The sequence below is a fragment of the Rhodococcus aetherivorans genome (genome assembly GCF_011058165.1).
Lineage (GTDB): Bacteria > Actinomycetota > Actinomycetes > Mycobacteriales > Mycobacteriaceae > Rhodococcus > Rhodococcus aetherivorans.
The window spans coordinates 1-51822 of record NZ_JAALEG010000039.1; the positions used below are offsets into that span (position 1 = coordinate 1).

The window sequence follows — 51822 nt, forward strand, 5'->3', positions numbered from 1 at the left end:
GGCGATCGACACCTTCGTCATGCGCATGGCGAAGAACCTAGCCTTCTTCGCCTCTCGTGCTGCTCGACCCACTGACATCTCCCCTGGTCAGGGAGCGTGTCGCATGGACCACCTGAGTCAGCCCAGATCGAAGCGGTGTGACATTCGGTCCTTCGGCACACGAATGCGAGCGGGGCCCGGGAATTGATCCCGGGCCCCGCTCGTCGTTCCGCTGGGTCAGCGTCCCTGCCAGACGGGTTCGCGCTTCTCCTTGAACGCCAGCGCGCCTTCCTTCGCGTCGGCGGAGGAACGCACCGGCTCGTAGATCTCGCGCATGCGCTCGAACTCCTCCTCGTTGGACCAGTCCCGGGCCTGCGCGATGATCTGCTTGGTGGCGCGCAGTGCGAGCGGGCCGTTCTTCGCGATGGTCTTCGCCAGGGCGATCGCCTCGGTCAGCGCCTGCCCCTCGGGCACGAGGCGGTTGAGCAGCTTCGCCTCGTACGCGGTCTGCGCCGAGAAGTACTCACCGGTGAGGCACCATTCGACGGCGAGCTGGTGCGGGACGCGGCGTGGCAGCCGCAGGAGTCCGCCGCCACCGGCCAGCAGGCCGCGCTTGACCTCGGGCAGGCCGAAGACGGCTGTCTCGGAGGCGACGATGAGGTCGCAGGCGAGCACGATCTCGAACCCGCCGGCCACGGCGTGTCCCTCGACCGCCGCGACGAGCGGCTTGGCCGGGGACTTCTCGGTGATGCCCGCGAAGCCGCGACCCTCGACGGAGGGGCGTTCGCCGGCGAGGAAGGCCTTCAGATCCATCCCGGTGCAGAAGGTCTTGCCGGCGCCGGTGATCACGCCGGCGACGAGATCGTCGCGGGCGTCGAGTTCGTCGAGGGCGGCGGCGACGGCGACGGCGGTCTCGGTGTTGATCGCGTTACGCACCTCGGGCCGGTTGATCGTGATGATCTGCACGCCGTCGGACTGTTCGACGTGTACGGGGGTGTCCATGGCTGTCTCCTAGCGGGGCTGCATGCGGATCGCGCCGTCGATACGGATCGTCTCGCCGTTGATCATCGCGTTGTCCACGATCGACAGGGCGAGCTTCGCGTACTCGTCGGGCTGCCCGAGGCGGGCGGGGTGCGGGGTCTGGGCGGCGAGTCCGTCGCGGATCTCCTGCGAGAACCGGGACAGGATCGGTGTGTCGAAGGTGCCCGGCGCGATGCTGTTGACGCGCACGAGCTTCCGGGCCAGATCACGGGCGGCGACGAGGGTCATGCCGACGACACCGGCCTTGGCGGAGGCGTAGGGGATCTGGCCGATCTGGCCCTCCCACGCCGCGACCGACGCGGTGAGGACGATGACGCCGCGTTCGCCGTCGACGGGCTCGTTGTTCACCATGCGCGCGGCCGACAGGCGCAGCACGTTGAACGATCCGATCAGGTTGATCCGGATCAGGTTCTCGTACATGTCCAGCGAACCGGGGGTGCCGTCCTTCTCGACGACGCGGACGGTGCCACCGCGGCCGGCGCAGTGCACGACGGCCCGGAGCGGAGCGCGTTCCTCGGCCGCGTCGAGCGCGCGGTTCACCGCGTCGGGATCGGTGACGTCGGCCGGGGCGAACACGGCGAGCTCGCCGAGTTCCTTGGCGACGACCTCCCCGTCGGAGGTGGGCAGGTCGAGGATCACCGTCGGCACGCCGAGGCCGACGAAGCGCTTGACGGTGGCCAGGCCGAGGCCGGAGGCCCCGCCGGTCACTACCGCCGATCCCTGGGTGATGTCCATGATTTCTCCTGAGTCGGAAGTGGGTTTCTACAGTCGTTCCACGACGGTCGCGTTGGCCATTCCGCCGGCTTCGCACATGGTCTGCAGGCCGTAGCGCCCGCCGGTGCGTTCGAGGTGGTGGAGCAGTGTGGTCATCAGCCGGGCACCGGACGCGCCCAGCGGGTGTCCGAGGGCGACGGCGCCGCCGAGCGGGTTCAGGACGTCGTCGGACGCGCCGATCTCGCGCTGCCAGGCGAGGGGGACGGCGGCGAATGCCTCGTTGACCTCGAAGGCGGCGATGTCCCGGACGGACAGGCCGGCCCGGGCGAGGACCTTTTCGGTGGCGGGGATGGGGCCGGTGAGCATGAGGGTGGGATCGTCGCCCACGACGGCCGAGGCCACGATCGCGGCGCGCGGGCGCAGGCCGAGCGCGGCCGCCTTCTCCTCGGACATGATCAGCAGGGCGGCCGCGCCGTCGGAGATCTGCGAGGAGTTGCCCGCGGTGACCTTCCAGTCCAGCTCGGGGAAACGCTCGCGCCACGTGTCGGTGTCGAAGGCCGCGGGCAGACCGGCGAGCCTGCCGGCGGTGGTGCCCTCGCGGATGGTCTCGTCGGCGGTCACCACGCCGTCGGGGGTGGTGACGGGAACGATCTCGCCGTCGAACCAGCCCGCGGCGCGCGCGTGTGCCGCGCGTTCGTGCGAGCGGGCCGAGTACTCGTCCAGCTCGGCCCGGCTCAGTGCCCACTTCTGCGCGACGAGCTCCGCGGCGATGCCCTGCGGGACGAGATCGGGGAAGCGCTCGCGCACGGCGGGCCCGTGCGGGTCCTTGCCCATGGCCGCCGATCCCATCGGGACCCGGCTCATCGACTCGACGCCGCCGGCGACGACGATGTCGTACGCGCCGGCGGTGATGCCCTGGACCGCGAAGTCGACGGCCTGCTGGCCGGAGCCGCACTTGCGTTCGATGGTCACGGAGGGCACGTGCGTGGGAAATCCGGCCGCGAGCAGGGCCTGCCGCCCGGGGGTGGCGGACTGTTCGCCGGACTGGTTGACGCAGCCGATGAGGACGTCGTCGATCAGGCCGGGATCGAGGTCGTTGCGGGCGACGAGCCCGGCCAGGACCTGGGCGAGCAGATCGCTGGGGTGCACCCCGGCCAGCGCTCCCTGCGCTCTGCCCCGTCCGGTGGGGGATCGGACGGCGTCGACGATGACAGCGCGGGTCATGGGCGTTCCTCCAGTCGGGAAATCAATTCATGATGATGGTTACTATAAACCATTCTCCGACCGATCGTATGGCCCGCGTCACACCGGTAGGGCCCTCATCGGTAGGTCGACCAGGTCGGCAGGGATTCGGGGAAGTCGGCGCGCCGGTGCGGCGTGCCCGGCCACTGGATGCGCTCCGTCGTGCACAGGCCCGCATTCATCCGCTCGAACGGCACGGCGTACATGAACCGCAGGTCCCGGCGCCGGAACAGCCAGCGGCCGTCCACGCGGGCGTACTCGTCGGAGTATCGGTACGCCGCCATCATCAACGTCCCGTCGAGCGCCAGTTCTGCTCGGCCCGTGAGCAATCCGCGTGCGCGGTCCCCGTCGACGGAGATCTGGTCGCTCTGCGGCGAGTGCAGGGTCAGGCTGTAGCGGTCCATGGCGGCGACGTAGAACTCGCGGATCTCCTCGCGCCCGCGGGCGATGGAGCCGGCGCGCTCGAACTCGCCGTCCTCGGTGAACAGCGAGAGCAGGGTCTCGAGGTCGTGGTCGTCGACAGCGATGGCGTAGGCCGCGACGAGGTCCTGGATGCGCGCACGGTCCTCGAGCCGGGTGAGGCGCCGGGCCAGCTCCTCCAGCGCCGTCGGGGACGAGTCGAGTGTCGTCATGTGACCTCCATAGAAACTGATAACGATTGTGATGTATTGCACAATAGGCGGTGGAGGCGCGGGAAGGACAGGGCGGCGCCGGCGAGGCCGCGAATTCCGCAGGTGACGACCCTTCCGGGCCTGGGTGGCGACCATCGATCAAAGAAGCGATTGCCTCTTAATCATTATCATGGTTAGTATGTGAGTCATCGAACTGAGTGACCTTGACCACATCCGGTGGGCACTTTAGGTTAATGATGAACACAGAAAGGTGGGGACATGGCGACATCGCACGTCGACGACGAGCTCCGGGACATCCGTGCGGCCGCGGCGACCGTAGCCCGGGAACGCTACGCACCGAAGGCTGCGCAGTGGGATCTCGAACGCACCGCGTTCCCGCACGACGAGCGTCGCTTCCTCGGCGAGCTGGGCTATCTCGGCATCTCGCTGCCGGAGGAGTACGGAGGGTCCGGCGCCCCGCTGTCCCACGCCCTGGCGGTGATCGAGGAGTTCGCGAAGGTGTGCCGGCCGGCGGCCTTCCAGATCTTCGAATCCAACACCGGCCCGGCCCAGGCCATCGCCCGCCTGGGCACGGAACACCAGAAGAAGACGTTCCTGCCGCAGATCGTCGCCGGCGAGAAGACCATGGCCGTCGCGATCTCCGAGCCCGACGCCGGCTCCGCCGCCACCGACATGACCACCAAGGCCGTGCGCACCGACAAGGGTGTCGTCGTCAACGGCATGAAGCGGTGGATTTCCAACGGCAGCGAGGCCGACGTCTACCTCACCTACTGCCGCATGGGCGATGCCCCCGGCGCCAAGGGCATCGGAGCCGTCCTCGTCGAGGCCGACCGGCCCGGCATCAGCTACGGCGCACGCGAGAAGCTCATGGGCTTCCGGGGCATTCCGTCGGCCGACATCTTCTACGACGACGTGGTCGTTCCGGAGGAGAACATCGTCGCCGAGGCCGGCGGCTTCAGGAAGCTGTTCGGCGCGTTCACCATCGAGCGCCTGGGCAACACGACCATGAGCCTGGCCATCGGGCAGGAGGCGCTCGACCGCACCGTCACCTACGTGCAGGAGCGCCACCAGTTCGGCAAGCCGCTCGTCGAGTTCCAGTCCGTCCAGATGACCCTGGCCGACATGGTCCTGCAGGTCGAGGCCGCTCGGCTGCTCCGCGATCGCGCCGTCGCGAACATCACCGACGGACTGCCCGATCCGCTCGAGGTCTCCCTCGCCAAGTGCACCGCCAACGAGATGGCCAAGCGCGTCACCGACATGGCGATCCAGCTGCACGGCGGCAACGGGTACACCGAGGAGTTCGGAATCGAACGGCTGCACCGCGATTCGCACGGATGGGCGCTGGCGGGCGGCACGCCGACCATGCAGCGCACCCGGATCGTCTCCGAGCTCCTGGGCCGCACGTTCGATCAGCGCGCCTGACATTGCACATCAACGAAGAACTTCTCGAGAACGAGGTGAACGAAATGCTGGGTCGTTACGAGGGACGTATTGCCGCGATCATCGGCGGTGGTTCGGGAATGGGCCGCGCGATCAGCCATCGCATCGCCCAGGAGGGCGGCCACGTGTACGTCGCCGACCTGTCCGAGGACGGTGCGGTCACCGTCGCCGAGGAGATCCGGGCCGAGGGCGGTCAGGCCACTCCGATGCGGGTGGACGCGACGAACAACGACGATCTTCGCTCGCTCTTCGGCAAGATCGACGCCGACCACGGCGTCCTCCATGCGCTGCACGCGCAGGTCGGCATGCCCGGCCCGGGCGGCCTCGAGGTCGGCGACGCCGACTGGGAGAAGAACATCGCGGTCAACGTCAAGAGCGCCTACTACTCCACCACCCTCGGCTTCGACCTGCTGAAGAAGGCGGAGGGCAAGGGCTCGGTCACCCTCACGTCGTCGACGTCCGCGCTGATCGGTTCGCCGTTCAGCCCGATCTACTCGATGACCAAGGGCTCGCTCGTCCCGTTCGCCCGCTCCCTCGCGCTCGTCGGCGCCAAGGACGGTATCCGGGTCAACGTCATCTGCCCCGGCCAGGTCGTCACGCCGATGCTCTCGCAGTTCTTCGGGCGCGAGCCCGGCGCCGACGTCTCGGCCCTGACCAAGGACTTCGTCGCCACCATCCCGCTCGGCCGGGGTGCTCAGCCCGAGGAGATCGCGTCGGTGATTGCCTTCCTCAACAGCGACGATGCCAGCTACATCACCGGCGTGACCATTCCGGTCGACGGCGGACTCACCGCTCAGTAACGACCACTTCGACCGGAGGGACAGGACCATGGTTCAGGTCGGATTGCTGCTCAGCGACGTTCCGAAGTCGGTGAGCCCCGCACAGCAGTTCAAGGACGTACTGCGCATCGTCGACGCGGCGCAGGAGAACGGCTTCACCTACATCGCGATCGGCCAGCACTTCCTCTACGGGGAACTGCGGTGGCTGCAGCCCGTGCCGCTGCTCGCGCGCCTCGCCGCGCACGTCGAGCCGCACATCAAGCTCGTCACCCAGATCATGATCGCGCCGCTGTATCACCCCGTGATGCTGGCCGAGGAGATCGCCACGCTCGACGTGGTCACCGAGGGGCGGCTGATCTTCGGTGCCGGCCTGGGCTATCGACCCGAGGAGTTCGACTACCTCGGTATTCCGTTCAAGCAGCGGGCCGGACGGTTCGACGAGTCGCTGCAGATCATGAAGAAGCTGTGGACGGAGGAAGAGGTCACCTTCCACGGCAAGTACTTCCAGCTCGAGGGCGTCAAGCCGCACCTGTTCCCGGTGCAGGATCCGCACCCGCCGATCTGGATCGGCGCGCACGCGATGGGCGGTGTCCGCCGCGCCGGCAAGTACGGTGACGCCTACGCGACGCCGCCGGAGACCCCGAAAGAGGAAGTGCTCGAACGCTTCCGGGTCGTGCGGGATCTCTTCGCCGAGCGGGGCAAGGAATTCGGCCCGCAGCCGCTGCGCCGCAACGTGCTGGTCGCCGACACCCGCGAGCAGGCGATGCAGGAGTACGCCCGCGTGGCGCAGGGCCGCTACCTCACCTACGCGAACAAGGGCCTGGACGTCATGAAGGGCACCGACCTCGAGAACGAGTTCGCCAAGGCGGTGTCGAGCCACGCCGTCGTCGGCGATCCCGAGCAGGTCGTCGCCCAGCTGACCGACCTGGTGACCACCATGCCGGTCGACCCGCTGCTGATGCGTCCGCAGTGGCCGACGATGGACGCGGACGAGACCATCGCCGCCATCTCCCGGCTCGGCAAGGAAATCGTTCCGTCGATCACCGCGATCCCCGCAAACCGGGAGTTGTCCTGATGCAGACCTACACCGATCTGAAACCGACCTTCACCGACCCGGAGGACTGGACGCTGGGCCACGTGCTGCGCACGTACGCTGCGTCCCAGCCGGATTCGGAATTCCTCGTCACGCCGGAGGAGGATCGGCGCTTCACCTACGCCGAGATGCTCTCCTCCGCCGAACGGATCGCGAGCTCCTGGTACCGGGCCGGCGCGCAGCAGGGTGACCGGGTGATCATCATGGCGCAGAACTCGTCCCAGCTCGTGCGCTCCTGGTTCGGCACCGCGGTCGGCGCACTCGTCGAGGTGCCGATCAACACCAACTACGAGGGCGAGTTCCTCCGCCACCAGGTGGTGACCGTCGAGCCGCGGTGGGCGGTGATCGACGACACCTACGCCGAGCGGTTCGTGGCGATCGCCGAGCATGCGCGTGGCATCGAGAAGTTCTGGGTGGTCGACTCGGGCGCCGGAAACCGCGACCTGGCACTCGAACTGCTGCGCGCCAACGGCTGGGACGCCGAGGCGTGGGAGGCGCTGGAGGCGGGCGAGGTGCAGGAGCTGCCGCAGGCACGGCCCCAGGACCTCGGCGCGATCTTCTTCACCTCCGGGACCACCGGCCCGTCCAAGGGCGTGGCGATGCCGAACTCGCAGCTGTACTTCTTCGCGCAGGAGGTGGTGTGCTTCACCCGGCTCACCCGCGAGGACACCTACCTCACCACCACGCCGCTGTTCCACGGCAACGCCCAGTTCATGGCGGTCTACCCCGCCCTGGTGGCCGGGGCGCGGGCCGTGGTGCGCTCGAAGTTCAGCGCGAGCCGCTGGATCGACCACGTGCGCGACGACGACGTCACCGTCACCAACTTCGTCGGGGTCATGATGGACTTCGCGTGGAAGCAGCCGCCGCGCGAGAACGACCTCGACAACCGCCTGCGCTGCGTGTACGCGGCGCCGACGGCCAGCTCCATCGTCGAGGACTTCAAGAAGCGCTACGGCATCGAGGCCTTCGTCGATGCGTTCGGGCTGACGGAGACCTGCGCGCCGATCGTCGCGCCCTACGGGGTGCCCCGGCCGGCCGGGGCCGCGGGGCTCGCGGCCTCCGAGTGGTTCGACATCCGCCTGGTCGACCCGGAGACGGACCGCGAGGTCGAGGTCGGCGAGGTCGGCGAGCTGGTCGTGCGTCCGGTGCAACCGTGGACGTGCAGCATGGGGTACTACAACATGCCGGAGAAGACGCTCGAGGCGTGGCGCAACCTGTGGTTCCACACCGGCGACGCCCTCAAGAAGGACGAGGACGGCTGGTTCTACTTCGTGGACCGGTACAAGGACGCGTTGCGCCGTCGCGGCGAGAACATCAGCTCCTACGAGATCGAGCAGGCGGTGCTCGGGCACCCGGCCGTCGTCGAGTGCGCGGTGATCGGTGTTCCCGCCGACGTGGAGGGCGGCGAGGACGAGGTGCTCGCGACCGTGGTCGGCACCGGCGACGTCGGTCCGGAGGAGATCCTGGCCTGGTGCGACGGCCGGATTCCGGCCTTCGCGATCCCGCGCTACCTTCGATTCGTCGGCGCGCTGCCCAAGACCCCGTCGGAGAAGGTCCGCAAGGCGGTCCTGCGCGAGGAGGGCATCACCCCCGACACCTACGACCGCACCGCGGTCTCCGACGCAGACCGCACCGCGGTCCCCGCGGTCTGACGGCCGGGAAAGGCAACCGAGATGGACTACAGCAAGAACGAGACCCACGAGGAAATCCGGCGGGGGATCCACGATCTGTGCAAGCGGTTCCCCGACGAGTACTGGGCCGAGCACGACGAGTCCCACGAGTTCCCGTGGGAGTTCTACAACGCCATGGCCGAGGGCGGCTGGATGGGTCTCACCGTCCCCGAGGAGTACGGCGGCGGCGGCCTCGGCGTCACCGAGGCCGCGATCGTCGAGCGGGAGATCGCCGCGTCCGGCGCCGGCATGGGCGGGTGCAGCGCGGTACACATCGGCATCTTCGGATTCGAGCCGATCATCCACCACGGTTCCGAGGAGATGAAGCGCAAGTACCTGCCGCGCGTCGTCACCGGCGAGCTGCACACCTCGTTCGCCGTCACCGAGCCGGACGCCGGTACGGACACCACCAACATCCGCACCTTCGCCAAGAAGGTCGACGGCGGCTGGCTGGTGTCCGGCAAGAAGGTGTGGATCACCAAGGCGCAGGAGGCCGAACGCATGCTCCTGCTGTGCCGCACCAGCCCCCGCGACGAGAACGCCAAGCGCACCGCCGGCATGACGCTGATGTTCGCGGAGATGGACCGCAGCAAGGTGCAGATCCGGCCGATCCCCAAGATGGGCCGCAACGCCGTCGACACCAACGAGCTGTTCATCGACGAGCTGTTCGTCGCGGACGAGGACGTCGTCGGTGAGGTCGGGCACGGCTTCCGCACCATCCTCGGCGGCCTCAACGCCGAACGCGTCATCTCGGCGAACGCCGCCCTCGGCATCGGTGAGGCGGCGTTGCGCCGCGGCGTCGACTACGCCAAGCAGCGCGAGGTCTTCGGCCGTCCCATCGGGAAGAACCAGGGCATCGCGTTCCAGCTCGCCGAGGCCCGCATCCGCCTCGACGCCGCCGAGGCGGTCCTGGACAAGGCGACGTGGATGGTCGACCAGGGCCTGCCGTGCGGACGGGAGGCGAACGCGGCGAAGTTCCTGTGCGCCGAGGCCGGCTTCTACGCCGCCGACGTCGCCCTGCAGACCCACGGCGGCTTCGGTTACGGCAAGGAGTTCCACGTCGAGCGGTACTTCCGGGAGGCGCGGCTCATGCGGATCGCGCCGATCAGCCAGGAGATGGTCCTCAACTACACGGCCGAGCACGTGCTGGGCCTGCCGCGAAGCTACTAGGAGGACGACGTGCAGCCGTATCGTTCGATCCTGTTCGTCCCGGGGCACCGCCTGAAGTGGGTGGACAAGGCCGTCGCGGCCGGCGCCGACTGCGTCGTGCTCGACCTCGAGGACTCCGTGCCGGCCGCGGAGAAGGCGGCCGCCCGCGCGACCGTCGCCGAGTCCATCGCGCGGGTGCGCGAGTCCAACCGGGACGTCGGGCTGTTCGTGCGCGTCAACCCCCTCGCCACCCGGCTGACCGGGGCCGATCTCGAGGCGGTCGTGGTGCCGGGCCTGACCGGCATCTTCGCCCCGAAGATCGAGCAGGCCACCGACGTCCTGCGCTACGACGCGCTGCTCGACCACTTCGAGCTGCGCAACGGGGTGGCGGGGCTCGAGTACATCGTGCCCGTCGAGACGGTGAAGGCCATCCACAACTGTCTCGAGGTGGCCACAGCGTCGCCGCGCGTCGGTGCCATGATCGGCCCGTCGGCCGAGCACGCCGACATCGCCCGCGAGGTCGGCTACGAGTGGACCCCCGAGGGACACGAAACCCTCTACCTGCGCAGCCGGGTGCTGCTGGCCTGCCGGGAGGCCGGCATCCACGCCCTGACCGGCCTGTGGGAGGATCTCGAGAACCTGGACGGGCTTCGCGACTTCGCGGTGCGAGGCCGGCAGCTCGGGTTCCGCGGGATGATTGCGATCCACCCCTCCCACGTGGCCACCGTCAACGACGTGTTCAGCCCGTCGGAGCAGGACCTGGAGTTCTACCGCGGACTCGCCGAGGCCTACGAGAAGGCGGAGGCGGAGGGCGTCGGCGCGCTGCGGTATCGCGGCCTGCACATCGACAAGGCCCACTACGACAAGGCAATTCAATGGCTCGAACGAGCCGAGGCGATCCTACGGAGAGGTGAACGGTGATGCGCGGTCTGTACTTCGAGGAGTTCGAGGTCGGGAAGCACTACAAGCACTCGATGACCCGCACCGTCACCGAGATGGACAACGTGCTGTTCACCTCGCTGACGATGAACATCCAGCCGCTGCATCTCGACGAGGAGTTCTGCAAGACGACGATCCACAAGCAGCGGGTGGTCAACAGCCTGTTCACCGTCGCGCTCATCGGTGCGTTCCACGTACCCGAGCTGACCATGGGGACCACGCTCGGCAACCTCGGCTACGACAAGGTCAAGTTCCCGAATCCGGTCTTCCACGGCGACACCCTGCGCGCGGAGACCACCATCCTGAAGAAGCGTGAATCCGAGAGCCGCACCGACAGCGGCATCGTGTGGTTCGAACACCGCGGCTTCAACCAGCGCGACGAACTCGTCTGCCTGCTCGAGCGCGTCGGCCTGATGGCCAAGCGCCCCACCACCGAGGAAGGTGCCTGAGATGACTGCAGCGCCCGAAACCGAATTCCCGTTGAAGGACTGGGTTCCCGAAACCCGGACCCTGCTGATCGGCGACCGGGAGGTCGAGCCCGCCGGTGAGACGTGGGACGTCTACAACCCGGCCACCGAGGAGGTCATCGCCACCGTCGGCGGCGCCTCCACCGACCAGGTCGACGCCGCCGTCGCCGCCGCCCGCGCCGCCTTCCCGGCGTGGTCCGCCCTGAGCGGCGAGGAGCGCTCCCGCCACATCCACCGCTTCGCCGACGTGCTCGAGAAGGCCGCCGACCGGCTGCTGCCCTCGATCGTCAACGAGGTCGGCACGCCGGTCTCGCTCGCCGAGTACCTGCAGGTCAAGATGGCCGTCGACGAGCACCTGCGGTGGGCCGCCGAGGCCGCGAAGACCGACCGCACCGTCCATCTCGGCGAGTACGACAAGCCGGTGCCGACGATGAGCGACGTCGTGTACGAGCCGGTGGGCGTCGTCGCGGCGATCACCGGGTACAACTACCCGCTGAACCTGGCGATCTTCAAGTTCGGCGCCGCGCTCGCGGCCGGCTGCACCGTGGTGCTGCTCCCGTCCCCGCGCACCCCGCTGACCACCCTGTTCCTGGGCGATCTCATCCGCGAGGCGGGTCTGCCGCCGGGCGTGATGAACGTCGTCATCGGCGGCGCGGACGTCGGGCAGCGGCTGTCCTCGCATCCCGGCGTGGACCGGGTGTCCTTCACCGGTTCCGACGGGGTGGGCGCGAAGATCATGGAGCAGGCCGCGGCGAACCTGGCCGGCGTGACCCTCGAGCTCGGCGGCAAGTCGCCGAACATCGTGCTGCCCGGCGTGGACGTGCAGAAGATCGCCGTCGAGATGCACCTGCGCTGGTCCCGCAACGGCGGTCAGGGCTGCGCCGCCCTCGCCCGGCTGCTGGTGCACGACTCGGTCTACGACGAGTTCCTCGAGGCCGGCGCGTCGGCGTTCGACCAGATGGTCGTCGGCGACCCGTGGGACCGTGCGACGAACATCGGCCCGATGATCCGGCCCGATCACCAGAACCGCGTGCAGGGCTTCATCGACGGCGCGGCGGCCGAGGGCGGCAAGAAGCTGCTCGAGGTGACCAAGCCGCTGCCCGAGAAGGGCTGGTTCGTCAATCCGGTTCTGCTCGGCAATCTTCCGCCCAACGCGCGCGCGGTGCAGGAAGAGATCTTCGGTCCCGTCGCGGTGATCCTGCCGTTCAAGGACACCGAGGAGGCCATCCGCCTCGCCAACGACACCCCCTTCGGTCTCGCCGCGAACGTGTGGTGCGACGACCCGGTCGAGGCGCGCCGCGTCGCGGAGAAGATCCGCGCCGGAACGGTATGGATCAACGGCGGCGGTGCCATGCGGCCGGACGCGCCGTTCGGCGGCTACGGGCGCTCGGGAGTCGGCCGCGAGCTCGGTGAGTGGGGGATGCGCGAGTACCTCGAGGTCAAGCACATCCAGTGGCGGATCTGATTCGCCGGCAAGGTATTCGGCAACATCGCATTCGGCAGGGCCGAACCGGACGACAAGGCTAGGAGAGACGACGATGAACGCATCCGCTGCGGGTCCGCTCGCGGGAGTCAAGGTGCTCGAGCTCGGCACCATGTATGCCGCCCCCACCGCGGGGCGCATGCTCCGCGACTTCGGCGCCGAGGTGGTCAAGGTCGAGGACCCGACGACCGGAGACTTCGCACGCCAGTGGGTTCCGCAGAAGGAGGGGTTGTCGCTGGGCTTCTCCCGTCTCAACGCCGGGAAGAAGTCCCTCGGCATCGACTTGCGTTCGCCGGAAGGCCGCGACCTGGTGCGCCGGCTCGCGGCCGAGGTCGACGTCGTCGTCGAGTCGTTCCGTCCCGGCCGGCTCGAGGAGTGGGGCCTGGGCTACGACGTGCTGAGCGCGGACAACCCGGGGCTCGTGCTGGCCCGGGTGTCCGGGTTCGGACAGACCGGACCCAATCGCAGCCTGCCGGGATTCGGCACAGTCGCCGAGACTGCCAGCGGTTTCGCGCACGTCAACGGCTGGCCGGACTCGCCGCCGACCTCCCCGCCGTTCGGGTTCGCCGATTCCATCGCCGGGCTGTCCGCCGCGATGGGCGTCGCGATGTCGTTGTACAAGCGGGAGCGGACGGGGCAGGGCGACGTCGTCGACGTCGCGCTGTACGAGCCGCTGATGTTCATCATCGGTGACATGTTCCTGCGCTACACCGCGCTCGGCGAGATCCAGCAGCGCATCGGCAACGCCACCGGCGCGGCGTCGCCGCGGGGCATCTACGAGGCCCAGGACGGGCGCTTCCTGTCCATCGCGGCGTCCAACCAGGGCATCGCCAAGCGGCTGTTCGCCGCGATGGGGCGGCCCGAGATCATCGAGGATCCCCGCTACGCCACCAACGCCGCACGCCTCGAGCACAACGACGAGGTGCAGGCGATGGTGAAGGAATGGGTCGGCTCGATGCCGCGGGCGAGCGTGCTCGAGACCCTGGAGAAGTTCGAGGTCGTCAGCGCACCGGTGAACGATGCCGCGGACGTCGTCGCCGACCCGCACTTCCAGGAGCGCACCCTCGTCGAGATCACGGGCAACGAGATCATGAAGGGTGTGCTGATGCCGGGGCCGGTGCTGCACCTCGGCAGCTACGACGGTCCCAGCTACGACGGTGTGCCCACCATCGGCGAGCACACCGCCGAGGTGCTCTCGGACCGGCTGGGGCTGAGCGCGGACCGGCTCGCGGCGCTCGCCGAGGCGGGCGTGATCGGCAAGTCCTGAGAGTCGCACGGACCGCAGTCCGAAAATCGATGCGGTGAACCGGAATCCACCCACGACACGGCGTGCGCGGATTCCGGTGTCACGCGCGAATTCAGCAGGTTCGCCGACGCACGCAACGAGACGAGGTACCAATGCAGCTGAGTATCGGCTCGGGCTCGGCCTACGCCAACGACCGGCTCGAGACAGCGGCCGCCATGGCCGACAGCGGCCGGGTCCGGTACATGGGCTTCGACTGCCTGGCCGAACGCACGATGGCGCTGGCCCAGATCCGCCGCCTGCGCGATCCGTCGGCCGGCCAGGACGAACGCATCTCCGCCCTGGTGCCGATCCTGCGCCGCTTCCTCGCGTCGGGAGGCCGCGTCGTCGGCAACTTCGGTGCCGCCAATCCCGACGCCGCGGCGGCCGAATTCGCCGTCAATCTGCGCGCTCTGGGGCTCGGGGGGACCCGGATCGGCATCATCCGCGGCGACGACGTGCGGGACGCCGTCACGGCCGCCGACGTCGCGCTCCCCGAACTCGGCACCACCACGCGCGCGCTCGCCGACCGGATCGTCTCCGCCAACGCCTACATCGGAGCCGATCCGATCGTCGACTGCCTGCGGCAGGACGCCCAGATCGTGCTCGGCGGCCGGATCGCCGACCCGTCCCTGTTCGTCGGGCCGATCTGCCACGAGCTGGGATGGTCGCTCGACGACTGGGACCGCGTCGGCACCGCGACCCTCGCCGGGCACCTGCTCGAGTGCGGCGTCCACAGCACCGGCGGCAACTTCGAGGACCCGCCGTACCGGGTCGTCCCCGACCCGCACAACCTGAGCTTCCCCCTGGCCGAGATCGACGACGACGAGCTGATCGTCACCAAGCTCGACGGCACCGGCGGGGCCGTCGACCTGCGCACCACCCGCACCCAGCTCTACTACGAGATCCACGATCCCGCGCGCTATCTCACCCCCGACGTGACCGCGGACTTCAGCGACGTGCGGATCGAACAGGCCGGGCCCGACCGGGTACGCCTGTCCGGCGCCCGCGGATCCGCCCGGCCCGACACCCTCAAGGTGCTCGTCGGCGTCGACCTCGGATACAAGGCCGTCGCCGAGATCTCCTACGGCGGACCGGGCTGCGTCGACCGCGCCCGTCGCGCCGAGGAGATCGTGCGCCGGCGCCTCGAACCGATCCGGGCGCAGATCGACGAACTGCGGATCGAACTGCACGGCGTCGACACCCTCTTCGGCGACCGGATCGCCGGCGGCGAGCCGGCGGAGGTGCGGCTGCGGCTCGCGGCCCGGGCCCTCGATCCCGACGTCGCCAAGGCCGCCGCCTACGAGGTCGAATACCTGTACTTCGGTCCCGCAGGTGGCGGTGGCGTGGTCACCTCGGTCGTCCCCGCCGTCGTCGTGACCCCCGCCCTGCTGCCCCGCAGCGAGGTACCCCTGTCCGTGGAGGTGACCACCGCATGAAACTTCGTGACGTCGCGTACAGCCGCTCCGGCGACAAGGGCGACACCAGCAACATCTGCGTGTTCCCGCACGACGACGCCGACTACGACTGGCTCCGGTCGGTGCTCACCGAGGACATCGTCGCCGAGGCGTTCGGGAACCTCGTCGAGGGCGAGGTGACCCGCTACGAGATCCCGGTGAACTGCTGCCTGAACTTCGTCCTCACCCGTGCCCTCGCGGGCGGGGTCTCCAAGTCCCTGCGGGTGGACCCGCACGGAAAGTCCTACCAGTCCCTGATTCTCGACATCGACGTTCCGGGACGCGAGGAGAGGCGATGATCCACGACCTGTTCGCCCGGGCGGCGCACGGCCCGTCCGTGCACGTCGGCGGCAGAGGGGAGACCGGGCGCGGCGAGACGTTCGACTCGATCGATCCCGCCACCGAGGAGGCGCTGGCACGGTGGACCGCCGCTGACCGGGAGCAGACCGAACGCGCGATCACGGCCGCCCGCCGCAGCTTCGACGCCGGGGAATGGCGCGCCGCCTCCCCGGACCAGCGCGCCAAGGTCCTGCGGCGGCTGGCGGACCTGATCGACGAGCACGCCGGGCAACTCACCGAACTGGTCGTGCGGGAGGTCGGATCACCCATCGGTCTGGCCCGCACCCTGCAGGTCGCGCAGCCGGCGATCAACTTCCGGTGGTTCGCCGACGCGGCGCTGCGTGGTCCCCGTGGGGGTTACCAGGAGCGGTTGCCCGGCATCCGCGGCGCGGTGTCGTCCGAGAGCCTCCTGCTGCGCGAGCCGATCGGCGTGGTCTCGGCGATCGTGCCGTACAACTACCCGCTGAACATGATCTCGTGGAAGGTGGCGCCCGCGCTCGCCGCCGGCTGCAGCGTGGTCCTGCTGCCCTCGCCGCGGGGCACGTTGTCCGCGCTGGCCTTCATGCACCTCGCAGACGAGGCCGGATTGCCGCCCGGCGTGCTGAATCTCGTGCCGGGTGGACCGGCCGTGGGCGAACTGCTCAGCTCCCACCCCGGGGTGGACATGGTGAGCTTCACCGGATCCTCCGCCGTCGGTGCGGCCGTGATGGCACAGGCCGCGGCCACCCACAAGAAGGTCGTGCTCGAACTCGGCGGGAAGTCCCCCAACATCCTTCTCCCGTCGGCGGACCTGTCCACCGCCGTGGGACCGTCGATCCTGCGGTTCTGCCGCAACGCCGGACAGGGCTGCGGCGCCACCACCCGGATCCTCGTTCCACACGATCGCATCGACGAATTCCTCGATCTGGCAGCGGGCTTCATCGAGGAGAACGTGCCGACCGGCGACCCGTTCGACGAGCGCACCGAAGTGGGGCCGCTGATCTCCGCCGAGCACCTCGCGCGCGTGCGCGGCTACCTCGACCGCGCCGTCGCCGCCGGCGGCCGCATCTCGGTCGCCGGCGAGCGGCCGGTGGGCAAGGGCTGGTTCCTGCCGCCGACCCTGGTGACGGGTGTGGACAACTCCGCCGAGATCTGCCGGGAGGAACTGTTCGCTCCCGTCGCGGTGGTCCTTCCGTACCGGGACGTCGACGAGGCGGTCGCCGTCGCGAACGACTCCCCGTACGGACTCAACGCGAGCGTCTTCGGCGACCACGCCGAGGCGGTGGCCGTGGCTCGGCGCCTCGACACCGGCACCGTCGCGATCAACGGTGGCGGCCCCATGCGGGCGGACGTGCCATGGGGCGGATCGAAGCGCAGCGGCACCGGCGTCGAGATGGGCGAGGACGGGTTCGCCGAGTTCTTCCGGATCAGGCACCTGAACTGGCAGGTGCCGTCGTGACCACCGAAACCCGAATGCCCGCACACGCTCCCGCGTACCCGATCCTCGACGGACCGGCACCCGACCTCGCCGTCCGCGCGTCTACCGGAAGCCGTACCGTGCCGTGGCTGCTCGACCGGTGGCGCACCGACCGGCCGGAGACGACCTTCCTCATCTGGGAGCCGCACACCGGCGCCGAGGCGCAGCGCTGGAGCTATGCGGAATTCGCCGCCGCGGTGGATCGGCTCGCGGCCGGACTGCAGGCGCGCGGCATCGCACCCGGTGACCGTGTGGTGCTGCTGATGGACAACTGCCCCGACTTCCTCGTCGGATGGGCGGCGATCGTGTCGACCGGCGCGGTCGCGGTGTGCCTCAACACCCGCAGCAGCGCCGACGAACTCGCCTACTACGACCGGCACTGCGCCCCCCGGGCCGCGCTGATCGGAACCCGGTCGGCCGAGGCCGCGCGGGCCGCCATGCCCGGCCTGGAGTGGATCGCGACGACCGGCGGCACCGAGACCCTCGAGGCCGCGGCACCGGGGGGTACCGTGCCCGAAAGGGCGTCCGGCAGCCTCGGCGCGCTCGGACGGGCCGCCGGGGCACCCGCGCCGGTGTCCATCGATCCGCTCGCGCCCGCGAGCATCCAGTACACCTCCGGGACGACGGCGCGGCCCAAGGCCGTGGTCTGGACACACGCCAACTGCCTCTGGGCCGCCCGGGTCAACGCCGCCCACGCCGGGCTGCGGGGCACCGACGTCGGACTGATCACTCTGCCGCTGTTCCATACCAACGCCCTGGGCTACTCGTTTCTGGGACTGCTGTGGGTGGGGGCCACCGTGGTGCTTACCCCGAAGTTCTCCGCGTCCCGCTTCTGGGACGTCTCGCTCCGGCACCGGTGCACGTGGGCATCGGTGGTGTCGTTCATGCTCCGGGCCCTCGACGGTGCTCCCGTTCCGGCCGGCCACACCTACCGGCACTGGTCGGGCAGCGCGACGCAGCACTCGGTGGCCGACGGGATCCGCATGACCGGATGGTTCGGCATGACGGAGACCGTGTCGCACCCCGTCGTCAGCGAACTGGCCCATCCCGACCCCGACGGGACCATGGGACGTCCGGCCCCCGAGTACGCCGTCGCCGTCGTCGGCGACGACGGCCGTCCCGTCGAGCCCGGCACGGTGGGTGACCTGTGGGTGCGCGGAACACCGGGTGTGTCCCTGTTCGCCGGGTACCTGCACAACGACGACGCGACGCGGGAGGCCTTCACCGCCGACGGCTGGTTCCGCACCGGAGACCGGGTGCGCCAGGACCGCTCCGGGCAGTTGTGGTTCGTCGAGCGGTCCAAGGACATGCTCAAGGTCGGCGGTGAGAACGTCGCCGCCGCCGAGATCGAACGCGTGGTCGCGGCGGTGCCCGGCGTCCGGGAGGCCGCCGTCGTGGCGAAACCGGACCCGATGCTCGGCGACGTCCCGGTCGCCTTCGTGATCCCGGACGGCGCCGCGCCCGACGGCCTGCCGGCCGACATCGAACGGGCCTGCGCAGAACTGCTGTCCGACTTCAAACGACCGCGCGAGGTCCACCTGGTACCGGAGTTCCCGCGCGCCACCTTGAACAAGGTTGCCAAGGCGAAGCTGCGGCACTGGCTGCTCGAGCCGTCGACGGAAGCGAGGAAGACATGGACCTGGGTGTGATCCTCGGCGACGTGCACTCCACGCTGTCGCCGCGCGAGCACCTCGACGGACTGCTGCGCCAGGTCGAGGCCGCGCAGCGCAACGGCGTGCGCTACATCGTGATGGGCCACCACTACATCTACGGCAACCTGCGCTGGCTGCAGCCGATCCCGACCCTGGCGCGGATCGCGGCCGAATTGGACCCCGGCGTGAAGATCGGCACGATGGTGGTGCAGGTGCCGCTGTTCCATCCGGTCGCGCTCGCCGAGGAACTCGCCACCCTCGACATCCTGACCCGGGGCAACCTCATCGTCGGCGCCGGCGCGGGATACCGGCGCGAGGAGTTCGCCGCGTTCGGCGTCGACTTCGACCGGCGGTTCGCCATGATGGACGAGGCGCTGCAGATCATCCGGCTCATGTGGACGCAGGACGAGGTCGACTTCCACGGCAGGTTCTGGCGGCTCGACAGGGTCAAGACCCACATCCGTCCCTGGCAGGATCCCCACCCGCCGATCTGGATCGGCGCACTGAAGGATTCCGGCGTCCGGCGCTCCGCACGACTGGGCGACGCGTGGCCGGTGACGCCCGAAACCCGGACCGACGACATGCACCGCATGTTCGGCGTCTATGCCGCGGCGCGGCACAAGCACGGGCGGCCGCCGGTGGCGCGGCATCCGCTGCGCCGCGAGATCGTTCCCGGCGCCACCACCGAGGACGCGTTCCGGCGCTTCGAATCCATGGCGCGGGAACGCCTCCTGGCCTACGCGCAGCGGGAACTGGACACCCGCGATGCCACCGCCCTCACCGAACGATTCCGGCAGGTCGCCGCCGCGGAGGCGATCGTCGGAACCCCCGACGACTGTCTCGGCCAGTTGCGCGCTCTCGCGGCGCAGGTGCCGGTCGATCCGGTGATCGTGCGCGCGCAGTGGCCCGACATGACGGCCGACGACGTCGTCGCGTACCTCGACGACCTCGGCCGCGACATCGTTCCCGGAATGCGCGAGATCGTGTCGATCGACGCCCGCACCATGGTGGCCCCCTCGGCGATGGCGTCCACGAGCCCGACAGGAGAAGTCCGATGACGCTCGACGACCGGAGCACCGAACCGCGTTGTCCCGTGGTCGACTTCGACCACAACTCCGCCGCGCACGCCGAGGACCCGGTCGGCTCCTACCGTCGGATGCGGGCGGCAGGGCCGGTGGTCCGGTCGACCCGTCACGGCGGCTTCTGGGTGCTCACCGACTACGACGGCGTGTTCGAGGCCGCCCGCGACGACCAGACCTTCTCGTCCGCGCGGTGCCCCTACGGCGGCGACGGCCTGGCCACCGTCATCCCCAAGACGCCGGTGAACCACCACATCCCCGTCGAACTCGATCCTCCGGAACATCGCAAGTACCGCAAGCTGATCAACCCGCTGACCTCCCCGGCGGCCGTCGAGCACCTGCGGCCGGCGATCGAGAAGTACACGACGTGGTTCATCGACCAGGTCATCGAGGCCGGCACGTGCGACTTCGCGACGGTCATCGGCGTGCCGGCCGTGGTGACGATCGACTGGCTCGGCCTGCCGCCGGCGGACTGGGAGCGGTACGCGCACGCCCATCACGCCGCGCTCTCCGACCTGCCGGGCACGCCGGAGTTCGAGCACGCCATCTCCGTCGAGTTCCCGTGGATGGAGGAGCAATTGCGGGCCGCGATCGCCGAGCGGCGCGTACGGCCGCGGGACGACGTGCTGAGTCACCTCGTCGGCTCGGAGGTGGACGGCCGGCCGGTGACGGACGACGAGGTATTCGCCATGGCGGAGCTGCTGATCTCCGGCGGCGTGGGCACCACCGCCTCCCTCGTCAGCCAGACGCTGATGTACCTCGACCGCAACCACGAGCTGCGTCGCACCCTCGCCGAGCACCCGGAGAAGCTGCCGCGGGCGATCGAGGAGTTCCTGCGCGTCTTCTCGCCCACGCAGGCCCTGGCCCGCACGGTGACTCGTGATGTCGAGTTCCTCGGGCACGACTTCCGCACGGGCGATCGCGTGCTCCTCGGCTGGGCGTCGGCGAACCGCGACCCGAAGGCGTTCGACGACCCGGACACCGTGGACATCGAGCGGTGGCCGAACCGGCACACGGCGTTCGGCATGGGTGTGCACCGGTGCGCCGGGGCGCACATCGCCCGTGCGCTGTCCGTCGAGATGCTCGGCCAGATCCTGTGCCGCATGCCGGATTACGAGATCCTGCACGATCGGGTGGTACCGTTCGCGCACCAGGCGGTCAATCCCGGTTGGAAGCGAATTCCCGCGCGCTTCACGCCGGGACCGCGTATCGGCCCCACTGCCGGGAACGCGCGCCCCTTCTCGATCTGAAAGGTTCATCTTCAAGAGATTTCGCGCCGGTGGAACGGGACGGGCGGACCGTGAACCCGGGGGTGCTCGCCGAATCGACCATTGACCTCCCGGGTCCGATGTGAGCATAATCATATGCAGAGATTTCTTCCGTTTCCGTTCTTCTCGCGTCTCGCGATCCACCGCTCTGCACGCAAGCCCGGCCGGCCTCCTCGCGGGGACGGTCGCCCGGTCCGTGACGCGAACCGAAGAGCGAGTCGAGAGAGAGGTTCACGTCATGGGATTCGACGGCCTGGTTGCCTTCGTCACCGGTGCGGCGAGGGGACAGGGGCGCAACCACGCGGTGCGCCTCGCCCGCGAGGGCGCCGACATCATCGCGATCGACCTGTGCGCTCCGGTGCAGGGCGCCCCGTACGACATGGCCACCCGGGCGGACCTCGACGAGACGGTCCGCCTGGTGCAGGCCGAGGGGCGGCAGATCGTCGCCACCGAAGCGGACGTGCGGGATTCGGCCGCGGTCGCCAAGGCCGTGGCGACGGGGGTCGAGCGGTTCGGCCGCCTCGACGTCGTCGTCGCCAACGCCGGGATCGCCGGCAGCTATCCGGTCGAGGATCTCACCGACGATATCTGGCGCGACATGATCGACATCAACCTCACCGGCGTGTGGAACACGGTGAAGGCCTCCGTCCCGCACCTGCGTGCCGGCGGCCGCGGCGGCAGCATCGTGCTGATCAGCTCCATCGCCGGACTGAAGGGCCTGCCGAACAACGCCCACTACGCGGCGGCCAAGCACGGCGTGCTCGGCGTGATGCGCAGTCTCGCCAACGAACTCGGCCCCGAAGGTATCCGGGTCAACGCGGTCCTGCCGACCAACGTGGAGACCCGCATGCTGCTGAACGACGCGATCTACAAGTTGTTCCTCCCGGACGAGCCGCAGCCCACCCGGGAACAGGTCGAACCGCTGCTGCACGGCATGCACGCCCTCGACGTCCCGTTCGTGCAGCCCGACGACGTCAGCAACGCCGTTCTGTTCCTCGCCGGAGCCGAGTCCCGCTACGTCACCGGCATCACGATGCCGATCGACGCCGGCGCCCTGGTGAAGTAGTGACAGGCCCCGAAACGCGCTCTGCGACGGAAGGACACGACATGCTCGACGGCCGGGACCGCCACCCGCGACGGACGGAGGATGTCCTCGAGATCCGCGAACTGGCGACGCGGTACGCCCTGGCCGTCGACGACCACGACATGGAGACGCTGGCCGCGCTGTATACGCCGGACGCCGCGTTCCACGGTCTGTCGGAATCGCTGTGGGGGCGGGACGCGATCATCACCTACGTTCGTGCCGCGCTCGACGGATACGACGGGGTCAGCGTGCACACCCCGCACCCCGGCACAGTGGACTTCACCGATGAGGACACGGCGCAGGGGGTCGTGCCCTGCCACGTCGAGTTCGCGCAGGCGGGGGTGCAGAGCATTCTCGCGTTGCGGTACCACGACCGTTACGTGAGACGGGCCGGGCGCTGGTACTTCGGCGAACGCCGGCTCGAGGTCCGGTACGCGACGCCGACCGCGACGTACGGGACGGTCCTCACGGCCGGGGCCGCACCCGACCCGCCGTCCCCCGCCGAGCAGGACGGACGACTCCGGCCGAGTCCGTCACCCACCTTCGACTGAACCATCCCGAGAGAGGGAATTACGATGCAAGACAACGACGGATCGGACGCCTACGACGTCATCGTGCTCGGCAGCGGGGGTGCCGGACTGTGCGCCGCCCTGTCGGCCGCCCGGTGCGGTGCCCGCGTGGGCGTGTTCGAGAAGGGCGAACTGCTCGGCGGTACCACGTGCCTGTCGAGCGCCGTGGCGTGGCTGCCGAACAACCGGTACGCGCGGGAGGCGGGGATCGTCGACTCGCGCGAGCAGTCCCTCGCCTACCTCGAATCCCTGTCGCACGGGATGATCCTGCCCGAACTCGCGGAGGCGTTCGTCGACACCGTTCCCGAACTGCTCGACTGGCTCGACACCACGCCGCTGAAGATGCGCCTCGTCGCCGGCTACCCCGACTACCACCCCGAGCGGCCCGGCGGGATGCCGCAGGGCGGACGCTCCCTCGAACCCGACCTGTTCAGCTTCATCGACCTCGGCCGATGGGAGGACAAGCTCGTCGGGGTCCCGCGCCGTATGACGGTCGCGGAGACCCCCATCGGCGGCGGCACCGGCCACCTTCCCCCCGACGTGCTCGAGCAGCGGGAGCGGGACCGCGTGGAGGGCCTGGGCCGCGGCATGATCGCGGCCCTGCTCCAGGGCTGCCTCGACGAGGGCGTCGCCGTGCACACCGGGGAGCGGGGCGTGCGGCTGATCCAGGACGAGTCCGGCCGCATCACCGGCGTGCGGTTCGAGGGGCGGAACGGGGCGCACGACGTGCGCGCGGAGCACGGCGTCGTGCTCGCCACCGGCGGCTTCGAATGGGACGAGCGGCTGCGGCGCGACTTCCTGCGCGGACCGATGGCGCACCCCGCCACCGTGCCCACGTGCACGGGGGACGGATTGCGCATGGCGATGCGCGTCGGCGCGCAGCTCGGCAACATGCGCGAGGCCTGGTGGGCGCCGGTCGCGGTGCTGCCCGGGCAACGGGCGAACGGTGCCCAGGCCGTCCAGCTCGTGCACCGGGAGCGCACTGCGCCGCACTCGATCATGGTCAACCGGCTCGGCCGGCGGTTCACCAACGAGGCGACCAACTACAACGCGCTCGGTGGGGCGTTCCACCAGCTCGACGCGCACGACTTCGACTACCTGAACCAGCCGTGCTGGCTGATCTTCGACGCCGACCACGTCGAGAAGTACGGGGCGTTCGGGGCCGCGCCGGGCACCGAAGCCCCGGAGTGGGTCGTGCGGGCCGACACTCTCGCCGATCTGGCACGGCAGATCGACGTCCCCGCGGACACCCTCGAATCGACGGTCGCCCACTGGAACGAGGACGTGCGCCGGGGCCACGACAGCGAGTACCACCGCGGCGAGAGCGTGTACGACGGGTTCGTCGGGGACAAGAACAGGTACCCCGGCGTGGAATCCACCCTGGGACCCGTCGCGCGGGCCCCCTTCCATGCGGTGCAGATCCACAGCAGCACGCTCGGCACGAAGGGCGGTCCGCGCACCGACGCCGACGGCGCGGTCCTCGACGTCGACGATCGGGTCATCCCCGGCCTGTTCGCCGCCGGGAACGTCATGGCGGCCCCCACCGGCATGGTCTACGGCGGAGCCGGCGGAACCCTGGGCCCTGCCCTGGTATTCGGCTACCGGGCGGGCCGGGCCGCGGCGAGGGCGTCGCTCCGTGCGGCCGATCCGTCGGCGGATCCGGCCGCGGCGCCGTTGCGGCCGGTGTCGCTCGCCTGACGGATCAGGGGAGGGATCCCTGCCGAATATCCGCGCGGTCCCCAGTCAGCCGCGACAGCCGTTCGTTGCTGTCGCGGCTGACTGCCGTGCGCGCGGCTCCGGAACCTGTGCCGGCACGGGACGTAGGTGTCCGGCGATCGGGGACCTTCGGACCTTGCGGGCTCACTAGCTAATAATCATGATAAGCATTAGAGTGCGGTTCGTCACAGTACGCATACAATGAGAACGGGAGCACCCATGGGACGAGTAGCCGGAAAGGTCGCGCTGGTCACCGGCGCCGCCCGGGGTCAGGGACGATCGAACGCCGTCCGCCTCGCGGAGGAGGGTGCCGACGTCGTGATCCTCGACTCCTGCAAGGACGTCGACACGGTCGCGTATCCGCTCGCCACCACCGACGACCTCGCCGAGACCCACCGGCTCGTCGAGGCGACGGGCCGCCGCTGCCTGTCCCGGGTGGTCGACGTGCGTGACCAGGCGGCCCTCGACCTCCTCGTCTCCGACGCCGTCGACGAGTTCGGGCACCTCGACATCGTCAGCGCCAACGCCGGCATCGTCAGTTTCACGCCCACCTGGCATCTCAGCGACGAGGAATGGCAGAACGTCATCGACGTCAACCTCACCGGTGTCTTCCACACCGTGCGGGCCGTCGTGCCCCGGATGATCGAGCAGGGTACCGGCGGTGCGATCGTGCTCACCAGCTCGGTCGCGGCGATCCGGGCGAGCCGCAACCTCGGGCACTACGCGGCCAGCAAGGGCGGGGTCGTCAGCCTCATGCGCACCCTCTCCAACGAGCTGGGGGAACACGGCATCCGGGTCAACACCCTCAACCCCGGCACCGTCCGGACGGACATGATCGAGAACGACGCCATGTACCGCATCTACCGTCCGGACCTCGAGTCGCCCACGCAGGCCGACATCGTCGACCACTGCCGCCGGCGCAACGAACTCGACGTCCCCTGGGTCGAGGCCGTCGACATCAGCAATGCCCTGGTCTGGCTGGCCTCCGACGAGGCCCGGTACGTGACCGGCGTGGTCCTGCCCATCGACGCCGGATTGCTCGCCAAGGCCTAGAACCCGATTCGCCGCCAACGAATCCCGTCTCGGAAGGAACGCACGATGGAAAGCCCCGCTCGCTGTCCGGTCGTCCACTTCGACCACAATTCGCCCGAGCACTCGGCCGACCCGGCCGAGTCGTACCGGAAGATCCGCGAAACCGTCAAGATCGGCTGGACTCCCGCTCACGGCGGATACTGGGTGCTCTCCGACTACAGTTCGGTCTTCGACGCCGCCCGCGACGACGAGACGTTCTCCTCGGCGCGCAGCGAGTACGGCGGCGACGGGCTGTCCGTGGTGATCCCGAAAACCCCGCATCACGACCATATTCCGATCGAGCTCGATCCCCCGGAGTTCCGCAAGTACCGCAGGATCGTCAACCCGGTCAGTGCGCCGGCCGCCGTCGAGAAGATGAAGCCCACCATCGACCGGCACGTCGCGGGCTTCATCGACAGCGTGATCGAGAGCGGTGAGTGCGACCTGACGTCGGTCATCGGAGTGCCCTCGATCGTCACGGTGGAGTGGCTCGGACTCGACGTCTCGGAGTGGCGCCGCTACTCCAACGCCCACTTCCAGGTGCTCGCGGGAATTCCGGGCACCCCCGAGCACACCCGCGCGGTCGAGGTCGACTTCCCGTACCTGGCCGGACGCATCGAGCAGACCATCACCGAACGGCGACGGGATCCGAAGGACGACATCATCAGCTACCTCGTCCAGCAGGAGGTCGACGGCAGCCCGATGAACGATCACGACGTGTTCGCGATCGTCGACCTGCTCATCTCCGGCGGCGTCGGCACCACCGCGTCCCTGGTGAGCAACTCGCTGGTCTGGCTCAGCCGCCACAAGGACGTGCGGCAGCGTCTCATCGACCACCCCGATCTCCTCGATCACGCCATCGAGGAGTTCCTGCGGTACTTCTCGCCGACCCAGGCGCTCGCCCGCACCGTGACGCACGACGTCGAGTTCCACGGCTGCCCCATGCAGAAGGGCGACCGGGTGCTGCTGTCGTGGGCCTCCGCCAATCGCGATTCGGAACTGTTCGACAAGCCCGACGAGATCGACATCGAACGGTGGCCCAACCGGCACACCGCCTTCGGCATCGGTGTGCACCGCTGCGCCGGTTCGCACCTCGGCCGGTACATGTCGCACGCTCTGATCAGCCAGGTGCTCGAACGGATGCCGGACTACGACGTCGACCTCGCGGCGCTGCAGCCGTACCCGCGACAGGGCGTGAACACCGGCTACCAGCGCATCCCGGCCACCTTCACGCCCGGTCGCCGGGTACTGACGGACTACACGCTGCAGTAACGTCTTTCGCCGACGCGGCAGTGCCGTCTTTCGTCGACGCGGCAGTGCCGTCTTTCGCCGACGCGGCAGTGCCGTCTTTCGTCGACGCGGCAGTGCCGTCTTTCGCCGACGCGGCAGTGCCGGCCGTCCGCGTACGCGATCGCATGCGCGGACGGCCGGCTGTCGCGGCTGTCAGCCGAGCTTCCCGGTCGGTTCGAACTTCACGCGCAGTTCGGGGATGCTGCGGGTGTAGAGGCCCTCCTCGCGCGGTACGAAGCCGTCCTGGTACTCGATCGAGTCCATCGTGTCGAGCACGAGGTTCAGCGCGATGGTCATCTCCGTCTTCGCGAGCATAGAGCCCACGCAGAAGTGGCGGCCGAGGATGAACTGCACGTGGTTGGCCGCACCACTGAATGCTCGGTCGACGTTGAGGTCGGTTCGGAAGATGTCGAACTCGTCCGGATTCGAGAAGTGGCGCTCGTCGCGGTTGGCGGCCGCGAGCATCATGATGCACGTCGCCCCTGCGGGGATGGTCGAGTCCTCGATCTGCACCTCGTCCTCGGTCTGGCGCATGATCATGTGGACGGGTCCGGAATACCGCAGCGTCTCGGCGATGACGCGGTCGGCGAGGGTGCGGTCCTCGCGCACGGCCCGCATCTGCTCGGGATGGTCGATCAGATTGCGAATCATGCTGGCGATGGCCTTGTCCGTCGTCTCGCCACCGGCGACGAGGAGCAGACTGACGAAGGCCTTGATCTCCTCGTCGGACATCTGCTCGCCGTCGACCTCCGCGCGGCACAGGCGCGAGAGCAGATCGCCGCCGTCGCCCGAGCGTCGTTCGCGGATGATCGGCAGCATGTACTCGCGCAGCTCGACATGGGTGCGTTCGGCGGCGGCGTTGATCTCGGGGTCTCCGGCCAGGTTGTTGAGATAGGCCATGATCGAGAAGTACCAGCCGCGGAACCGCTCGTGATCGCTCTTGGGCAGGCCCAGCATGTCGACCATCACGTTGATGGGGAATCGGCTGGTGAACTGGGAGACGAGTTCGGCCTCGCCCTGCCGGGCCACCGCGCCGAGCAGCTCGCCGGCGTTGCGCGCGACGATGTCGCCGATCAGCTGGGCGGCATTGTGGGTGATGGCCGGCATGAAGCGTTCGAGTCCGTTGCCGCGGAAGAACGGGTTGAGCAGCGCGCGGTGCGTGGAGTGCTCGCGCCCTTCCATCTGCAGGATCGTGCGGCCGTGGATGGGCTCGAGCTGCCATTCGTAGTTGCGGCTGGAGAACTTCGGGCTGCGGAAGGCCTCGGCGCAGTCGGCGTACCTGCTGATCAGGTAGCTGTCCGTGCCCTCGTGGTGCAGGGCCGGGTAGTGGTCGCGCAACACGCGGTGGAGCGGGTACGGGTTGTCGAGGAACTCGGGGGAGAGGATGTCGGGGGCGATGGGGCGGGGATCGACTGCGGTCACTCTGGGATCTCCTGATCGTCGAATCGAGGGTCGAGCAGGATCGGTGCCGGAGCACCGGTCGGGGTCGTGCCGCTCCGCCGAGGGTCTGGGGCCGGAGGTGGACAGTGATCCGGATCACTAGGTGCTGATAACTATAAATACGATTCGAATGATGTCAACGCATATTGGTGAAACGAGTTCTCGACGGGAACGGGCGCCCACTCGTGAGGAGTGGGCGCCCGCACCGAATCTGCCGTCCAGCTCGAGGGTGCTGCCACGCCGGCGGTAGTCGGCGAGCGCCGCGTCGTACTCGTCGTCCGATCCGAGTCGGCTGCACATGCTGGACCCGCAGCGGGTTAGAAGAACCGTTTGACGACCTTCGCTGTCGGCGCGACGTCCATGTCCGAGCGGACGTAGAGGGCGTCTGTGATCCGTTTGATCGGCAGGGTGTGCCATGGATCGAGTTCGGATTCCACACCGAACGAGATCGAGCCGCGCCCGGACCATGCTTGCTTCGGGGTCACACGGCAGGAGTTGAGCACCAGATCCGCGAGCGACGGGTCCCCACCCTCGGGATTCGGGATGACCCGGAGGCCCATCGGCTTCATGTCGTAGGGCTCGAGGTCGACCGGACGCTCCGGCTTCATCTGTACGGTGCAGATGCGGCTTCCCTTGGGACGTTCCACGATTCCCTGCATGACCTCGCTTTCCTGCTGCCACTCGATGTGGCCGAACTTCTTGGGGTTGCCCCAGATCTCACGGCCGGCGGCGAGTGCCGACTCCTGGTTGAGCAGGATGCGGACGGGATAGATGCACGGCTCGCCCTCCCACGTGCAGTCGAGGAACTGGTAAGCCTCCTCGTACGCACCGAACGTGGTGAACGGCATCTTGGCGATGACGATGCGGACGGTTGCGGGGAGAGTGAGTTCGAAACCCGCTGCCTCCGGAAGGAGGTCGAGCGCGGCGTTCTCGTCGGTCTCGTAGGCGACCGTGATGGTCTCCATGTCGCGATAGTAGACGGGCGGCTTCGGGTAGAGCGGCTCGTCCACCGGCATCGTGTAGCCGAATTTCTCCCGGGTGAGTCGTCCCTGCTTGGCCATGATTGCTCCTTGCGTCGAGGGAAATGTGGCGGATCAGTGTTCGTAGACGGGAGTGGTGGTACCCCGGGGGACGATCATCTTGTCGAACTGCGCCTGCTCGATCAGGGCGGTGTCGCAGAACTCGAGCATGGCCGCGATCTTGTCGTCGCGGACGGTGACGATCCAGCAGTACTGGTTCTTGTACGGAACCCCGTTGCGGCCCATGCCATCCGAGCGGCAGAATACGACGACGCGCCCGTCCTCCAGCGAGAGGACGTCCTCGACCTCGAGTGGCTTGATGCCGTACTCCTGGCTCAGGCCCTGCACGGACGGGCCTTCGCGCTCCTCGCCGCGGAAGTTCGCGCCGAGAAAGTCGTTCTGGATGGACTCGAGACCCTTGTAGGTGCCCGAGATGGGAGTGGATCCGATGAGGGTCCAGGTGGCATCGGGATGGAAGTAGCGGGTGAACGCGTCTCCCACCCCCTCCGAATCGCCGCGGACGGCGGCGAGCCAGTTCTGTACGACCTTCTTTTCGTTGGTTCCCATGTCCATTCGCTTTCGTGATTCCGGGGCGGGCTGCTCCCGCGCCGGTCGACAGGTCCGTCCCGAGGAAAGCCGCCGTCGATGCTCGCGCATCGGCTGGGATGGGACGGGGGCTCTCCTGCGGTGGCTCGGGCCTCTGCGGATCGTCGAATCGACGGTCGAGCGGGAGTTGCGTCGCTCAGGGGCGAGCGCCTCCGCGGACGGTTCGGGATCGGAGTCGAAGTGATCCAGATCACCGATGCTGACGACTGCATGCGGAATTTGGGAATTGTCAATGGATTTCGCGCACGCCGAAGATGCCGAAGGGGGCGTCCACTCGGTGGAGTGGACGCCCCCTTCGCGCGCGGGAACTCGCGCGGGAACTACGGTTGCGTCGTCTTCGGCGGCTCCAGCGTCCGGAGGGCGGCGAGCAGCCGCTCCGGGATCGGGGCCTTGTTTCCATCGGCGCCGCGCACGGCGAACGTGATCTTGCCGTGAGCGACGAGTTCGTCGCCGCGCTCGAAGTCGAATCCCAGCGCGTACGAGGTGGTGCCGAGGTGGTCGAGGACGACCGTGCAGGTCAGCTCGTCGAACACCTCGCAGCTGGTGATGTACTGGCACTCCGACTTCAGGCCCACGGTGTAGACGCCGACGGTGTCGAGCAACGTGTGGCTGTCGAGGCCGAACGAGTGCAGCCAGACGCTGTACGTGCGTTCCATCCACGGGTAGTTGATGGCGAAGTACGAGATCCCGACGGCGTCGCAGTCGCCGTAGGCGAGCTGGAAGCGCTGCTGCGTGACGGCGGTGGTGGCGGTGGTCATGTCGTGTCCTTCCGGGTGGATCAGGGGTGGCCGCCGTCGACGGTGACGATGGAGCCGGTCGTGAAACTCGAGGCGTCGCTCGCGAGGTAGAGGGCGGCGCCGACGATCTCGTCGGGCTGTCCGCCGCGCTTGGCGGCGAAGCGCTGCGCCCGCTGGGAGAACGCCTCCATGTCCCACGAGTTGCTCACGTCCGTGAGGAAGGTGCCGGCCATGATTGCGTTGCTGCGCACCGTGGGACCGAACGCGTGCGCCATGCCGATCGTAACGGCGTTGAGTCCGGCCTTGGCGGCGGCGTAGGGAAGGATGTCCGGCCTGGGGTGCACGGACCCGGCGCTGGAAATGTTGATAATGGATCCGCCGTCGCCCTGCGCCATGCGGGTTCCGACGAGTGCCGCGAGCCGGAACGGGCCCTTGAGGTTCACCCCGATCACCTTGTCGAACAGCGTTTCGCTGACGGTGTCGAGACTGTCGTACAGCGGGGACATGCCCGCGTTGTTGATCAGCACGTCGATCTTCCCGAAGTGACCGTAGGCCGCCTCGACGAGTTCCTCGATCGATTCCCATCGTCCGACGTGGAACGAATGCGCAAGCGTCTTGCGTCCCGTCTCCTCGGTGATCTCGTCGGCGGTGGCCTGGCAGGAGGCCAGGTCACGGCTGGCGATGACGACGTCGCAGCCGGCGCGAGCCAGCCCGAACGCCATGGCGCGGCCGAGGCCCCGGCTGCCGCCGGTGACGATCGCCGTGCGGTCGGTCAGATCGAACGCGCGGACGGGGTCGAACCCCGGGCGGGTCCGGCCGGTTGTTGAATCGGTCATCGAGTTCCTCCACTGGTCCTGGTTGACGGTACCCAATTCCTTGCTATTGTGATCATAGATTAGCGGATAGTGATCCAGTTCACGACAATGGCCGAGACCGCGCCGAGTCACACCGCCGTGTCGCACCCGGTGGATCGGACGCATCGCCAGAACGGAGTACAAGGTGAGTGACGACCAGCAGGACCTGTTCGCCCTGCCGCAGCGGTACCTCGACCTCCAGCGGGAAGCCCGGGACCTCGCGGCCGAGTGTGCCGACATCGCCGCGCGCGCCGACGAGGCGGACAGCTTCGATCCGGACGTCCGCAAGCGGCTGACCGCGTCCCGGCTCACCGAGGTCGTCGTGCCGGCTGCCTACGGTGGTCGCTTCGAGAAGGTCGACTCGCTCGCGGTGACCATCGTGCGCGAGGCCCTCGCCGCCGAGTCGGCCCACCTCGACTCCATGTTCGGCATGCAGGGCATCGGCAGCTACTGCATCAGCGTCGGCGGCTCCGAGGAACTCAAGGCGGAGTGGCTGCCCAAGGTGGCCCGGCTCGAGGCCGTGGCCGCGCTGGGCCTGACGGAGCCGCACGTCGGCTCCGATCTCAAGGCACTCAGCACCACCGTCGTCGAGCGCGACGGCAAGCTGATCGTCGACGGGCACAAGTCCTTCATCACCAACGGCGGCGACGCGGACTTCTACAGCATCCTCGCCCGCGAGGGCGACGGATACTCCCTCGTGCTGGTCCCGGCCGACGCGCCCGGCCTGCGCATCGAGCGCCCGCACCAGATCATCGCGCCCCACGTGCTCAGCGACGTCATCCTCGAGAACGTCGAGGTACCGGTCGGCAACCGCATCGGGGGAACCGGGCAAGGGCTTCGGGCTCGTCCTCGCCACCCTCGCCACGTTCCGCGTGTCCGTGGCCGGCGCCGCCGTCGGCGTGGCCCAGGCCGCGCTGGACGAGGCGGTCGCCCACGCCAAGACCCGGGAGGGCTTCGGCGTCAGCCTCGCGCGTCTCGGATCGGTGCCCGAGCACCTCGCCTCCTGCTGGACCGACATCGAGATGGCGCGCTCGCTGACCTACCGCGCGGCCGCCGCGTCGGCCCGCGACGCACGCGCCAATCTGCACCTGTCGTCGATGGCAAAGGTCGGCGCCACCGAGGCGGCCGCCCGCGTCGTCGACCGCTCGGTGCAGATCATGGGCCGCTTCGGGCTCGTGCGCGGCGGGAAGCTCGAGCGCCTCTACCGGGAGGCCCGTCCCATGCGGATCTACGAGGGCTCGACCGAGGTGATCTTCGATTCCCTGGCCAAGCAACTCGTGAAGGAAGCCCATTAGGGGCAGAATGCGGACCAGAGGCAGGCACCCATGACAACGGACGCGAACACCACCAAGCTGGAGCGAGTCGTCATCCGCTTCGCGGGCGACTCGGGCGACGGCATGCAGCTGACCGGCGACCGGTTCACCTCCGAAGCGGCCGCGTTCGGCAACGACCTCGCGACGCAGCCGAACTTCCCCGCCGAGATCCGGGCACCGCAGGGCACGCTGCCCGGCGTGTCGTCGTTCCAGATCCAGATCGCGGACCACGACATCCTCACCGCGGGTGATCGCCCGGACGTCCTCGTCGCGATGAACCCGGCGGCGCTGAAGGCGAACATCGGCGACCTGCCGCGCGGCGGCACCGTCATCGTCAACACCGACGAGTTCACCAAGCGCAACCTGTCCAAGGTCGGCTACGCCGCCAGCCCGCTCGAGGACGGCAGCCTCGACGAGTTCGTGATCCACCAGGTGCCGATGTCGAGCCTGTCGGTCGGGGCGGTCGAGCCGGCCGGCCTGAGCCGCAAGGACGGGGAACGCGCGAAGAACATGTTCGCGCTCGGGCTGCTGTCGTGGATGTACAACCGGCCGGTGGGGCGGATCGAGGAGTTCCTGCGCACGAAGTTCGCCAAGAAGCCGCAGGTCGCCCAGGGCAACCTGCTCGCATTCCACGCCGGGTGGAACTACGGCGAGACCACGGAGACGTTCGCGACGACGTTCGAGGTGGCCAAGGCGGACCTGCCGCCCGGTACGTACCGGCAGATCACCGGCAACACCGCCCTGGCCTACGGCCTGGTGGCCGCCGGTGAGCTGTCCGGGCTCGAGGTGTTCCTCGGGACGTATCCGATCACTCCCGCCTCCGACATCCTGCACGAGCTGACCAAGCACCGCAGCCTCGGCGTGACCACCTTCCAGGCGGAGGACGAGATCGCCGCCATCGGCGCGGCAGTCGGGGCCTCCATCGGCGGCGCCCTGGGCGTCACCAGCACCTCCGGTCCGGGCCTGGCCCTCAAGAGCGAGGCCATCGGCCTGGCCGTGATGACCGAAATCCCCCTCGTGGTGATCGACGTGCAGCGCGGCGGACCGTCGACGGGCCTGCCGACCAAGACCGAGCAATCCGACCTGCTGCAGGCGCTGTACGGGCGCAACGGTGAGTCGCCGGTCGCGGTGCTCGCGCCGCGCTCGCCGGCCGACTGCTTCGCCACCGCGGTCGAGGCGGCCCACATCGCCCTGACCTACCGGACCCCGGTGCTGCTGCTGTCCGACGGCGCCATCGCCAACGGCTCCGAACCCTGGCAGATCCCGCGGGTAGACGAGCTCGCCCCGATCGAGCCGGGCTACGAGACGGGCCCGGACGCCGGTGGTGCGCCCCTGCGCCCCTACGCCCGGGACCGCGAAACCCTGGCCCGCACCGTGGCGATCCCCGGAACGCCCGGCCTCGAGCACCGGATCGGTGGCCTCGAGAAGGCGAACGGCAGCGGCAACATCTCCTACGACCCGGCCAACCACGATCTGATGGTGCGCCTGCGCCAGGCGAAGATCGACGGGATCTCGGTCCCGGACGCCGAGGTCGACGATCCGTCGGGGCAGGCGGAACTGCTGATCGTGGGATGGGGCAGTTCCTACGGGCCGATCGGCGAGGCGTGCCGCCGGGCCCGGCGTCGCGGCACCGCGGTCGCCCACCTGCACCTGCGGCACCTGAACCCGTTGCCGCGCAACCTCGGTGAGGTGCTCGGCCGGTACCGCACGGTGATCGCGCCCGAGATGAACCTGGGACAGCTGACGAGTGTGCTGCGGGCGCGCTACCTTGTCGACGTCCAGCCGGTGACCAAGGTTCAGGGCCTGGCCTTCCTCGCCGACGAGATCGTCGACGCGATCGATGCCGCGCTCGCCGGCACCCTGCGCGAGCTGGAACACGCCAAGACCACCGCCGCGCTGGCTGCGGCCGAGTACCGTCCGGAGCCGGACCGCGAGGAGGAATCGGCATGACCGAGTTGATCAGCCGCGTGGGCACCGATCTCGGACTGAGTGCCACCGCGCTCGTCCCGACGACCGACACCCCGCAGAAGGCCAAGGACTTCACGAGCGACCAGGAGGTGCGCTGGTGCCCGGGCTGCGGTGACTACGTCATTCTGGCCGCGATCCGTAACTTCCTGCCCGAACTCGGCCTGCGGCGCGAGAACCTGATGTTCGTCTCGGGCATCGGCTGTTCGAGCCGGTTCCCGTACTACCTCGAGACCTACGGCCTGCACTCCATCCACGGCCGTGCGCCGGCGATCGCGACCGGTCTGGCCGTCACCCGGCCCGACCTGTCGGTGTGGGTGGTCACCGGTGACGGCGATGCCCTCTCGATCGGCGGAAACCACCTGATCCATGCGCTGCGCCGCAACGTGAACCTCACGATCCTGTTGTTCAACAACCGGATCTACGGCCTGACGAAGGGGCAGTACTCGCCCACGTCCGAGGTCGGGAAGATCACCAAGTCCACGCCGATGGGTTCGGTGGACCACCCGTTCAACACGCTGTCCCTCGCTCTCGGTGCCGAGGCCACCTTCGCGGCCCGAGCGCTCGACTCCGACCGCAAGGGTCTGACCGACGTGCTGCGCCGCGCAGCCGAGCACCGGGGCACCTCGTTCGTCGAGATCTATCAGGACTGCCCGATCTTCAACGACGGCTCCTTCGACGTGCTGCGCAAGGAGGACGCCGAGCAGCGGGTGATCCCGCTGCGCCACGGTGAGCCGATCGTGTTCGGCGCCGAGGGCCAGAAGTGCGTCGTCCGTGACGGATTCGGACTGCGCGTGGTGGACACGGCGACGGCCGACCCGGGTGCGATCGTGGTGCACGATGCGCACGCCGACGATCCGGAGTACGCCTTCGCGCTGTCGCGGCTGTCCGACCAGGACCTCGAACACACCGTGTTCGGCGTGTTCCGCAGCGTTGCCCGTCCGACGTACGACGACCTGGTGCGGGAGCAGAACGAGAGCGCCCGCACCGGCGGTCTCGACCGCCGAGACTCCCTGCAGTCCTTGTTGACCGGGCACGACACCTGGACTGTGTCCGATTAGCCCGATGTTCGAATAGGGTCGATCGCCGTCCCTCGGCGCGGAAACTGGGGTCCTCGTACCCCTAGACAATGCGCATGATTAGTATAAAGTGACTGCCATCACACCTCCCTTCCTTCCCTCCCCTCGGCAGGAGTAGTCGTAATGTCGCTCAGGAACGAAATCGAAAACGCCCTCGCCCGCTACGCGCTCGCCTACGACGACGGCGACATGGACGGCGTCGAGCGCGTCTTCGGCGAAACCGCCGTGTTCACCATGAAGATCGGCGACGGCGACCTCATCGGGCCGCTGAACGGCCGCGAGGAGATCATGGGCCTGTTCCGCGGCGCGCACGAGTCGCAGACCGACCAGCGGCGGCACATCACCACCAATCTGCTGATCGACGAGATCGACGAGAAGAACGTCCGCACGGTGTCCTACCTGCTCATCACCTCCGCGGAGAACGGTGCGCTGAAGGTGTTGTCCACGGGCAAGTACGAGGACGAGTGGACCCGGAGCGGCGGCGACTGGGTGCTCACCAAGCGGCACATCGCCCTCGACCTCCCGTACTGAACCCTCCCGCATCCGGAGACACCCATGACGATGAACCAGGGCCTCATCCCCGCCAAGTGGGCCGCCCTCACCCCGAACCGCATGGCGTTGTACGACGTCCCCAACGATCGCCGCATCACGTTCGCCGACCTCGACGAGCGCGTCCGGCGCCTGGCGAACGGACTGCGCGGACTCGGCCTGGAGAAGGGCGACCGCGTCGCCGTGCTGACCAAGAACAGCATCGAGTTCCAGGAACTGTTCTTCGCCGTCGGCCGAGCGGGACTGATCCTGCAGCCGCTGAACTGGCGGCTGGCAACTCCGTCCCTGCTCGGGCTCGTCGCCGACGCCACCCCGAAGGTGCTCATCACCGCCTCCGAGTTCCGGTCCGTGGCAGAGGAACTGAGTCGATCCACCACGGTCGACCACTGGCTCGAGTTCGGCCCGGGCGGAAGCGGGACGTACGAGGAGCTGCTCGCGAGCTCCAGCCCGGCCGAACCGATCTGGACGCCGAGCGTCGGGGGAGACGACCCGTTCTTCATCCTCTACACCGGCGGCACCACCGGCGAGTCCAAGGGCGCGCTGCACTCGCACACCAGCGCGGCCGCCGGCATGCTCAACCAGACCGTCGCCGAGCGGGTCGTTCCGACCGACGTCTACATGCTCACCGGCCAGATGTACCACATCCCGGTGGTGCTCTCGATGAACTACATGAAGCACGGATGTCCGGTCGTGCTGGTCAATTTCGAGGCCAAGCAGGCGCTCGAGATCATCGAGTCGGAACGGGTCTCGGCGTTCCTCGGCATCACCACGATGCTGAACTGGATGATGGCCGTGGAGAACTTCGACTCCTACGACCTGTCGAGCCTGCGCAACATCCAGTACGGCGGCGGCCCCATGCCGTCCGCGATCGTGCGCAGCGCGCTCGAGGCGTTCCCGTGCACCCTCATCCAGGGATACGGCCAGACCGAGGGCACGACCATGTCGTTCCTGTCCCAGGAGGACCACCTCGACGCGGTCAACGGCATCAACGAGCACCGGCTGAAGTCCTGCGGCCGCGAAGGATTCGGCACCACGATCCGGGTCGTCGACTTCGACGGCAACGAGGTCCCCAAGGACGGCAGGACCCCCGGCGAGATCGTGGTCCGCTCCGAGGCCAACATGCTCGGCTACTGGAACAAGCCGGAGCTGACCGCGCAGACCCTGCGCGACGGCTGGATGTGGACCGGCGACGTCGCGGTCTGGGACGAGGACCACTACGTCTATATCGTCGACCGGGCCAAGGACATGATCATCTCCGGTGGCGAGAACATCTACAGCATCCAGGTCGAAGAGGCCATCGGCGCCCATCCCGCAGTCCTCGAATGCGCCGTCATCGGCATCCCCGACGACGAGTGGGGCGAGGTCGTCAAGGCCGTCGTCGTGCTCAAGCCCGGGCACACCGCCACCGAACAGGAGATCATCGACACCGCCAAGCGGAACCTGGCCTCCTACCAGAAGCCCCGTTCGGTCGACTTCGTCGACGCCCTGCCGAAGGCGCCGACCGGGAAGATCATGAAGCGGGACCTGCGGGCGCCGTACCTCGAAGCGACGGCGGCCCGATGACCGTGGACACCGGACGCCGGGTGCCGACCGAGACCGAACTCGCCGAACTGGTCGGCACCCGCTTCCCCGGCGGCCAGGCCACGCTCGAGCCGTGGTGGGTGCACCTCGTCCTCGACAGCATGCTCGCCGACCCCGCCGACGGCGGTGCGCACCCGGTGCTGGTGTTCCTCGTCGCCACCGGCGCGATGGGCTGGAGCTGGGACGAGTTGTTCGCGGTGTTCGGGGCCACCGAGGCCGACGGCCCGATGGCCGGGGAAACCGAGACGGTGGTGCACCGGCCGCTGCGCGTCGGCGCCACCTACCGCGTCTCGGGCGAGATCGTCTCCGCGACGCGCAAGGTGGGCCGGCGCACCGGCGTCTTCGACATCGTCGGCTACCGTCTCGACCTGCACGACGAGGACGGCGCGCACTGTGCCTCCACCACCAACTCGATCGTGTTCCCGCGGCGAGGAGAGAACGCATGAAACCGACCGTCGGACAGAAGATTCCCGAGCGCACCATCGACGCGGTGGATCCGGCCCGGATGAAGACCCTCTCGGCGCTCATGCGGGACCCGAACCCGATCCATTTCGATCGGAAGGCGGCGAGCGCGCTGGGCCTCGGCGACCGCACGGTCAATCAGGGCCCGAGCAACATCGCCTACGTCGTGTCCATGCTCGGCTCCTGGGCCGGTGGCGTGGACCGGGTCACCGGATACCGGTTCAGGTTCCTCGGCAACGTATTCGAGGGTGACAGGCTGCGGGCCGCGGGCGTGGTGACCGACGTGGAGGAGACAGCCGACGGCCTCCTGGTGCGCTGCGACCTCACGCTCGACGTCCTCGGCGGAGCGCGCGTTCTCGAAGGCACCGGAACCGTCCGGTTCCCCGCCGATCGCTAGACACCATTTCCCACGAGAGGGGCGACAATCATGGCAGGACGAGTAGAAGGCAAGGTCGCGTTCATCACCGGGGCCGCCCGCGGCCAGGGTCGCAGCCACGCGCTGCGGCTCGCCGAGGAGGGCGCCGACATCATCGCGGTCGACATCTGCGAGAACATCGACTCGGTGACCCCGTACTACCCGCTGGCCACCGAGGACGAGCTCAAGGAGACCGTCCGGCTCGTCGAGGCCCTCGACCGGCGGATCGTGGCGCACCGCGCCGACGTCCGAGACCGCGCGGCGCTGCAGCGCGCCTTCGACGACGGGGTGGCGCAGCTCGGCGGCGTCGACATCGTGGTCGCCAACGCCGGCATCGCCACCTACGGCCGCTCGTGGGAACTCACCGCCGAGCAGTGGCGCGACATGATCGACGTCAACCTCACCGGCGTCTTCAACACCGCGGTCGTCGCGATCCCCACGATGATCGAGCAGGGCCGCGGTGGGTCCATCATGTTCACCAGTTCGATCGGTGGCCTCAAGGGCATTCAGCAGGTCGCCCACTACGTCGCCGCCAAGCACGGCATCGTCGGGCTCATGCGGACCATGGCGAACGAGCTCGGTCCCCACAGCATCCGGGTCAACACCATCCACCCGACGAACGTCGACACCATCATGATCCAGAATCCCGGGACGTACGGCATGTTCTCCCCGGGGGATCCGGAGCCGTCGCAGGAGAAGGCGATGCCGGGGTTCATGTCGCTGAACACGCTGCCGGTGCCCTGGGTCGAATCGATCGACATCAGCAACGCGGTGCTGTTCCTCGGCAGCGACGAGGCACGGTACGTCACCGGAGTCACCTTCCCGGTGGACGCCGGCGCGTACGTGAAGTGATGTGACGATGGCCGTCGGAATCGACGACAACGAGGATCTGCGTACGCTGCGGGTCGACGAGGAGGGCATCGCCGAACTCGTTGCGGCGCAGACCGAATGTACCTTCGCCTTCAGTACGGCGGCCGGGTGGCCCGCCGGGGTGGTGATGAGCTACCTGCACCACGACGACCGGTTCTGGCTCACCGCCGCGAAGGACCGCGCGCACGTACGTGCGGCGATGCGCGAATCCCGCGTGACGCTCGTGATCTCGAATGCCGGCACCGGCCTGCCCGGCAGGCGGATGCTCGCCGTCCGCGGCCGCGTCACCGTCCACGCCGACGCGGAGACCAAGCGCTGGTTCTATGCGGCGTTCGCGCAGCGCCATGCTCCGACCGATCCCGCAGCCTTCCAGCGACTGCTGGACAGCCCCAACCGAGTCGTCCTGGAAGTCCGTCCCGTTCGCATCGCGGTCAGTCACGACTCGACCAGGATGCCGGGCGACGGACGCGGCGGCTCGCTCGGGCCTCGACCGAACAAGGAGTGAACAATATGACCGCGGATCCGGACTCCGCCTACGCCCACCTGCTCTCGCCGTTCCAGATCGGCCCGATGAAACTGCGCAACCGCGTGGTGCTGCCGCCGCACGCCTCGGCGATCGGCAACATCTTCGGGTCCGAGGCCGACGCCGAACGCAACCTCGCCTACTACGTGTCCCGGGCGAGGGGCGGAGCCGCGTGGTTCGACAGCCTCAGCGCCTGGGTTCCGAACACCGGGGTGATCCCGGGGTTCGAGCCCACCGGCGTCGGCGCCACGGTCGAGGGCCACTACAGCCTGCCGATCTTCGTCGAACGCGTACAGGCGTATTCCGATGCCCTGCACGCCGAGGGCGCGGTGGCGACGGGGCAGATGGTCCACCAGGGCGGCATGCCGCATGGTGCGTCGTCGGTCCTGAGCGCTCCGGTGATCAACAACGTTCCGCACAAGCTGAACCGGGAGGAGATCGCCTACTTCGTCGGCCAGTACAAGTTCTGTGCGGAGCAGGCCCAGAAGGCACGCCTCGACGGCGTCGAACTCCACATGAACCACGACGATCTGCTCGAGTACTTCCTCTCGCCGCTGACCAACAAGCGCGACGACGAGTACGGCGGCTCGATCGAGAACCGTTGCCGGTTCCCGGTCGAGGTGCTGCGGGCCATCCGCGACGTGATCGGATCGTCCATGGTCATCGGCATCCGGCTGAACCTGCGCGAGGAGGTCCCGGGCGGCTACGACATCACCGGGGCCATCGAGATCGCGCAGTACCTCGAGAGCACCGGCCTCGTCGACTACTTCCACGGCGTGGTGGGCAGCCCGTGGGGCAACCCGTCCTACATCCAGCCGCACTTCTACGAGGCCGGCCAGTGGAGCGATCTCGCCGGGCAGCTCAAGCGGGCGGTGTCGCTGCCCGTCGTGCACACGGGCCGCATCAACCACCCCGACGTCGCCGAACGGATCCTCGCGGCCGGCGACGCCGACGTCGTCGGCATGGCCCGCGCGCACATCGCCGAGCCGTCGATCATCGAGAAGGTCCGCACCGGCCGCGTCGACGAGATCCGGCCCTGCGTCGGCGGCAACGAGTGCATCAGCCGCCGCTACGTCGAGGGCCTGCCGTTCGGCTGCGCGGTCAACCCCGTCACCAGCAACGAGGTCGACGGGCCGTGGCCCACCGTGACCGACCCCCGGCGCGTGCTCGTCGTCGGTGGCGGCCCGGCGGGCATGGAGTTCGCGGCCCTGGCCCGGGAGAAGGGCCACGACGTGGAGTTGTGGGAGGCGTCCGACGTGCTCGGCGGCCAGCTGCGCACCGCGATCAACGCGCCCACGTACGACATGTTCGAGAAGTACCTGGACTGGCAGCAGCGCCGGCTCGAGCGGGCGGGCGTGAAGATCGACTACCGGCACGCGGCGACGAAGGCGGAGATCGAGGCCGCCGGATTCGACGTGGTGGCGGTCGCCACCGGCTCCACCCGCCGGATCCCGGACATCCCGGGCGTGTACGGCGACAACGTCGCCGACATCCGCGACGTCCTGAACGGCGACGCCGCGGTCGGCAAGCGGGTCCTGATCGTCGCGCAGGACGATCACATGCCGCCGCTGTCGCTCGCCGACTTCCTCACCGATCGCGGTCACGACGTCACCATCGTCTACGCGACGCAGGTCGCGGGCCAGCTGCTCGGCCGCTACATCGTCGGTGCGATCCTCGGGCGCCTCGACGAGAAGGGCGTGCAGTACCGGTTCATGGAGGACGTCGTCGAGATCACCCCGACCGGGGTGGTCACCCGCAACGTCTACTCCGGCCGAACGCACCAGGTCGACGGCTTCGACTCGGTGGTGCTCGCCTGCGGTGGCATCGGGGACGCCGGCCTGTACGAGAGCATCAAGGACGGCCCGGCTGCCGAGGGCGAGCGGGAGGTGCACATTCTCGGTGACGCCTACGCGCCGCGGCGCCTGGTGTTCGCCACCCGTCAGGCGTTCGCGCTCGCGAAGCTGATCTGACGGACACCACGACGGGGGTGCGGGCTTCGGGCCCGCACCCCCGTTTCGGTGTCCGTCGGCGATGAGCGGGAGGTTGCTGCGTCGAGCGGGAGGTTGTCGTCGTCGCTTCTCGCGTTTCGGCGCGAGATCCTCCCGCTCGGCGCGAGATCCACCCGCGCGACACGAACGACGCAGCGAAAAGCGCCGGGCGATCGCTGGTCGCGATCGCCCGGCGCGAGATCCGCCGCATCAGGCCAGGACGAATCCCTTGAAGTCGGCGTCCCGGACCTCGTTCCACGTCTGCTCGTACAGCACGATGCCGCCGGCGTAGGGCATGAAGATCTGCGGCTTGCCGGGGATGTTCTGACCGCGGTACCAGGATCCCGACTCACCCTGCGGCCACAGGGTCATGTTCGCGATCTCCTCGACCGTCTCGACCCACGCGTTCTGCGCTTCCTCGGTGGCCTCGATCGTGGTCAGTCCGTGCTCGCGCATGTGGTCCATGGTCTCGACCGTCCACTCGACGTGCTGCTCGATGGCGGTCACCATGTTCGACAGCACCGACGGGCTGCCGACGTTGGCGATGATGAACATGTTGGGGAATCCGGCGGTGCCCAGGCCGAGGTGCGTCTTCGGGCCCTCCTGCCACGCCTTCTGCAAGGGCAGGCCGCCCCGGCCGCGAATGTCGATCTGGGTGAACGCGCCGGTGAAGGCGTCGAACCCGGTGGCGAGTACGACGGCGTCGAACTCGTACTCGGTGCCGTCGGCGAGATGCATGCCGTGTTCGGTGAAGCTGTCGAGGGGCTTCTTGCGCAGGTCGACCAGTTCGACGTTGTCGCGGTTGAAGGTCTCGTACCAGTCGGTGCCGACGACGGGCCGCTTCGCACCCATCGGGTAGCCGAACGGCTTGAGGCTGTCCGCGACGTCCGGGTCGTCGACGATCTCGTCGATCTTGGCCCGGATGAAGTCACAGACCGAGTCGTTCGCCCGCTGGTCCACCATCAGGTCCGCGAACGCGCCGAGGAAGGCAATTCCGCCGCCCTGCCAACGCTTCTCGTACTCGGCCCACCGCTCTTCGTCGCTGACGTCGAACGCGGCCTTGGGGTTGTCGTCGCGGATGCAGCCCGCGGCGGCGGTCCGGCACGCACGGCGTCGCTCGCGGTAGTTCGCCTTGACGTTCGCGACGAACTCCGGGTCGAGCTTGTGGTTGCGGGCGGGAATGACGAAGTTGGCGGTGCGCTGCAGCACGGTCAGCTTGCCGGCCTGCTTGGCGATCTCCGGGATGGCCTGCACGCCGGAGGATCCGGTGCCGACGGCGGCGACCCGGAGACCGGTGAAGTCCACACCCTCCTCCGGCCACGCGCTGGTGCGGTAGATCGGCCCCTGGAACTTGTCGAGGCCCGGAACATCGACGTCCTTGGGGACCGACAGGCAGCCGACGGCCATGAGGCAGAACCGTGAAACGTACTCGTCGCCCTTGTCGGTACGGACGTGCCACTTCTGCTCGCCCTCGTCGAAACGGGCTTCGGTGACGGTGGTTTCGAGACGGATGTCGCGGCGCAGGTCGAACCGGTCGGCGACGTGCGAGAGATACGCCTGAAGCTCGGGCTGCGACGGGTAGCGCTCGCTCCACTCCCACTCCTGCTCGAGTTCCTCGTCGAATCCGAACGAGTAGTCGTGGCTGTCCACGTCGCAGCGGGCGCCGGGGTAGCGGTTCCAATGCCAGGTGCCGCCGACCTCCTCGCCCTTGTCGAGCGCGACGGCGGTGTAACCGTGCCTGCGCAGCTTCCACAACAGGTACAGGCCTGCGAAGCCGGCGCCGACGACGACGGCGTCGACCTCGATTGCGGATGTTGAGGAGTTGGGGGTTGCAGTCATCGGATGACCTCTCTGACTGGGGGATTCGATCGGATGTGCCGATGTCACCGCCAGGCTCGCGGTTTCGGTGTGCCAGGCGGGAGCGCGGTGCGGCCGGATGGTCGTCCGCTCGCGGAAAAGTCTGTGACGGGTATCACTCTATCAATGCGAATGGATATAATCAAAGGTGTAGAGCGGATATATTTGGCGGGCGTCGTCGCGCCACCCCGTGTGCGGGGCCGTTCCACACCCCCGTGTGCGGGGCCGTTCCACACCCCCGTGTGCGGGGCTGTTCCACACGGAAATCTCCGAATCCACCATGGAAAGAGGTCGACATGTACCGACTCGTCGCCGCGTACAACCACCCCGAGGATCCCGAGAAGTTCCTCGAGCACTACCGCAACGTGCACTCCAAGCTCGCGCTGAAGCAGCAGGGGATCCGGAACTACGAATGGGGCGTGTGCTCCACCCCCGACGGCAGCACCCCGCCGCACTTCCTGGTCGCGGTGTGCGACTGGGACAGCAAGGAAGCCATGCTCGCCGACATGGCGTCTCCGGAAGGGCAGCAGGGCGCCGCCGACCTCGAGAACTTTGCGCAGGCCGGCGTCTCGTTCGACTTCTACGAGATCACCAAGGACATCTGAGCCGAGACATGCGACAGGGTGGGGACCGCGAAGTCCCCACCCTGCCGCATGTGCCGCTGCCGTGCTCCGGTCAGGCGTCGAAACCGTCCATCTGCGGCGTGGTGAGGCCGGTGATGATCCGCTCGGCGATCTTCCAGCCGTCGGCGGTGCGGACGTAGCGGTCCTCGTTGAGCGCGATTGCCTTGATGGCGGCGCCGTTCTTCATCTCCGCTTCGGAGAAGACGTAGTTCGTACCGGTGGCGTGGTCGTCGTCCTCGAAGTCGATGACGTGGTTGGTGATGATGTGGAACTGCTTGTCCACTGCCTGTGCGTCCCGCTCGAAGAAGTCGAGGATCTGCTCGTGCCCCTCGTACCGGGTCAGGCCGACGGCGCTGGCGTCCCACGCTCCGTCGGGTGCGAAGGCGGACAGTGCCTCCTTGGGGTCGAATCGATCGAGGCCACGGGCGTAGAGATGGGTGATGCGGATGATCTCGTTGATGTCGTCGGCGCGCATGTGTCGGTCTCCGATGTACTCGAGGTGCAGGGTCAGGGAACGGATGGCAGGTCGATGCCGTCCAGGTCGGCCTTGATCTGGAGAGCAAGGTACTTGTTGTAGATGCGGGCGAGGGTGAGATTGCCGCCGCTGAACCAGAATCCGTCGTGACCCGAACGTCGCCACACCGACCGGATCTCGCCCTCGTCGTCGAGACCCCAGACCGGTCCGCATTGGTCGGCGACGGCGTCGCCCAGGATGCGGCGGGCAGTGTCGAGGATGCCCCGGAACCCGGTGGCGAACACGACGGTGTCGGCGGGCACGACGGTGCCGTCCGACATGACCACTCCCTCGGGAACGAACCGTTCCACGGTCTTCCCTGCGACCAGTCCGATCGACCCGTCGGCGACGAGCCGGGACGCTCCGACGTCGATGTAGTAGCCGCCGTTCCGGGTGAGGAAGAGGTCCATCGCTCCGGTCCCGCCGTCGCCCAGGTGATGCCGGAATCCCCGGGCGCTCAGGGCATCGAGCAGGTCGCGATCGATGTCGGCCATGGCCGCGACGGCGGTGCGCAGGCCGTCGACGAATCCCTGGTCCCGCCGCGCGAACGACGCACCGACGAGGTCGGCGATCTCGGTGGGCGCGGTGTTCTCGCCGTAGGCGGGTTTCAGCATGACGTCGACCACGGTGGTGCCGCCGACGACGTAGGTCGGACCCCGCTGGACGAGGGTCACGTGAGCGCCGGTGTTGTACAGGTCCTGGGCGATGTCGTGGCCGCTGTTCCCGGTGCCGATGACGACGACATCACGGCCGCTCCGTCGTGGGTCCGTCGTGTACCGGCCGGAATGCAGCAGCTCGCCCGCGAATTCTCCGGTCCCGGGGATGTCCGGTACGAGCGGCTCGGTGCCGCTCAGGCCGGTGGCCAGGACCACGTGCTGCGGGCGCAGCACCCGCCGTTCGCCTCCGCGGTCGAGCAGCACCTCCCACCGCTTCGTCGCGGGATCGTACGAGGCGCTCACGAGTTCCGTGCGGGTCCACACGTTCAGTTCCAGGGCTCGGGCGTAGATGTCGAGCCAGTCGCCCATCTTGTCCTTCGGTGTGAACACCGGCCAGGTGGGTGGGAACGGCATCATCGGCAGATGGTTCGACCACACGGGGTCGTGCAGCACCAGCGAGTCGTAGCGGTTGCGCCAGTTGTCACCCACGCGCTCGTTGCGCTCGACGACGAGCGCGTGGACGTTCATCGCCCCGAGGTAGGCGGCGAGCCCGAGACCGGAATGTCCGGCGCCGATGACGAGGACCTCCGGATCCCGTTCGGTGCACTCGCTCGCGAGGAGCCGGCGATCACCCCAGTGGACGGTGACGCGTTCACCGGGTTCCGGGACACCGTTCGGACGACGCTCTCCCACAGCCGGTTCGGCGCCGGCGAGACTGTCGAGCGTCGTCAGGACAGCCGTCGCGCGCCAGCGGCCCGCGTCGTCCGGGGTCAGTCGCGCGACGCCACGGACGTGTCCGAACCGGATGGTGAGGCGGAAGAGCAGCTGCACGACCGGCGGGCCCTCGCCTGTCGGCAGCAGCGCCGGTGGCACGGAGGAATCGAGCGCTTCGTCGCGGACCTCGAGATCCGCCGCGCCGGTGAGCAGCGGGCGGATCGCCGATTCGCCGTGCAGGCTGCGCAGATCGCCGGTGAAGGCGAGCAGGTCGCGCCACCACGCGTCGGTGGCGAGTGCGTCCGGGTAGTCGTCGGCGTTTCCCGATCGGAGCGCACCGGCGAAGTCCGCGAGCCAGCGTTCGGCGACCGCGTCGGGGTGGGCGGGATCGAGGCGCGGTGTGTCGAGTCGAGCAGTCATGTGGTCTCCCGTTCGTCCGGCCGGGTCAGCGGAGGGTGTAGCCGGCGTCGACCTTCAGTTCGGTGCCGGTGACGTACCGGGCCTCGTCGGAGGCCAGGTACAACACCGCGTTGGAGATGTCGATCGGCTCGATCCACGGCACGGGCAGGACGTTGGTGGTGGCGAAGACCGGTGCGGCCTGTTCCTGGGTGGGATGTTCGACGTCCGGGAGGAACAGCCGGAAGCAGGCCTCGTTGAGGATCATGTCCGTGGCGACGCCGGTGGGATGCACGGTGTTGACGCGGATGCCGTGCGGACCCAGTTCCAGTGCGAGCGTGCGCATCAGGCCGACCACGGCATGCTTGCTCGCGGTGTAGGGCGCGACGTTCGGCGTGCCCTTCAGGCCGGCGGTGGAGCTGGTGATGACGATCGACCCCCCGGTGCCCTGTTCGATCAGGTGCGGGGTGACGGCCTTGCACGTGTGCCACACGCCCTTGAGATTGATGTCGAGGACATCGTCCCAGTCGCGTTCGCTCACCAGGTGTGTCTCGTCGCCGAAGAGGAAGATGCCGGCGTTGGCGGCGACGATGTCGATCCGGCCGAGCTCGGCGATGCCCTCGTCGACCACGGCTTTGACGGCGTCGAAGTTACGGACGTCGGCCTTGCGGGCGATGATCCGGCGATCGAGTGCCTCCACGGCGCGCACCGTCTCGGCCAGGTCGTCCTCGGTGGCGCCGGGGTAGAAGCGGGTGACGCTCTCGATGTCCTCGGCCACATCGAGAGCGACGATGTCGGCGCCCTCCTCGGCGAGGCGGATCGCATGGCTGCGTCCCTGGCCGCGGGCCGCGCCCGTGATGAAAGCGACCTTACCTGCTACCCGTCCTGTCATAGCTGCTCCTTCGGGGGCCGCCGACGGGCCCGATCCGCCGTCAGCGGTAGGTGTTCCAGGTGGGAGCCGACTCCGGATAGTCGGCCTCGGTGTATCGGGTCTGGGGCCACCGAATCCGTTTGGTGGTACGGAAACTCGAGCCCATCGACTCGAACGGTACCGCGTACATGAACGACACGGCGCGTCTTTCGAAAAGCCAGGTGCCGTCCCGGCGCACGTATCGGTCGCGGTACCGGAACGCGGTCATCATCAGGGTGTCGTGGACCGCGAGTTCGGCATGGCCGGTCATGATTCCGCTTGCGTGCGAGTCGTCTTCGATCGTGACGAGGTGGATCTCGGGTGTGTGCAGCATGGTGTGGTAACGGTCCATGCTGGAGACGTAGAAGGGGCGGATCTGCTCACGGCCGCGCAGCTCGGTGCCGGCGACCTCGAAGACACCGTCCTCGGTGAACATCGACAGCACGGTATCGATGTCGTGGTCGTCGACGGCCAGGGCGTAACGTCCGGCCAGGTCCCGGATCTCGTCCTTGGCGACGAGGCGGCTCAGGGCGGCGGAATCGAGGTCCGCGAGTTTCGAGGCAGTCATCGGCTCTGTTCCTGTCGGAGGTACACGGATCGGGCCGGGACGGAGTGTGGACCCCCGTCCCGGCCCGTGCGCCGGGCGCGAACACTCCCGGGGAATCGCGTGTGCCGATCTAGTCGTCGTACATGATGACGCCGCGAATGTTCTTGCCCTCGCGGAGATCCTTGAACGCGGTGTTGATGTCCTCGAGCTTGTAGGTCTTGGTGACCAGCTCGTCGAGCTTGAACTCGCCACGGCGGTACATGTCGGCGATGAGCGGGATGTCCCGGCGCGCCGTCGTGGTGCCGTACAGGGTGCCCTGCAGGCGCTTGCCCGACATCGCGAAGGTGAACAGGTCGAACGGCACGTCGCGCTGGGTGACGGGAGCGGCGGCGGTGAGCACCAGGGTGCCGCCGCGGCGGGTCATCTCCTGCGCCGGGTTGAGCAGGTGCCCGTAGGCGATGTCGACGGTGATGATGACGACGTCGGCGCCCTGCCCCTCGGTGAGCTGGTCGACGACCTCTCGGCACTGTTCGAAGTTCTCGGTGGTGTGGGTGGCACCGAAGATCTTGGCCTGGTCGCGCTTGTACTCGACGGGGTCGATCGTGACGATGTTCTTGGCGCCCTTGTGCCGGGCGCCCTGGACCGCGTTCATGCCCACACCGCCGGTGCCGATGACGACGACGGTGTCCCCGAGCTGGATGTCGGCCGCATAGACGGACGAGCCCCAGCCGGTGGGGACGCCGCAGCCGATCAGTGCGGCCTTGTCGAGCGGGATGTCCTTGCCGATCTTGACGCACGAGTCGATGTTGACCACGACGTACGGGGAGAAGGTGCCGAGGTAGGAGAACGGGCCGACGCCCTGGCCCCGGGCGTGGACGCGGTGGGTGCCGTCGGGAGCGAAGCCGCCGAGCACGCCGGCGCCCATCTCGCACATGTTGGAACGGCCGATGGTGCACATCTTGCAGTGGCCACAGGACGGCAGGAAGGACAGGACGACGTGGTCGCCGACCTCGAAGCCGGTGACGTCGGGGCCGAGCTCCTCGATCACGCCCGCACCTTCGTGCCCGCCGATGATCGGCGCCCAGTCGAGGGGGATGTCGCCGGTGTCGACGTGGTCGTCGCTGTGGCAGATGCCGGAGGCGGCGAGCTTGACCCGCACCTCCCGGCTCTTCGGGGGATCGATCTCGATTTCCTCGACGCTCCAACCGGACCGGGTTCCCGGCTCCCACAGCAGCGCTCCGATGGTCTTCATGGCTTCTCCTCGTGACGAACGGGGGTGAAGGCGCGAGCGGCGGCCGGCGTAGGGCGCCGGCACGGGCTCGACGGTGTTGATCGCTATGCATGCATGTGATCGCTATCACCATAACCATATGCATGGATATAAGCAATAGCGGTGTCGTCGGAGTTCGCCGGACCTCGGGAGCCGGGCCGCCGGTCGCGAATCGGCCCGGAAACCCGGCGGGCCCGCGCCGAGACGATGCTCGGTGCGGGCCCGTGGGGTCCGTGTCGCCGGACGGCGGCGACAGTGGTGTTCAGCCGCCGAGCGCCTGGTTCCAGGGCAGGACCTGGCTCAGGAGTTCGGGGAACTTGCGCTCGGCGTACCGGACGTATTCGTTGATGTGGTCGCGCATCCGGTCCTCGGACAGGTCCGCGTCGTGCGAATGCAGCGCCTCGTAGATCTGGATGTGCGCCTTGAGGGTCGTCTCCCGCAGCGGGGCGGGGTGGTCGACGCCCATCACCGTGCCGCCGGTGATCCGCAGCAGCGCGTCCGTCAGGTAGCCGAAGAGCGCGTTGCCGGTGGACCAGGCGATGACGTCGTGGAACTGCTTGTTCGTCTCGAGGAACGTGTCGATGTCCGCGGTGTCGAACGACTGCTGCATGCGGTCGACGGACTGCTTGAGCTCGAGCAGGTTCTCGTCGCTGATCCGTTCGGCGGCCAGGCGGCAGATGACGGGCTCGAGGGCGGTGCGGGCCTCCACGATCGTGCTGAGCGAGGCGTTCTGGAGCTGCATCAGCAGGATGATGGTGCTCGCCAGATGGGACGCGTCCGGATCGAGGAGAACGGGACCGCCCTTGGGCCCCGGCTTGAGGGCGATCATCCCCTGGAACTCCAGCAGCCGCAGTCCCTCGCGGAGGGTGCCGCGGCCGATCTGGTACTCCTCGAGCATCGCCTTCTCCGGGGGCAGCAGGTCCCCGGGCTGCAGACCTTTTCGCGCCGTATCCCGGACGATCTGCTGGGCGACCACCAGCGATGTCTTCGGGCCTCTCGACATTGCAGCCACGGAACCTCCTTAGCCTCGTGGCCTCCTGACTTCCGGGAAGCGGAGGCTGTCACGGCGCAGCGGGTGCTCGCCGTGTCGGCGGATCGGGCGGGCAACTTCCCCGGACGATCCGAATTGTGCACTGTACTCATTGTGCACGCGATTGTGCACATTGATGTGCACCATTATCGAACGTGTGCCTATTCGGCGGGCGGGAACTGCGGCTTACGCTTTTCCAGGAAGGCCTGCGCACCCTCGATCATGTCGGCGCTGCCGATCGCCTGGACGAGCATGCCGAGCCCGTTGCTGAACGAGTCCCGGGCGGAGTTCCACCAGATGTTCGAGCTGACCTTGGTGATCTCGAGGTAGCGCGGGCTCAGGGCCTCGAACTCGCGGCACAGCGAGCGGACGGATTCCTCGAGAAGCTCGTCGTCGACCACCTCGTTCACCAGTCCCATCTCGTAGGCGCGCTCCGCCGGGTAGCGCCGGCACAGCAGCGACAGTTCCTTGGCGCGCTTCTCGCCGATCTGGACTCCCATCACGTTCGTGGCGCCGCTGACCGGAGAGCTGCCGACGCGGGGACCCGTCTGACCGAATGTCGCCGAGCGGGCGGCGACGGCGAGATCGCAGGCCACCACCAGTTCGTTGCCGCCACCTGCCGCGGCACCGTTGACGGCCGCGACGACCGGGCGGGGGCAGGTGCGGATCGCGTCGAAGAGTTCGAGCGATGAACGGTAGAGACCCCGCAATTCCTTGACGGTGGGCTGGCTGAGCTGGCCGAGCGAGCCGCCGGCGCAGAAGCTTCCCCCCGATCCGGTGATGACCACCGAGCGGTACTCGGTGGCCTCGTGGAGCGCGTCGACCATGACAGCGCACATCTCGGCGTCGAAGGCGTTGCGGCGCTCGGGCCGGTTGAGCCGGATCCACAGGCTGGAGTCGACGGATTCGAGAACGACGCTCGTGGTGGTGGAGGTGGGGCTGCTCATGGGAACTCCTTCGGTCGAGGTTCACGGTTCGGCTCGGCGGGGTACGAGAGAGGCGGGGTGTGGGAG

Annotated in this window: 47 protein-coding genes and 1 pseudogene; 31 read left to right on the top strand and 17 right to left on the bottom strand. The window is 68.5% G+C overall.

The window, feature by feature from the left end; translation table 11 throughout:
• Positions 1–216 precede the first annotated feature (216 nt).
• From G6039_RS16305 to G6039_RS16320, 4 genes are all read right to left on the bottom strand, one after another.
• Entirely contained in the window at positions 217–981 is a 765-nt protein-coding gene (locus G6039_RS16305) for a crotonase/enoyl-CoA hydratase family protein (RefSeq protein ID WP_006941653.1), read from the bottom strand.
• A gap of 9 nt (positions 982–990) precedes the next feature.
• Positions 991–1755 carry an SDR family NAD(P)-dependent oxidoreductase gene (locus G6039_RS16310; protein ID WP_043802011.1) on the bottom strand — a complete coding sequence of 255 codons (765 nt, stop codon included), beginning with the start codon at positions 1753–1755 and terminating at the stop codon, positions 991–993.
• Between the two features lie 27 nt (positions 1756–1782).
• Positions 1783–2958: a thiolase family protein gene (locus tag G6039_RS16315; RefSeq protein WP_043802014.1), complete on the bottom strand. Its 1176-nt coding sequence runs from the start codon at positions 2956–2958 to the stop codon at positions 1783–1785.
• A gap of 95 nt (positions 2959–3053) precedes the next feature.
• Positions 3054–3608 (bottom strand): nuclear transport factor 2 family protein, encoded by a 555-nt coding sequence (locus G6039_RS16320; RefSeq protein ID WP_006941648.1) that lies wholly within the window; start codon positions 3606–3608, stop codon positions 3054–3056.
• A gap of 258 nt (positions 3609–3866) precedes the next feature.
• Between G6039_RS16320 and G6039_RS16325 the strand changes: the two genes are divergently transcribed.
• From G6039_RS16325 to G6039_RS16420, 20 genes are all read left to right on the top strand, one after another.
• The gene (locus tag G6039_RS16325) at positions 3867–5030 is read left to right on the top strand and encodes an acyl-CoA dehydrogenase family protein (protein WP_029546558.1); all 1164 of its coding nucleotides are present in this window, start codon (positions 3867–3869) and stop codon (positions 5028–5030) included.
• A 44-nt stretch (positions 5031–5074) separates the two neighbouring features.
• Positions 5075–5848 carry an SDR family NAD(P)-dependent oxidoreductase gene (locus G6039_RS16330; protein WP_196813340.1) on the top strand — a complete coding sequence of 258 codons (774 nt, stop codon included), beginning with the start codon at positions 5075–5077 and terminating at the stop codon, positions 5846–5848.
• Between the two features lie 28 nt (positions 5849–5876).
• Positions 5877–6902, top strand: a complete 1026-nt coding sequence (locus tag G6039_RS16335) for an LLM class flavin-dependent oxidoreductase (protein WP_006941639.1) — start codon at positions 5877–5879, stop codon at positions 6900–6902.
• Entirely contained in the window at positions 6902–8572 is a 1671-nt protein-coding gene (locus G6039_RS16340; RefSeq protein WP_043802016.1) for an AMP-binding protein, read from the top strand. Before G6039_RS16335 ends, G6039_RS16340 begins: the two co-directional genes overlap by 1 nt.
• 21 nt (positions 8573–8593) lie before the next feature.
• On the top strand, positions 8594–9760 hold the full coding sequence (locus tag G6039_RS16345) for an acyl-CoA dehydrogenase family protein (protein ID WP_006941637.1): 1167 nt from the start codon (positions 8594–8596) through the stop codon (positions 9758–9760).
• Between the two features lie 9 nt (positions 9761–9769).
• On the top strand, positions 9770–10660 hold the full coding sequence (locus G6039_RS16350; RefSeq protein ID WP_043802019.1) for an HpcH/HpaI aldolase/citrate lyase family protein: 891 nt from the start codon (positions 9770–9772) through the stop codon (positions 10658–10660).
• Positions 10660–11127, top strand: a complete 468-nt coding sequence (locus G6039_RS16355) for a MaoC family dehydratase (RefSeq protein ID WP_029546556.1) — start codon at positions 10660–10662, stop codon at positions 11125–11127. Before G6039_RS16350 ends, G6039_RS16355 begins: the two co-directional genes overlap by 1 nt.
• Before the next feature lies 1 nt (position 11128).
• Positions 11129–12610: an aldehyde dehydrogenase family protein gene (locus G6039_RS16360; protein WP_006941634.1), complete on the top strand. Its 1482-nt coding sequence runs from the start codon at positions 11129–11131 to the stop codon at positions 12608–12610.
• A 73-nt stretch (positions 12611–12683) separates the two neighbouring features.
• The gene (locus tag G6039_RS16365) at positions 12684–13895 is read left to right on the top strand and encodes a CaiB/BaiF CoA transferase family protein (protein ID WP_043802022.1); all 1212 of its coding nucleotides are present in this window, start codon (positions 12684–12686) and stop codon (positions 13893–13895) included.
• Between the two features lie 131 nt (positions 13896–14026).
• Entirely contained in the window at positions 14027–15349 is a 1323-nt protein-coding gene (locus tag G6039_RS16370) for an acyclic terpene utilization AtuA family protein (RefSeq protein WP_006941631.1), read from the top strand.
• Positions 15346–15666, top strand: coding sequence for an AtuA-related protein (locus tag G6039_RS16375; protein WP_006941630.1), 321 nt, complete (start codon positions 15346–15348; stop codon positions 15664–15666). Before G6039_RS16370 ends, G6039_RS16375 begins: the two co-directional genes overlap by 4 nt.
• Positions 15663–17144, top strand: coding sequence for an aldehyde dehydrogenase family protein (locus G6039_RS16380; protein ID WP_051446159.1), 1482 nt, complete (start codon positions 15663–15665; stop codon positions 17142–17144). Before G6039_RS16375 ends, G6039_RS16380 begins: the two co-directional genes overlap by 4 nt.
• A gap of 14 nt (positions 17145–17158) precedes the next feature.
• Complete coding sequence (locus tag G6039_RS16385) at positions 17159–18811, top strand: AMP-binding protein (protein ID WP_206531103.1); 1653 nt, start codon at positions 17159–17161, stop codon at positions 18809–18811.
• Positions 18796–19872, top strand: coding sequence for an LLM class flavin-dependent oxidoreductase (locus G6039_RS16390; protein ID WP_043802024.1), 1077 nt, complete (start codon positions 18796–18798; stop codon positions 19870–19872). Before G6039_RS16385 ends, G6039_RS16390 begins: the two co-directional genes overlap by 16 nt.
• Positions 19869–21143, top strand: coding sequence for a cytochrome P450 (locus tag G6039_RS16395; RefSeq protein WP_043802025.1), 1275 nt, complete (start codon positions 19869–19871; stop codon positions 21141–21143). The genes G6039_RS16390 and G6039_RS16395 overlap by 4 nt, the downstream gene beginning before the upstream one ends.
• Positions 21144–21399: 256 nt before the next feature.
• Entirely contained in the window at positions 21400–22227 is an 828-nt protein-coding gene (locus G6039_RS16400) for a mycofactocin-coupled SDR family oxidoreductase (RefSeq protein WP_043802027.1), read from the top strand.
• Between the two features lie 41 nt (positions 22228–22268).
• Positions 22269–22796 carry a nuclear transport factor 2 family protein gene (locus G6039_RS16405; protein ID WP_043802029.1) on the top strand — a complete coding sequence of 176 codons (528 nt, stop codon included), beginning with the start codon at positions 22269–22271 and terminating at the stop codon, positions 22794–22796.
• 24 nt (positions 22797–22820) lie between these two features.
• Entirely contained in the window at positions 22821–24512 is a 1692-nt protein-coding gene (locus G6039_RS16410; protein WP_043802030.1) for an FAD-dependent oxidoreductase, read from the top strand.
• A gap of 237 nt (positions 24513–24749) precedes the next feature.
• Positions 24750–25583: a mycofactocin-coupled SDR family oxidoreductase gene (locus G6039_RS16415; RefSeq protein ID WP_006941613.1), complete on the top strand. Its 834-nt coding sequence runs from the start codon at positions 24750–24752 to the stop codon at positions 25581–25583.
• 45 nt (positions 25584–25628) lie between these two features.
• On the top strand, positions 25629–26873 hold the full coding sequence (locus G6039_RS16420; protein ID WP_006941607.1) for a cytochrome P450: 1245 nt from the start codon (positions 25629–25631) through the stop codon (positions 26871–26873).
• 171 nt (positions 26874–27044) lie between these two features.
• Here G6039_RS16420 and G6039_RS16425 read toward each other — a convergent pair whose 3' ends face one another.
• The 5 genes from G6039_RS16425 to G6039_RS16445 all read right to left on the bottom strand — a co-directional run bounded on the left by G6039_RS16425 (position 27045) and on the right by G6039_RS16445 (position 31529).
• A complete protein-coding gene (locus G6039_RS16425) occupies positions 27045–28313 on the bottom strand; it encodes a cytochrome P450 (RefSeq protein WP_043802033.1) in 1269 nt (422 codons plus the stop codon).
• Between the two features lie 335 nt (positions 28314–28648).
• Positions 28649–29392, bottom strand: coding sequence for an acetoacetate decarboxylase family protein (locus tag G6039_RS16430; RefSeq protein WP_006934121.1), 744 nt, complete (start codon positions 29390–29392; stop codon positions 28649–28651).
• A 33-nt stretch (positions 29393–29425) separates the two neighbouring features.
• Positions 29426–29917: a nuclear transport factor 2 family protein gene (locus G6039_RS16435; RefSeq protein WP_144415056.1), complete on the bottom strand. Its 492-nt coding sequence runs from the start codon at positions 29915–29917 to the stop codon at positions 29426–29428.
• A 359-nt stretch (positions 29918–30276) separates the two neighbouring features.
• The gene (locus G6039_RS16440) at positions 30277–30714 is read right to left on the bottom strand and encodes an acyl-CoA thioesterase (RefSeq protein ID WP_006934119.1); all 438 of its coding nucleotides are present in this window, start codon (positions 30712–30714) and stop codon (positions 30277–30279) included.
• A gap of 20 nt (positions 30715–30734) precedes the next feature.
• Complete coding sequence (locus G6039_RS16445) at positions 30735–31529, bottom strand: SDR family NAD(P)-dependent oxidoreductase (RefSeq protein ID WP_029546546.1); 795 nt, start codon at positions 31527–31529, stop codon at positions 30735–30737.
• 87 nt (positions 31530–31616) lie between these two features.
• Here G6039_RS16445 and G6039_RS31430 point away from each other — a divergent pair.
• The 10 genes and pseudogenes from G6039_RS31430 to G6039_RS16495 all read left to right on the top strand — a co-directional run bounded on the left by G6039_RS31430 (position 31617) and on the right by G6039_RS16495 (position 42274).
• Positions 31617–32842: pseudogene (locus tag G6039_RS31430) on the top strand (acyl-CoA dehydrogenase family protein).
• A 30-nt stretch (positions 32843–32872) separates the two neighbouring features.
• Positions 32873–34810: a 2-oxoacid:acceptor oxidoreductase subunit alpha gene (locus tag G6039_RS16455; protein ID WP_029546545.1), complete on the top strand. Its 1938-nt coding sequence runs from the start codon at positions 32873–32875 to the stop codon at positions 34808–34810.
• Complete coding sequence (locus G6039_RS16460) at positions 34807–35886, top strand: 2-oxoacid:ferredoxin oxidoreductase subunit beta (RefSeq protein ID WP_043802038.1); 1080 nt, start codon at positions 34807–34809, stop codon at positions 35884–35886. Before G6039_RS16455 ends, G6039_RS16460 begins: the two co-directional genes overlap by 4 nt.
• Before the next feature lie 141 nt (positions 35887–36027).
• Positions 36028–36435: a nuclear transport factor 2 family protein gene (locus G6039_RS16465; protein ID WP_006934104.1), complete on the top strand. Its 408-nt coding sequence runs from the start codon at positions 36028–36030 to the stop codon at positions 36433–36435.
• A 24-nt stretch (positions 36436–36459) separates the two neighbouring features.
• Positions 36460–38016: an AMP-binding protein gene (locus G6039_RS16470; protein ID WP_029546543.1), complete on the top strand. Its 1557-nt coding sequence runs from the start codon at positions 36460–36462 to the stop codon at positions 38014–38016.
• Positions 38013–38480, top strand: coding sequence for a hypothetical protein (locus G6039_RS16475; RefSeq protein WP_043802042.1), 468 nt, complete (start codon positions 38013–38015; stop codon positions 38478–38480). Before G6039_RS16470 ends, G6039_RS16475 begins: the two co-directional genes overlap by 4 nt.
• On the top strand, positions 38477–38893 hold the full coding sequence (locus G6039_RS16480) for a MaoC family dehydratase (protein WP_006934099.1): 417 nt from the start codon (positions 38477–38479) through the stop codon (positions 38891–38893). The genes G6039_RS16475 and G6039_RS16480 overlap by 4 nt, the downstream gene beginning before the upstream one ends.
• 30 nt (positions 38894–38923) lie before the next feature.
• Positions 38924–39763 (top strand): mycofactocin-coupled SDR family oxidoreductase, encoded by an 840-nt coding sequence (locus G6039_RS16485; protein WP_006934097.1) that lies wholly within the window; start codon positions 38924–38926, stop codon positions 39761–39763.
• 7 nt (positions 39764–39770) lie between these two features.
• The gene (locus G6039_RS16490; protein ID WP_006934096.1) at positions 39771–40286 is read left to right on the top strand and encodes a pyridoxamine 5'-phosphate oxidase family protein; all 516 of its coding nucleotides are present in this window, start codon (positions 39771–39773) and stop codon (positions 40284–40286) included.
• 5 nt (positions 40287–40291) lie between these two features.
• Positions 40292–42274, top strand: a complete 1983-nt coding sequence (locus G6039_RS16495) for an oxidoreductase (protein ID WP_043802046.1) — start codon at positions 40292–40294, stop codon at positions 42272–42274.
• 228 nt (positions 42275–42502) lie between these two features.
• Here the strand turns inward: G6039_RS16495 and G6039_RS16500 are convergent, their stop codons facing one another.
• Positions 42503–44131 (bottom strand): flavin-containing monooxygenase, encoded by a 1629-nt coding sequence (locus tag G6039_RS16500; RefSeq protein WP_043801201.1) that lies wholly within the window; start codon positions 44129–44131, stop codon positions 42503–42505.
• Between the two features lie 314 nt (positions 44132–44445).
• Between G6039_RS16500 and G6039_RS16505 the strand changes: the two genes are divergently transcribed.
• Positions 44446–44754 carry an EthD family reductase gene (locus tag G6039_RS16505; protein ID WP_006934089.1) on the top strand — a complete coding sequence of 103 codons (309 nt, stop codon included), beginning with the start codon at positions 44446–44448 and terminating at the stop codon, positions 44752–44754.
• Positions 44755–44824: 70 nt separating this feature from the next.
• On the opposite strand, the gene G6039_RS16510 is transcribed toward G6039_RS16505, so the two are convergent.
• The 7 genes from G6039_RS16510 to G6039_RS16540 form a co-directional block, all read right to left on the bottom strand.
• The gene (locus tag G6039_RS16510) at positions 44825–45247 is read right to left on the bottom strand and encodes a nuclear transport factor 2 family protein (RefSeq protein ID WP_006934087.1); all 423 of its coding nucleotides are present in this window, start codon (positions 45245–45247) and stop codon (positions 44825–44827) included.
• A 32-nt stretch (positions 45248–45279) separates the two neighbouring features.
• Complete coding sequence (locus G6039_RS16515; protein WP_043801205.1) at positions 45280–47076, bottom strand: flavin-containing monooxygenase; 1797 nt, start codon at positions 47074–47076, stop codon at positions 45280–45282.
• Positions 47077–47101: 25 nt separating this feature from the next.
• Positions 47102–47944 carry a mycofactocin-coupled SDR family oxidoreductase gene (locus G6039_RS16520; RefSeq protein ID WP_029546539.1) on the bottom strand — a complete coding sequence of 281 codons (843 nt, stop codon included), beginning with the start codon at positions 47942–47944 and terminating at the stop codon, positions 47102–47104.
• A 40-nt stretch (positions 47945–47984) separates the two neighbouring features.
• Entirely contained in the window at positions 47985–48530 is a 546-nt protein-coding gene (locus tag G6039_RS16525) for an SgcJ/EcaC family oxidoreductase (protein ID WP_006934081.1), read from the bottom strand.
• 109 nt (positions 48531–48639) lie between these two features.
• Positions 48640–49761: an NDMA-dependent alcohol dehydrogenase gene (locus tag G6039_RS16530; protein ID WP_006934078.1), complete on the bottom strand. Its 1122-nt coding sequence runs from the start codon at positions 49759–49761 to the stop codon at positions 48640–48642.
• A 280-nt stretch (positions 49762–50041) separates the two neighbouring features.
• Positions 50042–50782 (bottom strand): FadR/GntR family transcriptional regulator, encoded by a 741-nt coding sequence (locus G6039_RS16535; protein WP_029546538.1) that lies wholly within the window; start codon positions 50780–50782, stop codon positions 50042–50044.
• Between the two features lie 188 nt (positions 50783–50970).
• Positions 50971–51756 (bottom strand): enoyl-CoA hydratase/isomerase family protein, encoded by a 786-nt coding sequence (locus G6039_RS16540; protein ID WP_006934075.1) that lies wholly within the window; start codon positions 51754–51756, stop codon positions 50971–50973.
• Between the last annotated feature and the right edge of the window lie 66 nt (positions 51757–51822).

Bases quoted from the DNA above. Each gene is read 5' to 3' on its own strand.
- G6039_RS16305 (WP_006941653.1), bottom strand. From the start codon at position 981: ATGGACACCCCCGTACACGTCGAACAGTCCGACGGCGTGCAGATCATC.
- G6039_RS16310 (WP_043802011.1), bottom strand. From the start codon at position 1,755: ATGGACATCACCCAGGGATCGGCGGTAGTGACCGGCGGGGCCTCCGGC.
- G6039_RS16315 (WP_043802014.1), bottom strand. From the start codon at position 2,958: ATGACCCGCGCTGTCATCGTCGACGCCGTCCGATCCCCCACCGGACGG.
- G6039_RS16320 (WP_006941648.1), bottom strand. From the start codon at position 3,608: ATGACGACACTCGACTCGTCCCCGACGGCGCTGGAGGAGCTGGCCCGG.
- G6039_RS16325 (WP_029546558.1), top strand. From the start codon at position 3,867: ATGGCGACATCGCACGTCGACGACGAGCTCCGGGACATCCGTGCGGCC.
- G6039_RS16330 (WP_196813340.1), top strand. From the start codon at position 5,075: ATGCTGGGTCGTTACGAGGGACGTATTGCCGCGATCATCGGCGGTGGT.
- G6039_RS16335 (WP_006941639.1), top strand. From the start codon at position 5,877: ATGGTTCAGGTCGGATTGCTGCTCAGCGACGTTCCGAAGTCGGTGAGC.
- G6039_RS16340 (WP_043802016.1), top strand. From the start codon at position 6,902: ATGCAGACCTACACCGATCTGAAACCGACCTTCACCGACCCGGAGGAC.
- G6039_RS16345 (WP_006941637.1), top strand. From the start codon at position 8,594: ATGGACTACAGCAAGAACGAGACCCACGAGGAAATCCGGCGGGGGATC.
- G6039_RS16355 (WP_029546556.1), top strand. From the start codon at position 10,660: ATGCGCGGTCTGTACTTCGAGGAGTTCGAGGTCGGGAAGCACTACAAG.
- G6039_RS16360 (WP_006941634.1), top strand. From the start codon at position 11,129: ATGACTGCAGCGCCCGAAACCGAATTCCCGTTGAAGGACTGGGTTCCC.
- G6039_RS16365 (WP_043802022.1), top strand. From the start codon at position 12,684: ATGAACGCATCCGCTGCGGGTCCGCTCGCGGGAGTCAAGGTGCTCGAG.
- G6039_RS16370 (WP_006941631.1), top strand. From the start codon at position 14,027: ATGCAGCTGAGTATCGGCTCGGGCTCGGCCTACGCCAACGACCGGCTC.
- G6039_RS16375 (WP_006941630.1), top strand. From the start codon at position 15,346: ATGAAACTTCGTGACGTCGCGTACAGCCGCTCCGGCGACAAGGGCGAC.
- G6039_RS16380 (WP_051446159.1), top strand. From the start codon at position 15,663: ATGATCCACGACCTGTTCGCCCGGGCGGCGCACGGCCCGTCCGTGCAC.
- G6039_RS16385 (WP_206531103.1), top strand. From the start codon at position 17,159: ATGCCCGCACACGCTCCCGCGTACCCGATCCTCGACGGACCGGCACCC.
- G6039_RS16390 (WP_043802024.1), top strand. From the start codon at position 18,796: ATGGACCTGGGTGTGATCCTCGGCGACGTGCACTCCACGCTGTCGCCG.
- G6039_RS16395 (WP_043802025.1), top strand. From the start codon at position 19,869: ATGACGCTCGACGACCGGAGCACCGAACCGCGTTGTCCCGTGGTCGAC.
- G6039_RS16400 (WP_043802027.1), top strand. From the start codon at position 21,400: ATGGGATTCGACGGCCTGGTTGCCTTCGTCACCGGTGCGGCGAGGGGA.
- G6039_RS16405 (WP_043802029.1), top strand. From the start codon at position 22,269: ATGCTCGACGGCCGGGACCGCCACCCGCGACGGACGGAGGATGTCCTC.
- G6039_RS16410 (WP_043802030.1), top strand. From the start codon at position 22,821: ATGCAAGACAACGACGGATCGGACGCCTACGACGTCATCGTGCTCGGC.
- G6039_RS16415 (WP_006941613.1), top strand. From the start codon at position 24,750: ATGGGACGAGTAGCCGGAAAGGTCGCGCTGGTCACCGGCGCCGCCCGG.
- G6039_RS16420 (WP_006941607.1), top strand. From the start codon at position 25,629: ATGGAAAGCCCCGCTCGCTGTCCGGTCGTCCACTTCGACCACAATTCG.
- G6039_RS16430 (WP_006934121.1), bottom strand. From the start codon at position 29,392: ATGGCCAAGCAGGGACGACTCACCCGGGAGAAATTCGGCTACACGATG.
- G6039_RS16435 (WP_144415056.1), bottom strand. From the start codon at position 29,917: ATGGGAACCAACGAAAAGAAGGTCGTACAGAACTGGCTCGCCGCCGTC.
- G6039_RS16440 (WP_006934119.1), bottom strand. From the start codon at position 30,714: ATGACCACCGCCACCACCGCCGTCACGCAGCAGCGCTTCCAGCTCGCC.
- G6039_RS16445 (WP_029546546.1), bottom strand. From the start codon at position 31,529: ATGACCGATTCAACAACCGGCCGGACCCGCCCGGGGTTCGACCCCGTC.
- G6039_RS16455 (WP_029546545.1), top strand. From the start codon at position 32,873: ATGACAACGGACGCGAACACCACCAAGCTGGAGCGAGTCGTCATCCGC.
- G6039_RS16460 (WP_043802038.1), top strand. From the start codon at position 34,807: ATGACCGAGTTGATCAGCCGCGTGGGCACCGATCTCGGACTGAGTGCC.
- G6039_RS16465 (WP_006934104.1), top strand. From the start codon at position 36,028: ATGTCGCTCAGGAACGAAATCGAAAACGCCCTCGCCCGCTACGCGCTC.
- G6039_RS16470 (WP_029546543.1), top strand. From the start codon at position 36,460: ATGACGATGAACCAGGGCCTCATCCCCGCCAAGTGGGCCGCCCTCACC.
- G6039_RS16475 (WP_043802042.1), top strand. From the start codon at position 38,013: ATGACCGTGGACACCGGACGCCGGGTGCCGACCGAGACCGAACTCGCC.
- G6039_RS16480 (WP_006934099.1), top strand. From the start codon at position 38,477: ATGAAACCGACCGTCGGACAGAAGATTCCCGAGCGCACCATCGACGCG.
- G6039_RS16485 (WP_006934097.1), top strand. From the start codon at position 38,924: ATGGCAGGACGAGTAGAAGGCAAGGTCGCGTTCATCACCGGGGCCGCC.
- G6039_RS16490 (WP_006934096.1), top strand. From the start codon at position 39,771: ATGGCCGTCGGAATCGACGACAACGAGGATCTGCGTACGCTGCGGGTC.
- G6039_RS16495 (WP_043802046.1), top strand. From the start codon at position 40,292: ATGACCGCGGATCCGGACTCCGCCTACGCCCACCTGCTCTCGCCGTTC.
- G6039_RS16500 (WP_043801201.1), bottom strand. From the start codon at position 44,131: ATGACTGCAACCCCCAACTCCTCAACATCCGCAATCGAGGTCGACGCC.
- G6039_RS16505 (WP_006934089.1), top strand. From the start codon at position 44,446: ATGTACCGACTCGTCGCCGCGTACAACCACCCCGAGGATCCCGAGAAG.
- G6039_RS16510 (WP_006934087.1), bottom strand. From the start codon at position 45,247: ATGCGCGCCGACGACATCAACGAGATCATCCGCATCACCCATCTCTAC.
- G6039_RS16515 (WP_043801205.1), bottom strand. From the start codon at position 47,076: ATGACTGCTCGACTCGACACACCGCGCCTCGATCCCGCCCACCCCGAC.
- G6039_RS16520 (WP_029546539.1), bottom strand. From the start codon at position 47,944: ATGACAGGACGGGTAGCAGGTAAGGTCGCTTTCATCACGGGCGCGGCC.
- G6039_RS16525 (WP_006934081.1), bottom strand. From the start codon at position 48,530: ATGACTGCCTCGAAACTCGCGGACCTCGATTCCGCCGCCCTGAGCCGC.
- G6039_RS16530 (WP_006934078.1), bottom strand. From the start codon at position 49,761: ATGAAGACCATCGGAGCGCTGCTGTGGGAGCCGGGAACCCGGTCCGGT.
- G6039_RS16535 (WP_029546538.1), bottom strand. From the start codon at position 50,782: ATGTCGAGAGGCCCGAAGACATCGCTGGTGGTCGCCCAGCAGATCGTC.
- G6039_RS16540 (WP_006934075.1), bottom strand. From the start codon at position 51,756: ATGAGCAGCCCCACCTCCACCACCACGAGCGTCGTTCTCGAATCCGTC.